This is a genomic window from Alicyclobacillus tolerans (assembly GCF_900142255.1).
Lineage (GTDB): Bacteria > Bacillota > Bacilli > Alicyclobacillales > Alicyclobacillaceae > Alicyclobacillus_I > Alicyclobacillus_I tolerans.
On the sequence record NZ_FRAF01000009.1, the window covers coordinates 1 to 57,671 of the forward strand.

A 57,671-nucleotide genomic window follows, 5' to 3' on the forward strand; every position below is an offset into this window, starting at 1 on the left:
AAATACCAGTAGAACTGTGGTACGAACAATTTTCTGACTCGACTCTAGCAGACGCTGTGCTGGACCGCCTAGTCCACGACGCATACAAGATTCAACTGAAAGGGGAGTCGATGCGAAAACTACTGAGTGGGGTAAAAAACGCTCCTGAGGGAGACAAAACTGTTGCAACGAACTAAGAAATTTGTTTAATTCAAAGTAATCCCACATGGACGAACGGAAAGTGTCCAAGAGTTTCCGGACTCACTGTCCAAGACTTTTCGGAACGACTGTCCACGACTTTCCGGATTCAGTGTCCAAAAGCCCCGGAATATGCACATATCACCAATGCTCATAAAAAATGGAGCGATATAAAATCTATCAGCAAGTATTTCTAAGTGTGGATATGCTAGTATATTGTGGCGATTTCCAATATTTTTATAGTTGTCAAGGGCATAATGGAATGCAGAAGACAAGATGGGCATGGCTCCGTGATTGATAATAATTTCCAGGAAATGAAGCGATGCGCCGACTGCAATAAGAAAAAACCTGGGATTTTTAGGTTGTGAATCAGAAAGATCAGGGTGAGCCAGAAAAAATAGAGTTCCTAATTCTATGAAATAAAGAGGAAGCGATGGAATACGTCAATTTTTTTTCTCTTTGTTTAATAAAAACATTGCAGGCAAACCACGGTGAGATAGTTGAAGCCAAGTGTGAGTGTTGGAAACCTACCGATTATCTACATCAAGAAAGTCACATACCTGATTGTACATACAAAGAATAAAAATGGGTTGCTGTCTGAATCCATGAGAATTGCTCGGCTCGAACACGTGCTGAGTGAGATAAAGTTTGACGTAAGCGAGGATGGTTGTAGAGTAATTGAATAGCGCTGACAAATTCCTCTGGATATTGAGGTTTGTCAATCAGTATTCCAGTTTCTTCAGTAACGAGTTCAGGTATGCCACCGATACGACTTGCTATGACTGGGAGACCACTAGACATTGCTTCCAAATTAACCATGCCGAATGCCTCATCCTGTTGAGAAGGGCAGACAAAAATATCTGTTTCGCGGTAGAGAACAGGTAATTGAGATGGGGAGACAAAACCTAACTTTTGGACAGGTAAGTTTTCGGCCAGTGCTTCTATCTCACGTCCATATTTTTTTTCCCAGGGTGGAGTTCGTCCAGCTACCGTCAATTGAATAGGTAAGTTATAACTGCCAAGGATGTGCAGAGCTTGAAGCAATACGTGTAAACCTTTTTGACGAATGATACGTCCTACAAATAATAAACGTAAAGTATGGGGGTTGCGTGAAACGGAGGAGAAAAGTGCATCATTCTCCATACGAGGGAAAAATTTTTCAAGGTTAACACCCGGATAAATGACGTTGGCTTGCCAATTTTTTTCTTTCAATTCGAATCGTTTGGCGATAGTTTCTTTCAAGTAAAGACTATTAACGATTACATGATCGGCATTGCATAGAATATCTTTCATTTCTGCTTGACTTTTATGGCGCGGTTGTAAAAAGGTTGTTGAATGTAAATTTAATAGAATTTTGCTGTTAGGGAATTTATGGCGAATCAAGGGAATCAGAAGGGGGCGATTTTCAATTTGAATCCAATCGGGTTGTACTTGTTGCAGAATGCGTAGAGTCTGTTTTCGGTAGGCATCGCGATCCAAGGAAAGTTTAATTCCTTCGAGTTTTTTTCCTGGCGCAATGATTTCATAGTCTTGAAATCCTATTTGTTGAAAAGCATGACTCAACGAATCGATATAGATTTGTACCGAACCTCCACGTAATGGAGGAATAGGCAATCCTTCTGGAGCTACAATCGCCACTTTCAACGAAAATCCCCCTTGTATCTCAAAATAAATCAACTTCCAGAAAACATTTTTAACCCATGTAACTATGTCGTCGTTCAATTTCAAATGGTTCCGGGCCAATTGGCCTATACAGACTATGAAGGATAGGCATATTTTAGGTCGACGAGATTGGGGGAGGTTGCCAATATGTTGATTGTCATTACGGGTCAAGTGCCTAATCCTTACATGCATCCTCGTCGAGCGCTCGCTTATCAATTTCTTTCTGATGAAGCAAGTCGGGAAGAAAAAGAATTATTTTTCTTAAAGCCAGATCATTCGATGAATGGGCAGAACCGTTCTAAGTTTTGGATGCTATCTGGGCAGGAGAATCTGGCTATCGATGATCATTCGCTGCAAGCATTGCACCCTGTCTTCTATGATTTTATGTATCTTTCTGACTTGCGTTTGGCACGTTCTTCATACCGTGATTTACTACAGGATATTCGTTCAAGAAATTTCCCCCTTTTTAATCCCGAGATGCCGGGTAAAGAAAAAATATTTCGTTTTTTAAGTGAAAGCGCTCCATTATCGGAACAATTACCTATGACCATCTTTGATGTTACGCCCAAAAAAGTTTTGCGTCTTCTAAAGGATATGCCTGAATTATGGCTAAAACCCGTTCATGGTTCAGGGGGAAGAAATTCAGTTTTTGTGCAGTATCTAGGACATGACGACTTTCACATTGTTACAGAACAGTTTTGCGGGCAACAAATGGATTCTATGGTCAATCGGTATCAGTTAGAGAGTTTGCTTCGTTTGGCAGTGCAAGAACGTCGATATTTGGCTCAAGCACATGTACCTTTATTAAAGACAGAAAATCAATGTACAGCTGACTTGCGTATCACTTTAGTACGCAATCGTCAGGGCGACTGGGAGGTTGTGGCTTCCACTGGTAGAACTAGTCGTGCCCACTCACTTTTTACGAATTATCATGCAGGAGGCAAAGCAGTATCGTTGACCTATCCATCAACAGAAGCAAAAGTTTGGTTGCAATCTGTAGGTATGACTTTGGACGATGTTTATCGTGCTCAACAATTTGCCTCTCATGTGGCGCAAAGATTGCAAACCAATTTGCCTCACTTAGGTGTTCTTGGTATGGATATAGGTCAGACCAAAAGTGGTTCCCAATATGTCTATGACTGCAATGGTCGACCGGGTAGAGATATATTGAACGATTTAGAACTGGAGCGATACATGCGGTCCGTGGTCGGTTTTGCTTGTTGGCTTCAAGAGAAATTCTATTCTGAAGCCAGTCAGAATAATGCCCAGTCATCTAGAATCTTGATGGCCTTTAAGCGCGATTCCCAAGATTGTTTAAGAATAGAGAAGCTTTGAGAAGTAGATTGGATCTTCTTATGCTGGCTGGCTACAAACCAAGCTTCCCTAGGAAGTCGAAAGAGAGCCGCAATGATTTGTTTTTGACTCATATTGAGCGGATGTTCTTGTTCGTAACCATTTAACATGGATATAAGTAAGGTTGGAGAAAAATTTGTCGTATTGGCTAAAGCTTTAACTAATTCTAACAGTGACCAATCGATTTTCGTCTGTTCCCAATCGATGAGACAAATATCTGCTTCACGGCGAATGGTATTCGGTTTTGTCACATCCCCATGGATCCATGTGGGATGAGAAAGGGAAAAGTCAAGTTCATTACTTAAACTGCGTTTATCCAAGATAGAAAACGTTTCGCTGCTAAGCTTTTTGAGAATGGATGCATGTTGTTGAAACCAAATTTGTATGTCTGATCTCGTCGATTGTACATAAGGCAAATTTTGATCGATAAACTTTGCATGTAATTTACGTAGTTTTAGAAGTGTATTTTTACAAGATAACCTTCTTTCAGGAGTAGGTAATCGGTGCAGTTTTCCCAAAGCTTCTCCTAACAAGTGACAGTCAAATGGATGGCCAGTAAGTTGTTTTCCGGCTACCCACTCGCTGACATAAAATATTTGGTTAGCGTACCTTGTGTAGAGTTTACCGTCTGGTTGTTGAATCAATTTTGCCATATGCGGATAACCGAGATTTTGAATACTTAGAATTCGCTTTAATTTGGCTTCCAGTTGTTGAGAATTTCCTCCGTAAGGTTTTACCAAGAAAGTGCCTTGTTGAGTCTGAATTTGATAGGCAGCGTTTTTTTTATATAAAGAAGGACATACGCGATAACTCAGCAACTGGAAACCATACGTTTGACTAATATGATTCAAGCAGACAAAGACAGTGTTCTTTTGGGAGATAGATGTTTTCATTCGCTTCTCCTCATAGAATTTATATTTGATCGAGTCTTCGAGGTTGCACAAAACCTGCTCTTTCACCGCGCGAATGAATGAGAAGCGATATAGCCTCTATATGATCGCCAATAATTAAATGTTTAAGAAAAGAGCCATGGCGAGCGGAATGAAGCTTGGCACGATATCGATTGCGTTGAATCACATCTACAAATCGAACAGGCTCTATTTTCAAATCGGATAAAATAGCACGAACCTGAGCTTTCGGTGGAACAGCAAGGTCTTCTACAGAAATCACATTTAAAACCCGACCACGGATGGCGTGGGGTACGGCCGTCATGGAACAGGCACCCAGATGAGGACAACCGAGTACCAAGTTAAGAAATGATTTCATGGTGGTAACAGCGTCTCTTTTCGCGATTGTTGAAATTCCGCTGGAAAGATCGTTCAATGCAATATCTGCTCCTGCTTCGATTGCTTCGAGAAAAGGAACCAATTCTTCTGCAGGAACAGCAAAATCGCTATCTACAAAAAGAATGCCTTCAGATGATTGGGCTAAAGATGCACCAATGGCGCGGCCCACGTCATGGCCAAGGGGCATTGTAAAAGACTGAACGTGTGCACCGTTTTGTTCAGCCACCCTTGCAGTGTGATCGTCTGAGCCATTTTCGATGACGTAGATGTCGCTGACTTTAGTTTTGAATAGTTCTCGAATAACTTCAGGAAGAGTTTTTTCCTCATTGCTTGCTGGCACGACGGCAACCCATTGGTGCGAATCATGGGAACTTGACTCTTCGATGAAATCTCGTCGGCGTCTGTCAGCATAACCTCCACGTTCACCTTTTTGTCGGATAATTTCTGCAAATGCTTCAACGTGATCGCCCAATATAACATCTTGCATATGATAACCATCTCTATGGGTTGCTCTGCGGCGATTGCGAATTCTAACATTGATATAAGTAGGTGCGGTAATTTTGAGTCCAGCCAGTACAGCTTTGGTTTGAAAGAGAGGCGGTACAGCCAAAAATTTTGCACCGATTTTTTGAATAGCACTTTTCCGGACAGCATGAGGAACTGCCGTTAGGGAAGCTGCCTGAAGATGGCTCATGCCAAGTGCTATGTTTAAAGCTCTTTTCGCTACAGCGGTTGGATGGTGGAAATATCGACTGCTTTTTAATGGATAGCGATTGAGAGCGATGTCAGCACCCTGACGCAGAGATTGGACCAATGGCTGTAATTCTTCGATTTTCCATACGATATCGGCATCTAAAAAAAGTATATATTCACAGGAAGCTAGCTTGGCACCAATAGCACGCCCAGTGTCTGGTCCAAGTGGTTCAGGATAGGAAACAACCAAGGCGCCAGCATGATTGGCGATTTGTTCAGAATTATCCGTACAGCCATTAGCGACCACAATAATCTCTTTAACGGCTTTCCACTGTTTGAGGGTTTCTAAATTTTTCCTCAATCGTTCTTCCTCATTACGAACTGGAAGTATAACACTGATTGCTAATGTTTTGGATTGGTATCCAGATAGTTGGTTAGGTGTCCGGCGTTTAGCCAGCACACGGGTTGATGGTAATGAGCGCAATACCATGCCCCCCTTTACAATGGCTGTTTCACAGCATATGAACCGTGGGAAACACTGGTGAGTCTGAATAAAAAGGTCAACCACAATCTTTCATGTGTGCGCATATACAGTGGGAGTGGCTCGCAAAGATTCTTATGGAAGCGGAGGCATGACCGTGAGTCGTTGGCAAGTGTTTGAACAGAATTTTCCATTTGTTGTGCAATCATTTCGGAAGGTCAGAAAAGGGGTTTATCGCGTAAAAACCACTACGTCCGGAACACTTTGCGTGAAACTTCTCGATGGACCTACTGAACATGTCTATCATGTGGTAGATATACTTCTACATTTGCGCGATCGCGGTTTTGCTAAAAGTCCTCGACTTTTCTCCAGCCGGCGGGGGGAATGGGTCTTTCGCAATCATCAAAAATATTATCTTGTCACTCCCTGGATTTCCGGCAGACAACCTAATTTTCAGCGCTTTGTTGAATGGCGTGATGCGATACAAACATTGGCTCAATTTCATCAATCTGCAGAGCAATTTCAATCGCCATGTATTCCTGCCGAAAAGATCAGATATCATGATATTTTTCAGAAAATAGAAAGCGCAGAGAAGATTTTGTGCAAGTTGGAGGCCAAACCATCGATAGATTTTTCATTAGATGGATTAAGAAGCATTTTGCTCAAAGCGGTGGAACAAGTTGAACATCCCGAAATTTTAACGGCTATCGAGCAAGAACAACAGATGGGAGCATTCATTCATGGGGATTATAATTATCCTAATCTAGTTTTCCAAACAACAGGTAGCCTGCAATTGATTGATTTTGATAATACATCTATGCAGAATCGAATGATAGATCTTGCCCACCTTTTGCATCGGAGCGCTACATGGGATGCTCAACGGATGATAGAGGCTATCAAAATTTATCAGCAAATTCGACCTATTTCAAACTATGACAGACGATTTTTGTTTACGCTTCTGCATATTCCGTATCCATTGGTTCGTTGGTATTTCATACAAAAGCGTCATGTTAGTCATCGCCCCGCTCCTTTGCTCTCTTCTCAAACAGCCGTATACTATAGTGAAAAATTAGAAAAAGAGTTACTTTGAATGATGAAAAATTCGCCTCAAGAACTCATCCATATAGAGATCAAAATAGGTCAGCCCATCGGCTGACTTCTTACAAGAGGCACTAAATTTTGGGCGATGACACGATGTCCCAAGTTGTTAGGATGAACTGGTGCTATAGGGCTAGTTAACACATCTTGAATTTTTCCATTTCGATAACCATAGATGAGTTCGGCCTGTCGACCAGCAAACCAGGTATGACATGGTGCTACACTCGTCTGCATTCGACTGGCTACAGAGAGTGTTGCAGTATTTAGAGCTTCAATAGTTTCACTAGCAATTGGAGAGTTTGGAAATGGATTGTATTGCGTGCAAACAATAATCTGGGCTCTACTGATTTGTCGAATCATTTGAAGAAGAGCAGCTAAACTTTGGCTATAACCAACCAAGGCCTTATGGATGGCAGAACGTGGGGCACCGCCAAGGATTTGTCTGGCGGCGTCGACCAAATTATCTCCGCCTACCCATAGACTGACGACTTTTGCTTGCTCTAGATAAACAGGGGAATGGTTGGTTACATAATAGAATAAGTCCTGGCTGGTCCATCCGGGCTCAGCTAAGACTTCGCCATTCCAGATGGAGCGTCGTTGAGAAAGCATAGATGTTACGAGACTTGGATAGGCAAGCGACCAGGAAGAAGCGCATTCTCCGGCAGTGATGGAGTCGCCTAAGGCTATATATAATGACATCTCAATTCGCCCCCTTCACAATCAATGATGCTGAAATATCAAATGAAAAAAGATGCTCTAAAGTTGTGTTCAGGTGTCTATTTTGCTAAAAAAGTGCGCTTGGAAAGGTGGAGAAAGCATTGCGTGTCATGAAAGTCATTGTGCGGCGTTTGGCGATGAAATTGCGTCAGCCATTTGTAACCTCTTATGGTGTGGAACAAGAAAAAGATGTACTGCTATTGGAAGTTCAAACGGAAACACCGAAGAGCGGGTTTGCAGAATGTGTGGCTATGCCCTCTCCTTATTACAATGAAGAGACAACAGAAACGGCCTTGTATATAATCAGTAAATTTCTAATACCGCTGATATGGCGGATGGAGTGGCAAAGCCGCGAAGATTTGTGGACTACCCGCTTTGCCTTTCGTTCTGTTCGTCATCACGAGATGGCCAAGGCTGCTTTGGAAATGGCTGTATGGGATGCATTTGCAGCAGAGTATCAACAACCCATATCCCAATTGCTGGGTGGTGTGAAGAAGGAAATTCCAGTAGGGATTAGTGTGGGGATTGAAACTTCGTTGTCTCACCTGTTAAAACAGGTAGGGAACTATGTGGAACAAGGATATCAGCGTGTCAAATTGAAAATTCAACCTGGTTGGGATTATGTTCCTCTCCAAGCGCTTCGAAGTGCATTCCCGCGATTACAGTTACTTGCCGACGCGAATAGTGCCTATCGGTTAGAGGATGCAGAACAACTGAAGCAATTGGATTCCTTGGGGCTTGTCATGATAGAGCAGCCGTTAGAACCGGATGATATACTTCACCATGCGCAACTGCAGGCAAAATTAGACACTCCTATTTGTTTGGATGAAAGTATTCGGAGTGCCAGTGATGTAAAAAAAGCGGCAGAAATGGGTGCCTGTAAAGTGATCAATTTAAAACCTGGGCGAGTGGGTGGATTTGCTGAATCTATAGAGATTCACAATATCTGTGTAGATAATGGACTTGAGCTTTGGTGCGGGGGAATGTTCGAAACCGGGATCGGGCGCTTGCATAATATTGCCTTGACCTCTTTGCCGGGATTCACTCTGCCGGGCGATACATCACCGAGTGACCGTTATTTTGAACGAGATATTATCAATCCGCCTGTAGTGTTTTCACGTCCAGGATTTTTATCTGTCGATCCGTTAGTTGGTGTTCAAGAGCGGATAGATTGGTCTGAAATCGAGCGCTCGCAGGTTTCGAAGTATGTGTTTGAACGTCCTGAAATTTGACTTCGCTAGACTTGTTTGTCATCCATCCTCAATTGAAAGGTCACCAGCCTTCCCATTTTATGAGTCGATTGGAGGCTGGTGACTGGTTATCAATCTAAGTGTGACAGGAACGACACCTGCCGTTGAGTTTGGTCAGTTTAATCTTGAAGATCAGTTGGGGCTGCTTCTGCTAGATGAAGTGCCTCGGCAATACGTTGTCCGTACTCTTGGTCAGCCTTGTAAAAATGTCCAATCTGACGAAGTTGAATGTTTTTTTGTGCTTGACCCAGCGATGCGGCAATATTGTCAATTAAATCGGTTTTTTCGCTTTCTGGTAACAGGCGGTACAAATCTCCAGCTTGAGTATAAAACTGGTTTTGTGGATAAGCGTACGATCCGCTCAAACCCTGTAAGGACAAGCCTGGTTCGCTAGCTGCTGGGTCTTGTTTGGGACCGTGAAAACTGTTCGGCTCGTAGTAAACAGAATCTCCGCCATTACCGTCTACACGCATGGCACCGTCGCGCTGGTAGTTTGTTACAGGTGACAGAGGACGATTCACTGGCAATTGCGTATGATTGATGCCGAGTCGGTAACGATGGGCATCTGCATAAGCAAAGAGCCGCCCTTGTAACATTTTGTCTGGAGAAAAAGTAATTCCAGGAACTACATTGGCTGGTGAGAAAGCTGCTTGTTCAATTTGAGCGAAGTAATTATCTGGATTGCGGTTCAACACAATCCGTCCCACAGGGATTAAAGGATAATCTTTTTGGGATATGGTTTGAGTGACATCAAAAACATCAAAGCGATAGTTTCTGGCTTCGTCGAATGGAATGATTTGTACCCATACAGACCATTCAGGGTATTCTTTGCGTTGAATGGATTCGAACAAATCGCGTGTAGAATAATCCGGATCTTCTCCCGCTAATTGTACAGCTTCATGGCGTCGCCAATTCTCGATACCTTGTTCTGTACGGATATGATATTTAACCCAAACACCCTGTCCAGCCTCATTAACCCATTGAAAAGTATGACTTCCATATCCATGCATGTGTCTATAGGTTCGAGGAGTACCGCGATTGCTGAAGAGAATGGTTACTTGATGGATGGATTCTGGTGACAGTGACCAAAAATCCCATATAGCATCAGGATTCTTGCAATTCGTCACAGGATGGCGCTTTTGTGAATGAATAAAGTCTGGGAATTTTAGTGGATCTCGAATAAAGAAAACCGGTGTGTTGTTACCAACGAGATCATAATTACCTTCTTCTGTATAAAATTTAATGGCAAATCCACGGGGATCCCGTTCAGTGTCAGCAGAACCTTTCTCTCCAGCCACAGTGGAGAAACGAATCAAGACAGGAGTGCGTTTGCCAACTGTGGAGAGAAATTTTGCTCGGGTAAACTCTGATACATCATGAGTAACCTCAAAATATCCAAAAGCACCTGCCCCTTTTGCGTGGACGACTCTTTCAGGAATTCTTTCACGGTTAAAAGCAGCCAATTTCTCAATAAGATGAACGTCTTGCATGAGGATAGGACCTTGGTAGCCTGCGGTTTGCGAATTTTGATTGTCAGCCACGGGGGAACCAGTTGCAGTTGTTAGTCTATTTTCGCTCAATTCAAACACCTCTTTATATGAATTTAAACTAAGTTTAAATCTATAGATTTTTAGTGTCAAGTTAAAAATCCCATGAGGCTATGACGATGAAAGGACAAAATTTTTAGTCTCAAATAAAAACATTGTTTATAATCTAAGATGACGCTTTCAAAATAGATGAGAGGAGAGTGAAGTTGTTGCGTCGGACTCGTTATCGATGGGTCATAATATTTCTTTTATTTTTTATCACAGTGGTCAACTATATTGACCGTTCAGCAGCATCGTATGCTGCATCTGATTTCATCAAGGAATTTCATATCAATGCAGCGGTTCTTGGTGGGGTTCTTGGAGTCTTTTCTATTGGTTATATGATCACGACATTTTTTGGCGGAATTTGGGTTGATAGGGCGGGAGCCCGTTGGGTCTTGACCATCTCATCGATTGTTTGGTCCATTGCCATGGGATGGACGGGATTGGCGACCTCTTTGACGACCCTGTATCTCGCCCGTTGGTTGCTTGGGTTAGCGGAAGGTCCAAATTTTCCAGCCATGAATCGGGCAGTCGGAGATTGGCTTTCCAAACGGGAGCGAGCTATAGCGTTGTCTAATTCGCTTGTGGCTGTTCCTATAGCTTTGGCCATTGGTGCTCCTATTGTTACGCAGCTGCTGATTCATACTTCCTGGCGTACGACTTTTATTATTCTTGGTATCGTCGGTCTGATTTGGGTACCAGTCTGGTTTCTCTTATTCCGTGATTTTCCCGAACACAGTCGACGAGTGAATCGTTTGGAATTAGAACATATCCGTGATGGGGAGCAAGTGAAAAGCGGATCGGAAAAAGAAATGCGTAAACAACAGAGGCAAAGCGTCAAGGGGATTTGGAAATTTTTATTAACCAATCCCACGCTACTTGCCAATGATTGGGCCTTTTTTGTCTTTGGGTATTATCTCTTCTTCTTTATGACCTGGTTGCCACAATATTTAGGCAGAGTGTATCACTTAAAGCTGGGGAGTATTGGGCTATTTGCTATTTTGCCATGGTCATTGGCTGCAATACTCCTCTATGGATTAGGTTATCTGTCCGACCGAGTACTGAAAAAAACAGGTAGTTTGCGCAAGGCTCGCAGCCATCCAATTTGGATTTCTCAGTTGCTAGCCGCCATTTGTATTTTGCCGATTATTTACACACATACACTGTGGGTAGCCATCTTGTTTATCTCTTTGGCGGTTGGGTTTGGTATGAGTTCTAATTCCACTTTTTATGCCATTAATGTTGACGTAGCTGCTGAACGCACAGGTACGGCTTTGGGTGTCATGGATACCTTTTTTGCTATATCTGGTTTTGTAGCGCCTTGGATTACAGGTGTTGTCGTACATGCGACCGGACACTTTACCGATGCTTTCTGGTTACTTTTTATTCTTGCCCTCACTTCGGTATTGGCGGTTCTTCTTTTCCATCACCCTGATAAACAAAAGACGCTGAAAGAACGTAGTGAATTGAATTAAAAAACAAAGGGGCTGAAAAGCCCCTTTGTCAAAATATGCAAGTCTTATGTTATTCTGCGTCGTCTTCGCTTTCGTCAAGCAAATCTTCATTGTAGGCATCTACAACTTTTTGCCATTCTTCATCGGATTCAATATCTGCCAAGACCATTTGGTCGCCATCTTCGCCATCTATACGGAAGATAACGCCTTCTTCCAAATCTTCGTCAACAGGGAGCAATACCGCGTAGTCTCTACCGTCTACGGTTAGCACTTCACCCAGAATAAAATTGTGCTCTACGCCATCCTCGTCTTCAAGGACAATGATTTCTTCATCCAATTCGTGTTCATGGTCATGTTGATGTTCGTCAGCCATTATCATCCTACTTTCTGCCTTAAGGCAATTAACTGCTGTAGAATACCATTTGCTTTCTGAAATCGTCAATCTTTCTTAAATGTATACGGCTCTGTAAGTGGACGAGCCATCTGTTTTCCAATTTGCTCCAGAAGATTTTCCACATTTTCGGCTGATTTTTGTAATAAGACAGCTTCTGGTTCGCTATCCAACTCCTGTTTTACAGATTCCAATGTTTTGAGCATATTTGCCATATGAATAGCTGGAACTCCACGTGCTTGCAACTCAGCTATTTGTTCCGTCAAGTCTTGAAACTGTTGAAGTAACTTACGAGCTTTGGGATTGTTCTGCAGCTTGGCTTCTGCTTCTTGATATGCTTTCACTTCATCAGATTCCAAAATCGCATCTGCTAATTCTTCAGTTAAACTGAGAAGTTCCACCATATCTACAGGTTTTGGAGAGTTCATCGCATTTATTCGCCTATCTTTACATGGTGATCGTGCAATTCGTTATATTGCTTAAAAGGCGCGGTAGGTTTATTTTCAATAACATCTCCCACTATGCCGAGCAATATAGCCAAAACAACCAGCACGCTCAGAACAATATAAGAATGTGCCAGAAGACCAACCAGCACGGCTGCAAACATTGCTGAAAAAATGAGATATCGCAAACGGCGTGTTTTTTGCATAGGATTTGCTTCCTCCCATACTACCCTGATTTCAGATCTCTTATGCTTTTGACCTAGCAAATGACTTTCCATTTAAAGAACAATATCAAAAAGAGATTGTGTGATTCAAATTTGGTGAAAAAAAGGATGCGACAAATAGAATTTTGTCTCATCCTTAGAGTAACAGAAAAATGGCTTGTCCGGTAATCTTTTTTTAGACAGAAAGACGTCCGGAAAGAAAATTCGCGAGGGAATAAGCTTCATGGGTGTCAATATCAAACAATTCCACCAATAGTTCAGGGTCTTCAGCTTCATTTGCGTCTAAAATAGCTATTCTCCGCGTTTGAAGACAAGCCACTAATTTTTTGCCATAAAAATGTGCGGTGCGAGTGATAACAAAATCAAGACGGTCTTTTTCCCCTATATATCCAACGTATCGAGTTTCAGTGGATTCAAGTTCTTCATACATCAAAGCGTCATCCTGCACCAAGTGAAAGCCTCCTTATGGCGGGCTAGATGAGGTTTCTCAAAAAATAGGACTTTGAAATCTTTGAGCGATTTCATGAAATTTCTTATGAAACCTCGGCAAATCAGAAAAGTTTTGAACATTGACTATTCTTTACTGAAATAAGTCGTATCCCAAGCCCGCTTCTAGGAACACTCAGCAAACGGAGTTGATGACCTGTATTAAAATTTGTCAGGTAAACGACCGTGACTTGGCACATTCTCCTGTTCATTCAGCCATTGCAACTCTTGAACCGCTTTTAAAAAAGCCTGCCTGTCACGAGCATCCAGTGCAGCATCAATTTTTTCTTGCAACATTAGACGTTTTCTGTGACGTTCGGAAATTTCTTTTAAAACCTGTGTCACTTCTTCAGGAACAGGCAATTCCGGAAGATTGACAAATAAGTAGAGTGTCTGTTTGCTTGGCAAAAAAGTTTGCAGATGTTTCAAAATATCATCGGGATTGCTTGACTTTTGTAGCTTTCCGTTGTCTGGAATCCAAGCAATCATGCCATGCCGTCCTAAAATCAAGAGTGGAACATTTTGTAAAATAATTTGTGTGGGTTCTATCTGTTGAAAGTATTGACTGAGTATATCCACCACGGGTTCAGCGCCGTTTGGCAACAATTTTGATTTTAGCTGGAGCAACTCGTCTTGAGGAATCATATCAATCACTCCTTACAACAGAAGTCGCTGTGACATTTTTTTATTGTATGATTCAGACTCATCCCATTGCTGGGCAAACGACGTATGCATGTAGATTGGGTGGTCTTTATTCTAACAAAAAGTCGCGGAATAAAGAAGAGAGAAGAAAAATTGGAAATCAGATTCTTCTGAATTCCGTTTGGAATATCCACCATATCCATGAATCGCCAGAGAAAAGTAGCGCTAAGGCGGTCATACTACCTGCAGGAGGGAGAGGCCGTGAGGGACTGGGTCTATTTTGCTGGGCTTTACGATTCAAAGTTTGAAGCGTATTGCGCAGTGATGTGGGTAGAAGCCGATGAGCGCATTCGTGGTACAAAGCGGCCCGGCGAAGTTCAAGTTTATCAAACGAAGCGTGGTAAATACGGTGTCCGATTTCGCGAAGAAGGCGCAACCTTTTAAGGCTGTCTTTGCAATGGCAGTACCACGATTTCCTTCCTGGAAAACTGAGCGGGTATTCGAAGAGTCTAACCGAATGACTCTCGAACTAACCCGCTCTTTTGTTTGATATCAGTTGGCAATCATAATCTATTGTGGAACGTGAAAAAACCTCCAACTTTTGGTCATCAGGTTGGAGGAGATTTTTCAGGTCAATGTTCCTCAAAATCCTCATTCAGTTTAGGAAAGCCAAGTTTCACTATATGTTCCTTGATGTTGATGGTCTTCCCGAGAATGAGAAGCATTTTGATATTGAGTGCGATCGCGATTTTGTTTTGTTTCTTGATGTTGTTGGTTGCCTTTATCGGTATTTTGTGCTTGGCTGGAGGTTGTAGCTTGAGCATTGGCTGACTGAGACGGCTCTTGAAACAAGCGATCGGCAACGTGCATCAAAGGGCACCAGCCCAGCACGCCTTCCGCAACCTTCATTGCCCCAATCGAAGCTGCTACAGTACTCATCATTCCTCTTTTGCGTCCACCAGATGCTGCGGCCAGAGTAATGATTCCAGCCACCATACGCGAGTAACGGCTGGGTATGGATAGATTCTGCTGCATAGTCGTCCCTCCACACAATTGAATTTTGTCCTTTTGTAATGTGCTCTTTTTGTGGACGATCTATCAATAAAGCGTTTTGAAAAATTGGATTGATTTGGATAGCTAATAGTCATGTCATCGTTTAAAGATTTTTTGACTTTGACTGACCTTGACGAAAAACAATTTTCCTGTCATACTGAATGCCGAGCAAGAAAAAAGTCGAAGCTAAAATTCAGTGAGGACCTAAGGAGGTTCGAGTCATGAGCCTAATTCCATACGTCATTGAACAGACCAGTCGGGGTGAGCGAAGTTACGATATCTATTCTCGGCTGCTAAAAGACCGTATTATATTGCTCGGAAGCCCCATTGATGCGGATGTTGCTAATTCCATTGTCGCTCAACTGCTCTTTTTAGCGGCGGACGATCCGGAAAAAGACATTCATATGTACATTAACAGCCCAGGTGGTTCTGTGACGGCTGGACTAGCTATATTTGATACCATGCAGCATATTAAACCGGACGTCTCCACTATGTGTGTGGGGATGGCGGCCAGTATGGGTGCAGTTCTTTTGGCAGCAGGTGCAAAAGGCAAACGATACGCCCTGCCCAATTCTGAGGTGATGATTCACCAACCGCTGGGCGGAGCCCGTGGTCAAGCTTCGGATATCAAAATTCACGCAGAACATATTCTTAAAACAAGACAGCGTCTCAATCAAATTTTGGCCGAACGGACTGGTCAACCTCTGTCTGTTATTGAGAAAGATACAGATAGGGACAATTTTTTAAGTGCTGAAGAAGCTAAAGCATACGGATTGATTGACGAAGTGGTTGTGCGTAAATGAGTCAAGTGTCCTATGCGGCCTGGATGCGTCATCAACTTTTGGGCTGGTCTAACGGATATTATCGTCATTATGCCAAAATTGGTGGAGTGGCGGCGGATTTTTTTACCGCCAGCCACTCCGTGTTGTTTGCCGAAGTGATTTTCCGTTTTTGCGAACAATGGGTAACTGAAGAAAAGTTAAAAGATTTTCAAATCGTTGAATTTGGTCCCGGCGAGGGATATTTAGCTTATTACCTCATATCCAACTGGGCAGAGCGCCTGCAGCACATTCCTCTTTACTATCAATGCGTTGAACCTTCGCCACGTTTACGCCAACACCAGGAAGAACGCCTTCGTCCTCTGCAAGGCAGGGGAAATGTCTATATTTCATTTTCTACTCCCTTTGAAGTATTAAAAAATCGATCAACATTGGTATTGGCTAATGAAGTACTGGATGCTTTACCAGTTGAGAGAGTCAAGAAAAGTTCAGATGGATGGTACAGGGCTTATGTGAATTTGTCCAATGAACAACCAGCTGTCGATATTGACTGGCGAAAAGCGCCTGGTTGGCTCGCTATACTTTGTGAACGTTGGCTCCCTATCCCGGTAGGCGCTTACGGGGAATTTTGCCCGGAATTGTGTACATTGCTTGCGCAAATGTGTCACTTGGCGCATCAAGGACGCTGTCTTCTTTTTGACTACGGTATCACTTCTAGGGATTGGGCTTCTGGTGCTTATCCTGAAGGTACGTTGCGCGGCTATCGTCAGCATCAATTAGTAGATATAAGCAAGGATTCATCTTTCCAGGGAGATTGGACAGCAGATGTTCATTGGGATTATGTCAATCATTTGGTACGCAGATTGGGTTTTGCCAGTCGCATGCAGACACAGGCAGAATTTCTTCTAGAGGGCGGATTATTAGAAATTATTGAAATGCAGCAAAAAAATTTGTCGGAATTCAGTGCTTATCAGATGCGAAATGAAGCTAAGCGATTACTTTGGCCAGGAGATATGGGCGAACGATTCAGTGTGATGACGATTGAACCCATAAAAAAATACACATAAACGTGTCACAATTTTTATGGATCATCTATTTAATATGTCACAAAAGGAGCGAGATATGATATATAATAAGGTTGAGGGCTCAATTTGATGCGTAAAGGAGCGTTTCAACCATGACTTTGCGGGTTGCTATCAATGGTTTCGGCAGAATTGGGCGAATGGTGTATCGTCGCGCAATGGAAACCGAAGCATTTCATGTGGTGGCTGTCAACGGCACGGCTGATTCGGAAGATTTGGCCCATTTGCTAAAATACGATTCTGTACACGGAACATGGAAGCAACCGCTTCAAGTTCAAGAAGATGGATGGACAGTAGCCGGCAAAAAAACACAGATTTTTTCAACGAGATCGATTCAAGACCTTCCTTGGGGAGATTTAGGGATAGATATAGTCATTGAGGCTACAGGCGCTTTTCGCCACTACGCAGGCGCGGTACAACATATTGAACAAGGAGCGCGCCGCGTATTGATTACAGCTCCTGCTAAAGGGACGCCAGGAGCGGACATGACACTGGTTCTTGGAGTCAATGAGCATATGTATCACCCTGACCGTCATCGCGTTGTATCGGGTGCTTCTTGCACAACCAATGCTCTAGGACCACTTGCCAAAGTTCTGCATGATGCGTTTGGCATTCGCCACGGTCTCTTAACAACCATTCACGCTGTAACGAACGATCAAAACAATTTAGATAATCCTCATAAAGATTTGCGTCGTGCTCGCGCAAGTCATGAATCCTTAATTCCAACAACAACAGGTGCTGCCAAAGCTATAGGTTTGATTCTGCCAGAACTGCAGGGGCGAATGGATGGAATTTCCGTGCGCGTACCAGTTCCCAATGTTTCTTTGGTTGATCTCGTTGCTACGCTCGATTCGGCAGTGACAGAGAATGATGTGCATCGTGTGCTTGAGGAATCGTCACTCGGTTCGCTGCGAGGTATTCTTGGCTATACAGAAGATCCGCTGGTTTCCATTGATTTTAATGGAGACAGCCGATCATCTATAGTTGATGCAGAAATGACAAAAATTTTGGCGGGTAATATGGTCAAGGTATTAGCCTGGTATGATAACGAGTGGGCATACGCCTGCCGGATGGTTGAAACGGCTCTGTTTATGGGAGGGGCTTCCCGCGCCGAGGTCGAGCGTGTACGGCGGGGGGATGGTTTTTTAAGGGGTGCAGAGGTGTTGCCAGTCTTATCTTGATGGCTGGGTCGAAAGGTTGCGCGTCAAGGATAGAATCGCAGGGAATGGTACAATAGAAGGGCATGCTTCAATGCATGTCCTTTCTGCGCTTGGCTTCTTAATTTTAGAAGCGAAACTAAGGACCTTGACGGAGGTTATCATCTTTGTCGACATTCTATTTGGACAAAGCGGCCACTACGCCAGTTGCCAAAGATGTATTAGATGCGGTCATTACATCTTTAGATAAATTTGGGAACCCTTCGAGTTTGCATCGATATGGCTTAGAGGCTGAAGAGTTACTTAACGGATCGAAAAAAGAAGTTAGCCAGTTGCTGGGTTGGTCAGCCGGGGATTGGATTTTTACTGGGAATGGGACAGAATCCAATAATCTTGCTATTTTTGGTACGGTTCAATCATGGCAGGAAAAGGGAGGGCACATTGTCAGTACGGCTATAGAACATCCCTCTGTGATCCAGCCGCTGCGGCAATTAGAAGCGGCTGGATGGCAGATTACATTTGTGCCCCCGAATGCCGACGGAGATGTGGAGATCGATTCGTTGCTTGCGGCACTGACACCGCAGACGAGGCTGGTTACTCTTATGCATGTCAATAACGAAACAGGAGCAATGTTGCCAGTGGCTGAGATGGCAGAAGCCATTCGGTCGAGGGAGAAAATTACTTTACATGTGGACGCAAGCCAATCCTTTGGCAAGTTGCCAGATAATCATTTTCAATCGTTTCAAGCCCATCTGCTCACCATATCGGGACATAAAATAGGAGCTTTTAAAGGAATTGGTGGATTGTGGGTAACGAGGAAGCGTTTGCTTCGCCCTATGGTGTTGGGTGGAGGTCAACAGCAGGGGTTGCGTTCGGGTACAGAAAATGTGCCGGGGATTGTTTCGCTTGGTGCCGCAGCTAAACGTGCTAAACGCCTGGCACGGGAAGACTGTATGAAACGTGCTTGGCAGATGCATCAGCAACTTGCAGAATCATTAGCAGTTGCAGGATGGAAAATAGCTCTGCCAAAACATAAGTCGCCCTATATTTTAATGGCGTCAATGCCTGGGCTGCCTGCTGAAGCTCTTGTGCATGCCTTTGAACGGGATGGATTGTTTGTTTCTACGAGCAGTGCTTGTTCTTCGCGAGACACTCAAAAAGGCAGTCAGGTATTACGTGCTATGGGGTGGACCAAAGCTGAAATGGCCGGGGCTATTCGTTTTTCCTTCTCGCCAGAAGATGAGTTTTCTGTGGATGATCTCGTTCGTATTGTCATGGAACATACTTCTTGGGTAAAAAAAATGGCAGGAGGACCCCGATGAATGAGGTTGTGTTGCTGATCCGTTATGGAGAGATTGCCAACAAAGGCAATAATCGCAGTCAATTTGAGCGACTTTTACAGCAAAGAATTCAAACTCAATTATTTGAATTCGCCAATGTGCGAGTGAGTCGACTTTCTGGAAGAATGGTGGTGCGTTGTTCCAGACAAGATTTGCCGAAGATCGAAAGAGAACTTCATAAAGTGTTTGGTATTGTGGGGATGGCTAGAGCCATCTCCGTACCATTGCAATATCAAACCATTTTGCAAGCAAGTCGGGAGTATGCGATTGAGGAATTGTCTGGGGATCGTTTTACGACTTTTAAAGTCGAAGTTAAAAGAGCTAATAAACAATTCCCAGTGCAAAGTCAAGAGTTAGCCCGCCAGATTGGCGGCGAAATGCTCAGAGCCAACTCTCGACTTCAAGTGGATGTGCATCATCCAGATATAGAGTTTCATGTAGAATTGCGGGAAAACGAAGCCTTTTTATATCACCATTCAATTCCAGGACTGGGTGGATTGCCAACAGGGATGAGCGGACGAGCAGGATTGCTTTTATCCGGCGGTATCGATAGTCCGCTGGCTGGCTGGTATGCTTTAAAACGTGGACTTGAGATATTGCCCATCCACTTTCATAGTCAACCGTTTACAAGTGAGCGTGCCATGCAGAAAGTATGGACGCTTGCTGGTAAATTAGCTGCTTTTGGTGCAGAGACTACGCTCTATACTCTGTCTGTAACGGAAATACAGGCTGCCATTCGCCGTGAATGTCCGTCCATGTTACATACAATACTTTTACGACGCATGATGTTGCGGTTGGCCGAAGCCGTCTGTCGTGAGGAACAATGTTTAGCGTTGGTGAGTGGCGATTCACTTGGGCAAGTAGCTTCACAGACTCTCGAAGCACTTTACGCGCAAGATGAAGTGTTGCACATGCCTATATTTAGACCGTTGATCATGATGGATAAAGTACAAATCATTGATGAGGCGCGAAAGATTGGAACGTATGAAACCTCGATTCTTCCTTATGATGATTGTTGTACGCTCTTTGCGCCCAAAAATCCCAAAACTCGTCCCAGTCTTTTTGAAATACAACGTGCCGAAGCTCATCTTTCCATAGAAGATTTGCTCAAAGACGCGCTTGCTACGACAGAGAAACGTTCCATATGTTCTATCGATTAAAACAGGCAAGTTTGATGCACATTAAACGTTGAGGTACAGGATTCAACTGTCCGACGTTTGAGGTGAATAACCGTGGGAATATGGAAGAGAGCACGTAAGACCTATCGGTTTTGGAAGCGGACAAGCAGGTGGGTTACGCCCATTTTTGTCCGTTTAGTCCTGCCTGTGGCAGAAAGAAAGATAAGCGGTTATATCAAAAGTCGTTTGGGGATCAGGAACCGATTTCAATGGCGTGTTGTTAAAGCGGGCGATCCGATTCTTTGGAAACGTTATGGTTGGAGAAAAACGGGTCAAGAAAAAAAGCCATAATTTTTTTGGAGATCTTTTCTTTTCACTATCGACTCTCCGTTTAAAGTCTTCAGAATCTGGACATAAAGAGATTAGGATGACTTAGATGTAGCCGCGTCTCAAATTCAGAGAGATGGCAGGCATTCGCGGGGGGTTTCCAATGCGACAAACGATACGAACCATGCGTCAGGACGCATGGACTTCAGAAGACGATGCGTTACTAGCAGAAATTGTTTTGCGTCATATCCGAGAAGGTAGCACTCAGTTGGCGGGGTTTAACGAAGCCAGCAGGAAGCTTGGCAGAACGGCTGCAGCCTGTGGTTTTCGCTGGAATGCGTGTGTACGCAAACAACAAAAAAATATTATTGAAATTGCCAAGGAAGAACGTAAAGATCGAAAGGCAGAACGTGTGCAAGCTCAATTGGAGGGTGGTGATGTCGATCATCCAACTGCCACGTTGATGAGTTGGGCTCAGGTATTGCGTTTTTTGCGCCAGGAGAAGAATACTGCTGCTGAATGGGCATCTCGTTGGCGATCTGCTGAGCGTCAGTGCAATGAGTGGAAACAACGTTTCTTGGAATTAGAAAAAGAACATCGCCGATTAAACGAGGAACATCGTTCTTTGCGTCAGGAATTCGACAGTATCTCCGATGACTATCGAGTGTTGGTGCAGATTGTCGATCGTGCTAGAAAGGCGACACTCAAAAATGAAGACAGTCCACTTTCCGCGGATGGTTTTCTATATCGAATAGATGAGAACGGCAATTTGGAACGATTGCTGGCCAACCCAGATTTAGAACAAGCGGAATAAAAAAAGGCCAAGTAAGGGGTAATCTCTTACTTGGTTTTTTTGTATATGGATTGCACAAACTTGCCACCCTAAGAAGCAGGATGGTGAGCCATGTGTGGAAAAATAAGATCAAGCGCGGCTTGGCAGTTTTTTGGATGTGCGCAGCTTCTTTGAGCATGTCTGGTTGCTATGATAGACAAGAGCTAGAACAACAAGCATTTATCACTACATTGGGTCTCGATAAAGCTCCAGATGGAATGGTGGACTGCACTTTTCGCGTGGCAGTTCCTAAAAACCCTAGCAGCGCTAGCGGACCAGGTCAAGAAGACGACCGCTCCAATGGACCTATTACGATAAGAGCTCGTTCTGTCAATGAAGCGATGTTAATTGCCAATACTTCTCTCGAAAGAAATGCTACGTTTTCTCATCTTGGCACCATTATTTTTGGCAAAACGCTGGCTCAAGATGGGATTTTACCTTATCTGCAGCCCCTTTTACGATTTCGAGAATTTCGACAAACGGTAACTGTTGTTGTTAGCAAGTCAACTGCCCGCGATGTCATTCAAAACTTTAAACCCATGCTCGAACAGTCGGCAGGACGTATTGGCGATAGTGTGGCTGGTGTCGGTCGACGTACAGGGTTATTTCCCGTCACATATCTACATGATTTGAGCAGCGCTATTCAATCTCCACATGAAGATATACTCACCCCGCTCTACGGGGTGAACAAAATTACAGAGAAATCCGATGCTTCCTCTTCCCAGGAATCGAACGGGGGAGAAAAAGATTCATTTTCAGGGACCAATAAGAGTCAAGAAAAATTAACTCCGCCTTTAGGTAAGAAAAAAATGAGTTTTGCGGCTGGAGAAATTGCTCGTACCGGTGGAAATCCAGTAGATTTTGCTGGAGCAGCAGTATTTCGCGGTGACAAAGTGGTGGATTTTCTGGACGCTCGCCAAGCGATTCTCTATCAGTTACTGCATGGTGGGTTGCGCAACGCGAAATTTGACTTTACAGATAAATCGGGAAAATTTCAGGATATCGGTATCACTTTGCATACTGAACGTCCGCCAAGCTATCATATCAAGCTAGGGAATCCGGTTTTCATTCGCGTTTCCTTGCCCATGGATGCAGATGTCATCAACATCCAAAGTGGACGGAATTATTTAAGCTATAGCGGTCAAAGACACATGGAAAGTTTTTTGGATAAACAATTGGATACGGAATGTCAAAGTCTTTTGGAACGGCTTCTCATTCGGGATGGTAGTGACTGTATCCCTGTTTCACGATACATTCGGCCGCAATTTTTGACGGATCAGGCGTTTAATCAGTATCCATGGGAAAAAAATCTTCGCCATGCGCGTATTCAAGTGGACAGTCAATTGCATGTACGACGATTTGGCATTCAAATGGAGCCTGTGGAAAATAGATAAGTCATTCTATTGTCAAGCGATGGTATGCGAATTATGGAAAAAAGAGTCCTGTTTGTCCTGCCAGTGGGTGGGGATGCTGTTGTGGCTGTTGGAGAGGAAAAGGTTGGGTTGGCTGAGGATGCGGCCATCCGCCGGGCTGTGGCATTTCAGGAAAGGGATATGGGTACAGATGAGCTTCTGGTGAATACATAGGTGGCAAAGGACGTTGGCTATAGGGCTGTCCATTTGTTGCACCGGGGGCGCCAGATTGCGGATTTTGCTGTGTCCATGGATGTTCAGAGTTTTTCTCTGGAGTAGATGGGTCATTTTCGGTGCTAGAGTCGTTCTCAAGAAAAGACTGGAGCAATGGACGCATCATCATGCTAAGTAATGGCGAGTCCAAAAATGGCATGAGAGTAGACAAATCCACTGTTTGATTGCCAAGACCCTGGCGCATGAGTTCTGATAGACGCAGGCAGAGACGTATGAACTGTTCGGATGTCAAATGGTAGTGTGCCGCTTCTTTGCGTAACCTCTGGGAAACGCCAGGCGACAACCTACCTTTTTGTTTTGTTTTGGCCTTGGCCAAGGGTAACCCTCCTCCTGGAAAAAGAAATACGCTTAAATCATCCATCCCCCACTTGGTGTCAAGACTTGCCCTGTCACATAATCCGATTTGGGATGAACCAGGTAGAGGCAGGCATGAGCCACATCTTCTGTTCGCCCAATTCGCCCCATGGGAATCTCGGCTATCAGTTGCGAACGATCTTCTGTATCCAGATTTTCCAACATGCGGGTCTCAATGGCGCCTGGTGCAACACAATTGACCGTTATACCGCTGCCTGCGACTTCTCTGGCTAATGCTTTGCTGAAAGTAATGAGGGCGCCTTTGCTTGCGGAATATATACTTTCCATAGCCGCGCCTGTGATGCCAAAAACAGAGGCTATATTTACGATACGGCCGTATGCTGACGAAAGCATATACGGTAAAACGGCGCGAGTACAAAGAAAAGCGCTGGTGAAATTAGTATCCATAAGATTTCTGTACGACTCCATAGGAGTATCGATCAGCAACTGTGACATAGATATGCCGGCGTTATTGACTAGAATAGCAGGTCTGCCTAGTTCGGCGGCTTTTTCAATGAAACGATTGGCGTCATCTTCTTGTCTCAAATCAGCTTGAAAAGTAATTGCCTCTACTCCATGTTCTCTACATCTTAAAGCCACCTGCTCAGCCGCATTTTTGTTGGCATAGTATTGCAGAATGACATGAGCTCCCTGGCAAGCCAATGTTACGGCGATGGTGCCGCCGATGCCGCCCGATGCTCCAGAGACAATCGCTACCTGTTCATGCAAAAATCTTTCTTTGCATGAGAGGCTCTCTGCTTTTTTCATGAATATCCTCCCAAACCGCGTCCTACCTTACCAGTTTATGCGAATCAAGGACAGTTGTCACTGAACCTTTGCAATAGCGCGCTTGACCTGTTAACCTAGTCTCGGTGTTGGTGTTGCGGGTAGAAAATTGAAGTGAGGAGCTAAGTCTTTTGCAGAGGAATATCAGCAGCCCGCGAAGCGAGGAGGAAGGTCTGTGATTACGAAACTGCTAATCGCCAACCGTGGTGAAATTGCCCGACGCATTATCCGTACCTGCAAACGTATGGGAATTTCAACTGTAGCAGTTTATTCTGATGCGGATGAAAGCGCTTTGTTTGTCAAGGAGGCCGATGAGCGAGTAAGAATTGGTCCACCCCCTGTAGCAGAGAGTTATCTAAAAATCGATGCTATTTTAGAAGCTGCTCAACAAACAGGTGCCGATGCAATTCATCCGGGGTATGGTTTATTAAGTGAACATGCGGATTTTGCCAAGCGAGTTCGCCAGCAAGGTCTCATTTTTGTTGGACCTCCAGAGGCGGCGATTGCTGCAATGGGCAGTAAAGTCGAGGCGCGCCGAAGAATGAGTGCTACTGGTCTGCCAATTGTACCGGGAACGGAAAATGCGCTTGCGAGTTTAGAAGAGGCCATTGAAGCTGCAGAGCGGATAGGGTATCCAGTCATGCTCAAAGCTTCGAGTGGCGGTGGTGGAATCGGTATGCAAATCATTCGCGATGCTGAAGAGTTAAAGAAAGCGTTTGCGGGCAGCCAGGCTCGCGCTGCTTCCTACTTTGGCAATGGAGATTTATTTTTAGAGAAATATATTGAAAAACCACACCATGTCGAAATTCAAGTTCTTCTAGACAGGCAGGGCAATGGGGTCCATTTGGGTGATCGCGAATGTTCCATTCAGCGTCGTCATCAAAAAGTGGTAGAAGAAGCTCCGTCACCGTTATTAAGTGCTGCTTTACGGCAGGAAATGGGGAGTAAGGCTGTTCAAGCGGCTCTTTCTCTTGGTTATGAAGGTGTGGGTACTTTTGAATTTTTGGCTGATGAATCAGGAAATTATTATTTTCTGGAGATGAATACGCGACTCCAAGTTGAGCATCCTGTGACCGAACAGATTACTGGATTGGACCTAGTGGAGTGGCAGTTGCGGGTTGCTTCAGGAGAGTCGCTGACCTTTCAACAGCAGGACGTCCATTTCCACGGTCACAGTATCGAAGCACGTGTTTATGCTGAAGATCCAGTGCGTGGATTCCCGTCGCCAGGAAAATTGCAAGTTCTTGATCTGCCAGAAGGGATGGAAGGCGTGCGGCTTGATTTTGGCTTTCAGTCGGGGGATACCATTACGCCATTTTACGATCCTCTCATCGGCAAATTGGTGGTGACGGCTTCAACGCGCGCTGAAGCTATTCAGCTTTTGCAAAAAGCACTTAATACTTGTCAGATTACCGGGATTAAGTCAAATCTTCCGCAATTGCAAGCTATTGCAAAAGATGAGCGATTTTTGCAAGGTCTAACCGATACAAGCTTTTTGACTGGTTTGAGTTTGAACTCATAAGGGGGATATTTATGGCAGAGGTTCGTTCGAATATGGCAGGTACAGTTTTTCAATTACTCGTATCTGTTGGTGATCAGGTTAATGCTGGTGATGACGTGGTTGTTCTTGAATCTATGAAGATGGAGGTACCCATTGCCAGTGAATTTTCTGGCGTTGTGAAAGAATTGCGCGTTGAGGTGGGCACGTTTGTCAATGAAGATGATGTGCTCTTGGTCTTGGAGTGATGTCTGATGGCTGGCGTAACCCTGTTTGAAGTTGGCCCGCGTGATGGATTACAAAATGAATCGGTCCTTTTAAGCAGTGAAGATAAGGTGTTTTTGGTGGAACAGTTAATGGATGCGGGTCTTACCCGTATTGAAGTGAGTTCGTTTGTTTCACCTCGCTGGATTCCACAGTTAGCTGATGCAGAGGAAGTCTTTCGTCAAGTTCAACGCAGACCTGGAGTAGAACTGAGTGCGCTTGTTCCGAATGAAAAAGGGCTGGAGCGGGCGCTTGCCTGCCAAGTCGATGCTGTAGCCGTTTTTATGTCAGCCAGTGAGACGCATAATTTGAAAAACATCAACAAAACCCGTGTTGACACCTATCCTGTGCTAGCCCCGGTTGTGACAGCGGCTAAAGCAGCTAAGAAGTCTGTGCGTGGTTATGTTTCTACAGCTTTTGGCTGTCCTTACGAAGGGGAGGTAGCCATAACAGAAGTGATAGAAGTGAGTATGCGCCTTTTTGAGATGGGCATTGATGAATTGTCGATAGGTGACACAATTGGCGTAGCTGTGCCAACTCAAGTTGAGGCTCTACTTGCTGAAATGGAGAAACAAGGAATTCCGCTAGAAAGAATTGCCCTGCATTTTCATGATACACGGGGGACTGCTGTAGCTAATGCCTATGCAGGCTACCAAGCAGGGGTGCGAATTTTTGATGGCTCGATTGGTGGTATGGGTGGATGTCCTTATGCGCCAGGAGCGTCTGGCAATGTGTCAACGGAAGACTTGCGCTATCTGTTTGAAAGTATGGGCGTTACAACCAATACTCATCTGGATAAACTTCGCGATGCTGCTCGCTGGCTCTCGCAACGTTTGCAAAAAACGCTTTTTAGTCATGATAGTCAAGTCGCCCATGCTATGACATGGGCAGAAGGGGAGAGTGAGCCACAATGAACAACGAATGGGTTCAAGTGCGACAGGAAGATGATGTAGTGGTAGTTACGCTGCATCGCGAGGAAGCCGCTAATGCGCTTTCTCAAGATTTATGCGATGCTCTCCTGCAAGTATTGGAAGAATTAGCAAGCAGTCAGGCTCGCGTTGTTGTGTTGACCGGATCGGGACAAAAAGCATTTTGTGCAGGGGCAGATTTAAAGGAACGCAAGGGAATGGATATTCAACAGGTGCGTGCAGCTGTGAAACGGATTGGTCGGGTCACCCAGGCTGTGGCTCAACTGCCGATGCCGACAATCGCTATGCTGAATGGTGTAGCCTTTGGTGGTGGATTGGAAATCGCTTTGGCAGCCGATTTGCGAGTAGCTGCAGAACATGTGCAAATGGGTCTGACAGAAACAGGCTTGGCAATTGTACCTGGTGCAGGTGGCACACAACGTTTACCACGACTGATTGGCTTGGCAAAAGCTAAAGAGCTGATTTTTACAGCTCGTCGAATAGACGCGCAAGAGGCGTATCGTTTAGGATTGGTCAACCAAGTGGTCAAGGTTAATGAACTTTGGACTCAAACACTCCAATTGGCGAAAGAAATCGCTAAAAATGGTCCGATTGCCGTACAATCAGCAAAATGGGCGATAGAGGAAGGTATAGATAAATCGCTTGCAGAGGGGTTGCATCTTGAGTGGCAAGCTTACGAGCGAGTGCTTGGCAGCCAGGATAGGCTGGAGGGTTTAGCTGCTTTTGCAGAAAAACGTCCACCCCAATATACAGGACAGTAAAGAGGTGCACTTCATATGGAGGATAATCGTTTGCAGCAGGAAAAAGAACGGATTATGAGCGGTGGCGAGCGCAAATATCATGAGAAAAACGCATCCACAGGCAAGTTGTTTGTGCGCGAAAGATTGCGCTTGTTGTTGGATGGCGATTTTTTATTGGAAGATGGTTTGTTTGCCAATGCTTTGTCTGAAGATTTGCCAGCAGATGGAGTCATTACTGGCGTTGGAAAAATTGATGGTCGACCAGTTGCGTTTATGGCCAATGATAGCACTGTGAAAGCAGGAAGCTGGGGCTCGCGTACGGTTGAGAAAATCTTGCGTATCCAGGAGACAGCGGAAACCATGCAAATCCCCCTCATCTATCTTGTGGATTCTGCTGGTGCACGGATTACCGATCAGGTTGAGATGTTTCCAGGGCGGCGCGGAGCTGGACGCATTTTCCACAATCAAGTGCGACTTTCTGGCCAGATTCCGCAAATTTGTTTGCTCTTTGGGCCATCAGCCGCTGGCGGGGCCTATATTCCTGCTTTTTGTGACATAGTGGTGATGGTGGAAGGCAACGCCAGTATGTATCTTGGCTCACCACGCATGGCGGAAATGGTCATTGGTGAAAAAGTAACTCTGGAAGAGATGGGCGGAGCACGGATGCATTGCAGTGTCAGTGGCTGCGGTGATGTATTGGTCAAAACAGAACAGGAAGCATTGGCTTTTGCCCGTCAATATCTAAGTTATATGCCATCGCATATGTCCAAAGCACTGCCTGTTATGGAGGGACAAGAAGCGGAAGCGTTTGAAAAAACGCTGGCTGACATTCTGCCTCAAAACCAAAATGCTCCCTTCAATATGCATGATTTAATTCGCAGAGTAATTGATAAAGATAGCTGGCTTGAAATCAAAGCGCTGTTTGCACAAGAAATCATTACCGGATTGGCACGTTTGGATGGACATCCTGTTGGTATTGTTGCCAACCAACCGCGGGTGAAAGGCGGGGTTCTTTTTGTCGATTCTGCTGACAAAGCGGCTCGTTTCATTTCACTTTGTGACGCCTTTTCAATTCCGCTCATTTTCCTGGCAGACGTCCCTGGATTTATGATTGGTACGAAGGTGGAACGGGCTGGGATTATTCGTCACGGCGCAAAGTTGATTGCTGCTATGTCAGAAGCGACGGTTCCTAAGCTAAGCGTTGTCGTACGCAAGGCTTATGGTGCTGGTTTGTACGCCATGGCAGGACCCGCTTTTGAGCCGGATGTTTGTCTCGCGTTACCTACTGCGCAAATAGCAGTTATGGGACCTGAAGCAGCAGTCAATGCAGTCTACAGCAATAAAATTGCCGAACTTCCAGAAACAGAACGTGCTGCTTTTGTCGAACAAAAGAGGGAAGAGTACCGTTCTGATATTGATATTTTCAAATTGGCCTCGGAGATGATTGTGGATGATATTGTTGAGCCCAATCATTTGCGTGACGAGTTGGTGTCCCGCCTGGCAGTCTATCGTTCCAAACATCGGGATCGACCCATCAAGAAACACGCGGTTTATCCGGTATAATCCATGAGTTAGGGAAGTTGCTTATGAAATGCAGGAATTCTTTCCCCGCGTTGCCCCATTTAAAGTGGCGCGGGGATTTCTTTATGCATCTTGCTTATTTTACTTCAGTGCATAAAATCGGTATGATGAATACGTTTGAGTTGGTTTATCTTAGTTTCCTTAGATGTTTGGAGTGGAGTAAGGGTCAAGTTCTGCTTGCGCGTTGTCCGCGTTGTCTATGAAAAGGAGCGGTTTGTCTTGGAGTGTCAGCTTCATCGCAGTGCAACAGGTAACCGCTTGACGGATACCTTTTTACAATCTTTTCATGAAGTTGCTGATTTATACGATGGTCAGAATCCACGAGATTTACAAACCTATCAACAACGATCGAAACAATTAACCGAGCAATTTTCTGCAGCGCACAGACAGGAGTTGGCGTCTGCATTGGTAGAACATTTGCGCCAACTGGGCGCTCCTGAGGCTAGTGTGGATAATGCCCGTCGATTAGCTGACGTTCGTACAGTAGCCGTCGTCACTGGTCAGCAAGCCGGACTTTTTACAGGACCAATCTATGCGTTGGCCAAGGCTTTGACAGCCATTGGCGTAGCCGAACAATTATCGCAGGACTTGCAACAGCCTGTCGTCCCCGTGTTTTGGGTGGCTTCGGAAGATCACGATTGGGATGAAGTCAATCATGCTTATATTCTTACCGAGGAAGGACGAACAAAGCGCGTTTCACTGGCTATGCGTCCGGATTTGCACAGCATGGTTTATCATACGCCTCTTGAAGTATCTGCAGTGGAAAGTGCTTTAGACAGTTTGCAGCAACTTTTGCCGAAGGCTGAGTATAAATGGCGGATGATTGAAGAGATTCGCTCGTTTTGGCATCCTGGAGACAGTTTGTCTCATTGGTTTGCGCGAATTATGGCCCACTTGCTAGGTGAGCGTGGCTTAGTCTTGCTTGATCCTTGTCTTCCAAGATTGCGTGCTCTGGTAGCGAACGCCTTCTCGAAAGCGCTGGAAGCCAGTGAAGAAATACGTCATGAACTGAATCGTTGCTATGACGAGATTCGCAGTCGTGGTTTTACACCTGAGGTAATGGAGGACAAAAGCAACAGCAATGTATTTTGGGTCGAAGATGGCAAACGCTACGTATTAGAGCGTGTCGATCGCGATTTATTCCGATCACGTGGCTTGAACCGCGAATTTTCTCTCGATGATTTGCGCGTTTTAGTCACCCACAATCCCAACGCCTTCAGTTCTAACGTATTATTGAGACCGCTCATTCAAGATGAATTGCTTCCCACTCTTGTCTATCTTGGCGGACCTTCGGAAATAGCTTACTACCCGTTGGCGCGCGGCGTATTTCATGCTTTTGGGAAGAAATTGCCTCCCCTGTTGTTGCGTCAGCGAATGCAAATGGTTCCGCAGTCCGTTGCATCCTTGTTGGAAGCGTGGGGAATCACTTGGCAAGAGCGCAACGAGATCGACCAGCTAGAGAGGAACTATCTCTTATCCAATGGATTACTTCTAGCGCGTGAACAGATAGCGAAAATGCAGGTGGAGTGGAGTCAGCAATTGTTGCGTCTAGAGGAACAGTTGCCTCTGTTAGGTCCGCAGTTGCCTACGCTATTGCAAAGGTCGGCTGTGCGTCAGGAAGCGGAATTGCATCGTTTGGAATTGAAAATATCTCGGCTCATCGAATTGCAGGGCGAAATTGAAATACGTCATCGGCGTTTGGCCAGGAATTGGTTATATCCTGATGGACAGTTGCAGGAACGTCGCTTATCTCTAATGAATCTTTGGTCCATGTACGGGAAAGAATTGTTAAAGCAACTTCCTGCCTGGGGGCAGTATGAGGATGAGTCGCCTTTATATCATATTGAGATATAATCCTGGACAGAGTCTATGTTGCAAAGCAAATTTAATTTTTGAGCAAATGATTTTCTATGGCCATTGGGCCATATTTTTTTTTGATTTTTTGTTCAGTCAGCAGGAGATTGAAAAAGAAAACAGAAAAGCACTATTATAGTGGTGGAAAGTGGGTAAAAGTGGGGCGAGATGGCGGGGTGTGATGCTGAATGTTCATGGGTGAATTTCAGCATGCTTTGGATGACAAAGGCCGTCTCACCATTCCTGGTAAATTTCGCGACCCACTTGGAGAGCAATTCGTCATGACTCGAGGATTGGATGGATGCATTTTTGTCTATCCCATGTCCGAATGGAATGTCTTGGAGTCCAAATTAAAATCGCTTCCCATGACTAGAGCGGATGCACGTTCTTTTGTCCGCCTGTTTTTTTCAGGAGCTAGTGAATGTGAATTGGACAAGCAGGGACGTGTGCTTGTGCCTTCCGTGCTTCGGGAACATGCGAATTTGGAAAAAGATTGCGTAGTGCTTGGAGTTTCTAATCGGTTGGAGATTTGGAGTCAGAAACGCTGGGCAGACTACTCTACAAATGCTTCGGGAGAATTCGCAGAACTTGCGGAGAAGCTTGTAGATCTCGACTTCTAAAGAAGAGAAGCTGCTTTCCTTTTTCGTTTGTAGACAGGAAAAGAGGGTACGCGCATGTTTGTTCACGAAACCGTTCTACTGGAAGAAACAGTGGGAGCACTCCATCCTCGTGCAGGCGGTCGCTATATTGACTGTACGGTGGGCGGCGGTGGTCACACGGAGCGGCTTCTGCAACTTACCCAGCCGGATGGTCAAGTGCTTGGACTAGACCAAGATGAGAGCGCATTGAATGCTGCGAAAATAAGATTGGCCAATGATTTACACAGATTGCAACTTATTCACAGTAATTTTCGCCAATTGCACACTGTTGCCGAGCGTCTGAATTTCTATCCGGTCGACGGAATTTTGTTCGATCTCGGTGTTTCTTCGCCACAATTTGATGATGCGGAGAGAGGATTTAGTTATCGAAATGATGCGCCGCTTGACATGCGTATGGATCGCTCCCAGAAAGAAACAGCTCTGCAGTTTCTGCAACGCCTCGATGAGCGCCAAATTGCTCAAATTCTGTTTGAGTACGGGGAAGAGCGTTATGCAAGGCGGATTGCTAAAAAAATGGTGGAAGCATTAGCAGCTAACCAATTGCAAAGCACCCTTCAGCTTGCCGAACTTGTTCGTGAAGCGATTCCTGCTGCAGCAAGAAGAACAGGAGGACATCCAGCCAAGCGAACATTTCAAGCCATCCGTATTGCTCTCAACGATGAGTTGCAGGCTCTGCAGGAAGGATTAGAGGCGGCGTTTCAATTATTGAAAGTAGATGGACGTTTAGCGGTTATTACCTTTCATTCTCTAGAAGATCGAATGGTCAAACAATTTTTCCAAAAAATGTCGCAGGGGTGTATCTGTCCTCCTGATTTCCCTATTTGTCAATGCGGACGACAAGCGCAAGCCGAAGTGGTAACGCGTAAGGCGCTTGTTCCGTCGGATGAAGAGCTACTGAGAAATCCAAGAGCGAGATCAGCAAAATTGAGAGTGTTGAGGAGGTTACAGAATGTCAGCAGTTCGACAGATGGCAGTACCAGTTGAACACTCACGTTCAAGACAGAGCGAAGCAAAACCAATTTCTAAAACTCGTGCGCCTTGGCGGGAGGCGATTGGCAACATGGCCAATATGGCGCTTTGTGCAGCCGTTGCCGTAGGCGCTATGTGGTTTCTTGCTAATCGAGGGGCAGCCGCATACAGCCAGACATACAGCAATGTGCAACTGCAAACGGAAATTAGTCAAATGGCAGCCGAAAACGCCTCGCTCAATGCTGAAGTGGACAGTTTGGAACGGCCATCGCGTATCCTCAGCACTGCCCTCAATAAGTTGCATATGGTACATGCTAATCCAATTCAAATTTCTGCGAATTCTTCTCAAGGCTAATATTGGCTCAATTTAAACTTTCCTCCTCATTTTAACAGTGTAAAAAACCTGGAAAATTTTTAAAGCCTGACGAATTTTCTGGGTTTTATGTTTGTGAGAGATATTCCCCAACCTGTCCGCATAGAATCATTGCGATAAGACAGGCTGGGGGGATGGAAGCCAAATGCGAGTGACACCACGCCTTATCCGGCGCAGACTGGTTATTTTGTTGATGTGTCTGTTAGCAGCCATAGCCGGGCTGATAGGTCGGGTTTTTTATATTCAAACTGTACAGTCGCCGTGGTTGAGCGGGAAAGCCAAGCAGCTTTGGAGTCGTAATATTCCTGTGCAGGGCGTGCGGGGGAGTATTCTCGATAGCAGCGGTCAGCCACTTGCCTATACTGCAACGGCGCTTTCTATTCTTGCTATTCCATCACAAATCAAGGATAAGGTGGCGACGGCCAAAGCGTTAGCACCTATCTTACAGATGCCTGAGAATGTCATACTGAAAAAATTACAGCGTCGGCAATTATCTACCTATTTAAATCCCGGCGGGCGTCGTCTGAGTGAACAAGTAGCAGAAAAAATCCGTTCTTTACATTTGGCTGGCATATATTTAACGGAAGAGGGCCGCAGAGTCTATCCTTATGGAGATTTGGCTGCTTCTGTGCTTGGGATTACCGGCGGAGACGGACAAGGGCTGACGGGTGTGGAAAAAGAGTATGACAGCGTGCTGGCTGGAAAGCCGGGAGCCATCCTTTACTACGCAAACAATAAAGGAGAGCGTATGCCAGGAGAGGGAGATGACTTTTTGTCTCCCGTGAATGGAGACGATGTTGAATTAACCATAAACAAGTCGATACAGGAGTTCGTTCAACGGGAGATAGAGCGGGCAGTTGCAGAATATAATCCTGATCACGTTACGGCTATTGTTGCCAACCCTAAAACGGGAGCTATCTTGGCTATGGCCAATTATCCCACATTTAATCCAGCAGATTGGCGTAACTATCCTCCTTCCACATACAATCACAACTTGGCTATATGGCAGACGTTTGAACCAGGCAGTACGTTTAAGGTTGTAACCCTCTCCGCTGCCTTGCAGGAAAACAAAGTCAATTTAAATGATCGTTTTTACGATCCTGGCTACTATGAAGTAGCAGGCCATCGCATTCGATGTTGGAAAGCGGGAGGGCATGGTTCGCAAAGCTATTTGAATGTTGTGGAAAATTCTTGTAATCCTGGCTTTATTGCATTGGGAGAAAAACTTGGAAAAAACACATTGTTCTCCTATATTAAGAAATTTGGTTTTGGTCAAAAAACAGGCATTGATTTGCCGGGAGAAGGTACAGGCATTCTTTTTAATCTGAAAAAGGTTGGGCCGTTGGAGTTAGCTACCACCGCCTTTGGTCAAGGCGTATCTGTGACCCCCATTCAGCAGGTGATGGCTCTTTCAGCCGTAGCCAATGGCGGTAAGCTGATGAAACCTTATGTTGTACAGAGTATTATCAATCCTGTCACAGGGCAGGTCATTGAATCGACTGAACCTACTGTTGTGCGTCAAGTCATCTCACCGTCAGTCGCGGCTGAGGTCCGCAGTGCTCTGGAAAGTGTCGTAGCCAACGGATCGGGCGGAGGCGCCTATATTCAAGGTTATCGGGTAGCGGGTAAAACAGGCACAGCGCAGGTGGCCAAAAATGGACGTTACGAATCAGGACACTATATTGTCTCCTTTATTGGAATGGCCCCAGCCAATAACCCGGTGCTTGTAGCCTATATTGCGATTGATTACCCTCGTCCGAAAAATCAACCTGTTTTTGGTGGTGTCATTGCGGCCCCTATTGTAGGCAGAATTTTAGCGGATAGTTTAGCTGAACTTGGTGTTCCTAAGAGTAACCAAGGTCTGGCCAAAAAGATACGTTGGGGCGATCCGCTCACAGTCACGTTGCCTAACTTTGTGGGATTAACCATGAAGCAGGCGCGGGATTTAGCTTTGCAGAGTACGGCGCAAATTCGTACACAAGTCAATGGTCAAGGTCAATATATTGTAGCGCAAGCTCCAGCTGGCGGTACTTCGGTGGCTGAAGGTTCGACAGTGCGTCTGATACTGGGAGATACACCTCCTGCTGGCGCCATTGACAAAACAGGATAAAATGAGAGAAGTGTTTGCTTTTACTGAGGCACTTTGGAGGAGGCTCTAGCATGAAATTGCTGGAATTGATACAGCCGCTTGTGAATGTGCAAATCATTGGCGAAGGGAATCCAGACATTCTAAGAGTCATGGCAGATTCCCGAAGCGTACAACCGGGTGATTTGTTTGTTGCTATTCGCGGCTTTACTGTAGATGGTCACCAATTTATTGAACAAGCGATACAACGTGGTGCGGCAGCCGTTTTGGTTGAGGAAGTTCAAGGTGAATTAACCGTTCCACAAATTGTTGTTCCGGATACAAGACGGTATAGCGCGATTTTGGCGACCTTGGTATACAATCATCCCGGAGAGCGAATTTCTGTGATTGGGGTAACAGGAACCAACGGGAAAACAACCACTACGCAACTGATTGCTCGCATTTTGGAAACTGTTGGTTGGAAAGTTGGCGTTATTGGAACCATTGGTATTCGCATTGGCCATCAGCAACTGGAGACCAGCAACACTACCCCGGATGCCGTCAGTTTGCAAAAAATTCTCTTTGATATGGCCGCGGCAGATTGTCGCTATGCCATTATGGAAGTTTCTTCGCACGCTCTTGAAGAAGGGCGCGTGGCTGGGATTCCCTATCACATGGCTGTATTTACCAATCTCACGCAAGATCATCTTGATTATCATCAGACGATGGAGGCTTATCGGGCAGCCAAAGGCAAATTGTTCTCACGCTTAGGAAACACTTTCTCTTCATCCCGTTTGCAATCTGCTTACGCTATATTAAACGCTGACGATGCCTCCAGTGAGATATACGCTCGAGATACAGTGCAAGAAGTCATTACATACGGTATTGAGAAAAATGCCGACATTCGCGCCACTCATCTGCGTATATTGCCGGAAGGGGCACGCTTTCGTGTCGAATCATCCATCTTTGGCCATTCCGAAGTCGTTCTTTCCATCACGGGACGTTTTAATGTTTACAACGCACTCGCCGCGCTTACTGTTGCTTGTGTGGAAGGCGTGTCACTAGAAGAAGCAGCCCAAGCGCTTTCTTCCGTTGCGGGAGTTCCTGGCCGGTTAGAACCTGTAGTAGCTGGGCAGCCGTTTACCGTTTTAGTAGATTACGCTCATACCCCAGACTCTTTAGAAAATGCACTTTCTACCATTCAAGAGTTCGCCCAGAAAAGAATCATTACCGTTGTGGGTTGTGGGGGTGATCGCGATCGTACAAAACGCCCTTTGATGGCTGGCATCGCGGTACAAAAAGGCGATTACACCATCTTGACCAGCGACAATCCGCGAACGGAAGACCCAGAAAGCATTCTTGATGATATGGAGCGGGGGATTCCAAAAGAAGAGCGTCAGTCTTATGAACGCGTGGTCGATCGACGGACGGCAATTGAACGCGCGGTGGCTATGGCAGAAGCGGGCGATGTCATCTTAATTGCTGGTAAAGGACATGAAGACTACCAAATTCTCGGCCGTAAAAAAATCCATTTTGACGATCGCGAAGTTGCGCGAGAGGCTATCCAACGCCTATTAGAAACGAGGGAGTGAACTCGGCATGGACTATCAGGCGCTTCTCTTGACAGCACTCGCGGCATTTGCCATAGCAGCTTTGCTCGGACCCATTTGTATCCCGCTTTTGCATCGCCTGAAGTTCGGCCAGAGCATTCGCGATGAAGGTCCTAAACATCATCAAAAAAAATCAGGAACCCCTACCATGGGTGGCATTTTGATTATTGTTGCCGTTCTCTTGACCACATTGCGTTTTGCTGTGACTAATATCGATACGCTGATTCTTCTTTTTGCAACAGTGACTTTTGGACTCATAGGTTTTGCTGACGATTTTATTAAAGTAGTGAAAAAACGAAATCTCGGTTTGCGCGCCAAGCAGAAACTCTTCTGGCAGACGCTGGCTACCTTGGTGATATTTGCAGCCATGTGGTATGTGCGCGGACATTCATTTGATGATTTTCAGGTTTCTATTCCGTTTACTTCCATTGCTATTAGTCTGGGCGTCTTCTATGTTCTCTTTTTGTTTTTTGTTTTAGTGGGTACATCCAACGCAGTCAATCTGACGGATGGTTTAGATGGTCTTTTGGCAGGATGTGCGGCGATTGTTTTTATGGCTTATGCAGTCTTTGCCATGTGGCACACAGAATACAATATAGCTATTTTCTGCGCTGCAATGGTAGGCGCACTTGCCGGTTTTCTGGTTCATAACCGCCATCCGGCGAAAGTGTTCATGGGCGATACAGGCAGTTTAGCTATTGGCGGCGCATTGGCGATGGTAGGTGTGTTGACACATACAGAACTGGGACTTGTACTGTTTGGTTTAGTGTTTGTTGCGGAAACGTTGTCTGTCATTTTGCAGGTTGCTTCTTTTAAGTTATTCGGACGACGAATTTTTCGGATGAGTCCATTGCACCATCATTTTGAGTTAAGTGGCTGGTCAGAGTGGGAAGTTGTGCTCTCTTTTTGGTTGGCTACTTTTCTTACAGCTTTTGGAACACTTGCTCTTTATGCACATCTGTCTTAAATGCGAGATATGAAAAAGCAGACAGGAGAGTTGGCATTTCAAAGCGCATAAGGTTTGTTTGGATGAAGAGCGGGAATAAACTGTCTTTAAGCAAGTAAACTGGTAACGGGTTTATTCTTAAAAGGTGGCTGAATCAGATCATGGAGACCTCCCAAAACAAGCGCAGCCAACCCAAGGTTCTGGTCCTTGGCATGGCACGTAGCGGGGCAGCAGTCGCTGGACTTTTGCTCAATAACGGTTACGACGTAACTTTAAATGAAAAAAAGTCACGCGAAGAATGTGGTTCAATCGTGCAAGAATTAGAAGACAGGGGATGTCGCGTCGTTTGTGGCGACCATCCTCTGTCGTTGTTGGATAACGACTATGATTTTATTGTGAAAAATCCAGGCATACCTTACCATGTGCCAATTGTAGCGGAAGCTGAACGGCGGTCAATTCCTATTTACACCGATATTGAAGTCGCTTCATGGTATATACATTCGCCTATAGTAGCCGTGACCGGATCCAACGGAAAAACAACAACCACGAGTCTGATTGGAGAAATGCTCTCGCAAGCAGGTTTGCAGCCAGTGGTTGCAGGAAATATTGGCATTCCTGTGGCGAGTGTAGTAGATACGGTATGTCCTCAACAGCCGCTGGTACTTGAAGTTTCGTCTTTTCAATTGCTTGGAACGGAACGCTTTCATCCCCATGTGGCAGTTTTTCTGAATTTGTACAGTGCACATCTCGACTATCATGGGACACGGGAAGCTTACGCGGCAGCAAAGTGGAAATTGTTTAGCAATCTGGACGCAAACGATGTGGCGATTCTAAATTTTGACCAACCAGAATTACGTGCGGGAGCAGTGCGTCTGGCCGCAAAGATTTTCCCCTTTTCGCGACTACCGCTTGCACAGGATGGAGTTTATCTCGATCATGGTGTCATTTGTATTCGCAAAGAAGGGCAAGTCACGCAGGTTATACCGGAAGATGATATTTTGCTGCCTGGCCTTCACAATCGCGAGAATGCCTTGGCAGCCATTGCCGCTGCAGCACAATTTGGTGTCACTCCAACGGTCATGGCTAGCGTGTTGCGAAGTTTTCGAGGTGTTGAACATCGCTTGGAATGGGTACGGGATGTTTCCGGTGTCCATTATTATAACGATTCAAAATCGACCAATCCGCAAGCCGCTAAAGCGTCTTTGATGGCTTTCCAGAGTATGGGCAAGTCGGTAGTCTGGATAGCTGGCGGATTAGAGCGAATGGATGACTTTTCTCCACTGCAGCCATTTTTGCAAGGCACAGTTCGCATGGCTGTCATTTATGGGGAATGCGGACAACGACTTTACGATTTTTTGCACGAGCATCAAATAGACTGCAATTTGGTAGAAAATTTGGAGCAGGCATTAGAAACGGCGGCAACGCATGCCAAGCCGGGTGAAGTCGTATTGTTGTCACCAGCCGCGGCTTCCTGGGATATGTTCTCGTCTTTCGAAGAACGGGGAAGCATGTTCAAAGAGCTTGTGCATAAATTATAGGGTCATGTTTGGACAGCTGTGCAGCCAGTATTTCATTGACTGGCACGGCTTTCACAGAAGGACAGGTACAAAGTGAGTCATTGTGTTTGTACCCGTCGGGAGTGAGGGGAAATGGCCTGTGTTGCAAGCTCAAGTTCACTCGGTAGAACGTACATCAGACAGTCTGGACCGTACCATCGTTCTGGTCACGCTGCTTCTTTTGAGTCTCGGGATTATGATGGTACATAGTGCCTCATCTGTCGTGTCAGCAGCAAAGTTTCACGATCCATTCTTCTATGCCAAGAGACAGCTTCTCTGGGCGCTTTTAGGAATTGCAGCTATGTTTTGGCTATCTGATTTTGACTATCATCGACTTCGTTCCCTTGCGCCCAAAATTGCCGTTCTTTCTTTTGTGTTTCTTGGTGCTGTGCTTATCCCCGGGATTGGTGCGGTACGTGGAGGTTCTCGGGCGTGGCTGGGTATTGGTTCGTTCGGTATTCAGCCTTCTGAGTTTGCTAAACTAGCCTTGATACTCTTTCTTGCCCATTTGCTGACGGATTATGGCGATCGGATGTCATCGTTTCGTCGTGGATTATTACCTCCATTGCTAATCGCGCTCATGGCTGTAGGATTAATTATGCTAGAGCCTGATCTCGGTCAATCGGTTGTTATTATGGGAACAGCGATTCTCATGCTTTTTGTGGCTGGTGCTCGTATGCGTCATCTAGGCATGCTAGGTGGAGCAGGGTTAGCAGCGTTTGCTGGTTTGGTGGCTGCCGCTCCGTATCGATTGGACAGGGTGACGGCTTTCTTGGATCCATGGAAATATCCTTTGAAAGAAGGATATCAAATTATTCAGTCGCTCTATGCTATTGGTTCGGGAGGATTATTGGGACTTGGACTCGGGAATAGTCATCAAAAATTTCTTTATCTGCCAGAACCGCAAACAGATTTTATTTTTTCTATCCTGGGTGAAGAGTTAGGTTTTCTTGGAGCGCTTACGGTGCTGTTTTTGTTCGGTGTATTAGTTTGGCGAGGATTTCGTATCGCTTTATATGCGACAGACATATTTGGCACCTTGCTTGCAACTGGAATTACCAGTATGGTTGCTGTACAAGTATTGATTAACATCGGTGTAGTTACAGGCAGTATTCCGGCAACAGGCATAACGCTTCCTCTGCTTTCTTATGGAGGCTCGTCATTGACACTGATGTTGACCGGAATAGGCATATTATTAAATATTTCCAGACAAGCTGTTTATCCTGCAAAAATTAAGATGAATGATGCCAAATGAATAAGTATAACTAGTATCGATGAATTTCAAGGTGGGGGGCGTGTCAGATTTGCGCTTGCTGTTGACAGGTGGAGGGACAGGTGGACATATCTATCCGGCGATTTCTATTGCTCGTGAGCTGGAGCGACGCGGTGAACTGGATGAGGTGCTGTATATAGGTACCGAAAAAGGGCTGGAAAAAAACATCGTTGCTCATGCGGGGCTACCCTTTACTGTCATACAGGCAGCGGGTCTCAAACGAGAAATTTCAGCTGCGGCACTTCAAACTGCCTGGATCACATGGCGTGGGTATAGAGAATCTCTGCAAGTGATACGTCGATTTAAACCGGATGTAGTATTGGGCACTGGTGGATATGTCACTCTGCCAGTGATTTTTGCTGCTCATCGATTGCGTAAGCCAAGTGTTGTTTGGGAAGGTAATGCATTTCCGGGATTGACAAATTTGCTTTGCGCCAGGCGGGCAGATGTTGTGGCTGTGGCCATGGAAGAAACCATAAAAAAATTTCCTCGAGCCAGACGGGTAGTTTGGACTGGCCATCCACGAGCCAGTGAAATTCGCCAGGCGGATGAAGCAGCCAAAGAAGCAGCCCGCAAGCGCTACCAACTAAGACCTGGCTATAAACACATTCTCGTTTTTTGCGGTAGTCGCGGTGCTGAAACGGTCAATCGTGTAGTCCTTGAGATGGCGCGTGAATTTTTGGCTGGCAAGCCTAATTTGCAAATGATTGTGGTAACGGGTGAGCACAACTTTGTGAAAATGGAAAATCAGCCAGATAACTTGTTGCTCGTTCCTTTTGTCGATGATATGCCGGCCCTATTACCGCAAATGGATGTGGTTGTCACTCGCGCTGGTGCGGGAACGGTGGCTGAAATTGCTTCTCTCGGTATTCCGGCAGTGTTTATACCATCTCCCTATGTCACTGCCAATCATCAAGAGGTTAACGCACGTTTTTTGACAGATCGCGGTGGAGGGACAATTCTGTTGGAAAAAGAATTGACATCTGCCAAGCTGTGGCTTGCCATTCAATCTTATCTAAAATCTGAACCTTGGCAACGAGCGCATGAGGCGTTGCTTTCCTGTGCAATTCCAGATGCAGTAGAAAAACTGGTGCAGGTTGTTCAGGAAACCGCCTACTCACAATCATAACTAGATTCAGTTAGCGATTCTTCGTTCATTTACAGATGCCCGTTTTGCAGAGTATACTCTGCAATGAATTGGGCGCGAATCGGATCATTCAAGGCTGCCCGATATCTGGGCAGTTTTTTTTCACCCTTTCATAGGGACTGCATAGGATGCGATACGAACTTTTGCATGGGCAATAGTCGTTAGCAGGTGGAGGTTGTCATGAACAGAGAAGGGTTGCTCGCCGAGTTGAAGAAAGTTGGGATTTCACAAATTCGTGCGGATGAACCACTCATTCGCCATACGACATGGAGAATTGGCGGGCCTGCCGATTTTTTTGCGGAACCAGAAAGCTTGATAGAACTGCAAGAACTGGTCAGAACTGCCCGGCGTCTTGAATTGCCAGTGACAGTGATTGGTCGGGGGTCAAATTTGCTCGTTCTTGATGGTGGCATTCGCGGTTTGGTCATCAAAATGCACGATAAATTCAGTGATATCTCCGTACATGAAGAACGACTGACTGCACTTGCTGGACGTTCTATTGTTTCTGCTGCAGGTATTGCTGTTAAGCACGGTTTGGCTGGCCTGGAATTTGCCACTGGAATACCAGGAACGGTAGGCGGCGCGGTCATGATGAACGCTGGAGCTCATGGTAGCGAAGTAGCCAATATTTTAGAATTTGCCGACGTGCTTGACGAAAATGGTGAATTGCGTCGATACAACAAGGACGCGCTTCGCTTTTCCTACCGATACAGTATTCTGAAAGACTGTCCGGGCATTGTAGTACGTGCTGGTTTTGCGTTAAACAGGGGAGACAAGGAAGAAATATCCCAACGCATTAAAAAATGGTCGCAAAAGCGCGCTGCCACCCAGCCATTATCCCAGCCTAACTGTGGGTCCGTTTTTCGCAACCCGGAGGGTGACTACTCGGCACGTCTTTTAGAAGCAGCTGGTTTAAAAGGATTACGCCACCATGATGCTCAAATTTCTGAGAAACACGCCAACTTTATTGTCAATCTCGGCAGTGCTCGAGCTGTAGATGTCCTCTGGCTGATTGACCATGCAAAAGAGACTGTGGCTAAAAGATATGGAATTCAGTTGGAAACTGAGGTGCGCATTATGGGAGAACACACCTCAGGGAGGTGACAGCCATGGACGTGTATCGTATTCAAGGTGGCAGAGTATTACAGGGTGAGACGCGCATTTACGGCGCCAAAAACGCCGCCTTGCCCATATTAGCAGCTTCGCTGATGGTTCGTGGTGTGACTAGACTGCATGATGTGCCAAATTTGCAGGATGTACAGGTCATGCTGGAAATTTTACAACGTTTAGGTGCGCGCGCTGAATGGATAGAGCCGGGGACGGTGGAAATCGATGCAACAAATGTCTCTTCAACCGACGTTCCTGAAGACTTAATGCAACGCATGCGCTCCTCTATTTTTTTAATGGGTCCGTTGCTGGCCAGATTTGGTGATGTTCGACTTTCCAAGCCCGGGGGATGTGTCATTGGCCAGCGCCCCATCGATTATCATTTGCGGGGAATTCGCCAGCTTGGAGCCAAAGTAGAAGAACAACATGGTTTTATTCGCTGCACATCCCATCGCCTATACGGTAATCTATTGTCTCTCGATTTTCCTAGTGTAGGGGCAACAGAAAATCTTATGATGGCTGCAGCACTCGCAGATGGAGAAACCATTATTGAAAATGCTGCCAGAGAACCAGAAATTGTCGATCTCGCTCGTTTTTTGAATGCCTGTGGAGCGAAAATCCGCGGAGCTGGTGAACATCGGATCGTTATCTCTGGCGTTCATCATCTGCATGATGGAGAACATACGGTGATTCCCGATCGAATCGTAACAGGCACACTGCTTATGGCTGCCGCCATTACGGGTGGAGAGGTTGTATTGCGAAATGCGGATGCTAATCACCTGTTGGCTGTTTTAGGAAAATTACAGGAGTCTGGGTTACGTGTGTATTCCGAGCATGATATAATAACCTGCAAGCGTGCAGACGCTATCCGTCCTGTCGATATGCGCACTGAACCCTATCCTGGTTTTCCTACGGATTTACAGGCGCCATTCATGAGTATGCTCACATTGGCCAAGGGAACTAGTATTTTGCGGGAAAATGTTTTTGAAGCTCGATTTAAACATGTGGATGAACTATTGAGAATGGGCGCGGATATCCGTGTCGATATGCGTACGGCAGTCATTCGTGGCGTATCCCGATTGAGTGGAGCTACTGTGGAAGCAAGTGATTTGCGCGGTGGTGCTGCGCTTGTGGTAGCTGCTTTGGCAGCGGAAGGTGAAACAGAGATTCGGGGTCTTCGTCATATCGATCGCGGTTATGAATCTTTGCATCAACAATTGGCGCAACTGGGAGCGTCCATTGAGCGTCTTGAGCTCAATTGTTAGGCAACAGGCGGCCTGTGGCCGCCTTTCCAATGGAGGGACAAGCTTTTGGGGCGTCCGCATACTCGATTGTCCGATCAAACGCTGCGGTTGCGTCGCAAGTCTCGCAATCGAAAAATTGTTTTTGCTTTCTTTGTTTTTTTAGGTCTGATTGTGGTGCTAGAGTCCCCCATCACGCGTTTACGTAAGATTGTTGTTGTAGGAAATCGTGGGATTCCAACCCATGAAGTCATTGCTGCTTCCGATTTAACAAAGGGAATTTCGCTGTGGAATGTAAGTGCGTCCAGCGTAAAAAAGAACATTATCAGGAAATTGGATTTAGTTCAAAATGTCAATCTGCATATGGACTGGTGGACAGGTACAGCAACACTCAATCTTACTGAAAAACATGTGGTGGCTGTTTACATGGCAAATGGCCATTTCTATAATTTACTTAATGATGGTGTGGTTTACCAATCCACAAATTCCTCTGAGGCTACTGCTTTTCCACTTGTAACGGAAGAGAATCGTTTGCCTCAAATCGGGCAATACATTTCGCCTCAAGTTTCAGAGCTTTGTCGGCAACTGTCCGGTGTATCTGTAAATCAATTGGTGGACATTTCAGAACTCCATGTTTCTTCTGACGGCACATTACAAGTGTATTTTGACAATGGTTATGTGGCAATGACGGATATCTCTCAATTCACTTCGATATTGCCAAAGATTCGCGAGGCTGTTGCCTATTTTTCAAGTAAAGGATTTGCTCCGGGAATTGTGAATTTGACGGGTCCACCGCCCTATCAATACACTCCGTTTTCTCTTCACCAGCCTTAAAGAGCGATCCGAAAGGATGAAAGTATGCATACTCGTGCAAAATTAGCTCTTTCTCTGACAGCCGTTTCCACGGTGCTCGGTTTGATGATTGGTGTGCAATATCGCCAAACGTCCGCCACAGCGGCGCTCGGGTTAGGTTATTTGCGAGGAACGGTAGATACACACACGCTGACGGAACTCAAGAATCTGAAAGCAAGCAACCAAGCCGCAGAACAGGAATTGACACAGCTGAATGACGAATTGAATCAGTTTGAACGGGTTTCATCGGGATCGGACAAAGCCATGACAGCCTTTCAACAGCGCCTGACCGACGAACGCATTTTAGCTGGCATTACAGCAGTGGAGGGGCCCGGCATCAGTGTCACGCTCTCCGATGGAGCTTCAAATGGTTCAGATGTCGAGCAAATTTTGACTCATGATTGGAATGTGCGCAGTGTTATCAATGAGTTATTTACAGCTGGTGCGGAAGCCGTTTCTATTAACGGTTATCGTGTGGTGGCTACGAGCGGTGTTTTTTGCAGCGGGCCTGTTGTACGTGTGAACAATCATCGCTTAGGAGCGCCTTTCACGATTGAGGCGATTGGCGATCCGGAGACGCTTAAATCAGCACTTGATATTCAAGGCGGTATTCTGGATGTGCTGCGTATGCAAGGGTTAAACGTGACCGTTCCGCAAATCAAACAGAAGATTGTCATGTCAGCGTACACAGGTTCTTTACCTGGAAGTCCTACCTATAGTCTAAATGAAGCTATTCCCAGCCTTTCCAATAACGGTACATGAGGGAGTTTCAATTGTGAAGATTTCTACCATGACTTGGACAAGCACTGGCGTCGCAGCTTTGTTGGGATTTGCCCTGACGGTTCAGATTACTTCAAATCTATCGGGATCGTCCAAATCATCTTCGAATAATTATGTGAGCGTCCAGACTCAACTCACCGAACAGGCGCAAGAGCATCGGATTTTGGAAGAGGAGATTTCTAAAGAAGCTGCGCAGATTGCTGAATACAGGGCAGCAGAAGGAAGCAAGCAAGAAATGAAAGCGGCGTTGGCGGCAGACGCCCATACATTGGCGGAAGAAGCAGGGACGGCCCCTTTTTCGGGTCCAGGTATTACGATTACGATTGAAAACGATCCAAACTTGCCCTTTGATCCACAGTTTGCAGGAGACTTCTATAAAGAATCCGATCAGTGGATTCAGTTGATTGTCAACTATCTTTTCTCCAATGGTGCTAGTGCAATTTCTATTAATGGACAGAGACTGGTGACTACCTCCTCCATTCGTTTGGTCATTGGACTTGATGGTCTGGGGGGTCTGCAAATCAACACGCATCCTGTTGCTATGCCATATGTCATTACTGCGATTGGTAATGTGGACGATATGAAAGCCACTTTGTCTGTATACAATTTGCAGGCATATATGGAGGCGATGGGTGAGGCGTTTATTGTCAAGGCGTATACAGGAAAAAACGCTTTGACAGTACCAGCTTATACCGGACCGCTCCCAGGAACTTGGGCGAAGGAGGTTACAGGCTCATGATTTGGTTGCCGATTTTAGGTTTGTTGATTGGAGCCGCGGTTGGACTGGTGTCCAATTGGACAATTCCTGTAGAGTATTCCAGTTATTTGTCCATTGCCATTCTTGCTGCTCTCGACACCGTATTCGGAGGTATTCGTGCGAACTTAGAGAAAACGTTTGACGATGTTGTTTTTCTCACCGGATTTTTTACCAATATCTTTGTGGCAGCATTGCTTGCTTTCATTGGTGTGCAACTGGGCGTAGATTTATATCTGGCCGCAGTTGTAGCTTTTGGTGTTCGACTTTTTCAAAATATCGCTGTCATTCGCCGTTTGGTGGTTACGCAAATTCGCGCCAAACGTCGGCGGCGGTTCAATACGACATCATGAACGTACAACTTAAAGATGGTATGATTAGGTAAATTACCTAATATTGCTGAAGAAACCATTGAAAAAGTTTTTCAATGATAGAGGATTGTCGGAAAATATGTTGAATGAGAAATGAGATGCAGTCTACGGCTCTCAGGAGGTGCCACGTTTGGCCAAAGGAGATTATATTGTTAGTTTAGATATTGGCACTTCAAAAGTTCGCGCGATTATAGGAGAGTCGAATGGAAACAGCTTGAATGTAATAGGAGTCGGTTCCGCAGAAGGCGAAGGGATTCGCCACGGTTCCATTGTTGATATAGATTTGACAGTTGAGTCCATTCGCGAAGCGGTCGAACATGCGGAGCGCATGGTTGGCATCCATATTGCAGCGGCGTATGTTGGAGTTTCTGGTAATCATATTCAGTTGCAATCCAGTCATGGCGTTGTTGCTGTGTCCTCTGTAGATCGAGAAATTGGTGAAGAGGATATTGAACGGGTATTGCAACAGGCGCGTGTTATTGCATTGCCGCCAGAACGGGAAATTATCGATGTTGTAGCTAAAGAATATATTGTCGATGGTTTGCGAGGAATTGTCGATCCGCGTGGTATGCTTGGTGTACGTCTGGAGGTAGACGCCTATCTGATTACAGGCAGCCGTACGGCTATCCATAATGTCGTTCGCTGTGTGGAACGCGCCGGTATCGAGGTAGCAAATCTTGTTCTACTGCCTTTGGCAGCCAGTCATGTAGCTCTGACATCTGATGAGCGAAAGCTCGGTGTAGCACTGGTAGATGTAGGAGCTGGGGCAACAACAGTGTCTATTTTTGATAATGGTATTTTGGCAGGAACCAGCATTATTCCAATGGGTGGCGATTATGTCACACATGACATTGCCATTGGGTTGCGCACACAGACTACAGCCGCCGAGCAGGTCAAATTGCAGCATGCTTGCGCATTGGTTGCAGAGGCTTCCGATCATGAACAATTTCGCGTTCCACGCATGGGTAGCAATCAGGAAGTGCAGTTTACACAGTACGATTTGGCAACTATTATAGAGCCGCGTATGCAGGAAATTTTTGCATTGGTTCGCAAGGAAGTTGAAAAATTAGGATACAGCCATGAATTGCCAGGCGGGTATGTTTTCCATGGTGGAGTTATGGCCATGCCAGGTGCGGGAAAATTAGCGTCAGAAGAGTTGAATGCTCCTGTTCGTGTAGCTGTGCCTGAGTATCTTGGTGTACGCGATCCGTCGTTTATCAACGGGGTAGGTATTCTTTCTTATGCTATGCGTTCGCATTTTCGTTCACAACCTGCGGAAGCGGGCACTGCTTCCCGTCCGGTTCGGACAGGCGGTGGTTTAATGGCGCGTATTAAAGATTGGTGGCGCGATTTTATTTAATAAGCTATTCATTCAATTCAATGCTTTTTAAAATACCAAGATTATCAAAACTATGGCGTAGAAAGTAGATGACTTTCTACAACGCGAAGCGAGGGGTCTGGTCTCCTGAGGAGATGGCCTCCGAAGCGAGGAGGAGCAGGCATGCTGGAATTTGATTTTGAGACGGATGCGCTTGCCAATATTAAAGTCATTGGTGTTGGCGGTGGCGGTTGCAATGCTGTAAATCGAATGATTGAGTCAGGTGTGAAAGGTGTAGAATTTATTGTCGTCAACACGGATGCTCAGGCGCTAAAGCTTGCTAAGGCAGAAACGCGATTGCAGATTGGAGAAAAATTGACGCGCGGCCTCGGTGCGGGTGCTAATCCGGAAATTGGAAAGAAAGCTGCAGAAGAAAGCAGAGAGCATTTGGCTAACGCTTTACGTGGGGCGGATATGGTGTTTGTTACCGCAGGTATGGGAGGCGGTACTGGAACTGGCGCCGCGCCTGTTATTGCCGAGATTGCTAAAGAACTGGGCGCTCTTACCGTTGGCGTGGTAACAAAGCCTTTCCGCTTTGAGCAAAAAAAACGTATGATGCAGGCAGAGCAAGGTGTTTCGCAGTTAAAAGAAAAAGTAGATACGCTTATTGTCATTCCGAACGATCGTCTTTTGGAAATCGTAGATCGCAATACGCCGGTACTGGAAGCTTTCCGAGAAGCAGATAACGTGTTGCGTCAAGGTGTATCCGGTATTTCTGATTTGATTGCTACTCCTGCGCTCATCAATGTCGACTTTGCCGATGTCAAAGCCATTATGACGGAGCGTGGTTCTGCTTTGATGGGAATAGGAATTGCTTCTGGGGAAAATCGGGCAACAGAGGCTGCCAAAAAAGCAATTTCCAGTCCGCTTTTAGAAACCTCAATTGATGGTGCTCGAGGAGTACTCATGCACGTAGCTGGTGGTACGAATCTCAGTCTCTGGGAAGTTAATGAAGCGGCAGATATTGTTTCTACAACAGCTGATCCTGATGTCAATATGATTTTTGGTGCGGCTATTGATCCGGAATTAGATGACGAAATTATTGTTACGGTGATTGCCACAGGTTTTGAAAATCACGCTAGTGCTCAAACCTCTCATCAACTGCGTGAGAATTCTCCCCGTCCCTCGAGTGCGCTTTCCGACATTGCTGCTACAAGCAGCAATATTCCTCCATCGAGCAACGGTTGGGATGTACCAGCTTTTATTCGCCGTCGTGAAGGTAAAATAGGTCGGGACCGTTAATGGGTCCTCAATGTCCACTCTCATTTTGTTTACCTTTAAGTAAGTTTTCTTATCCAACTTCTCATGACCGCCAAACGGCGGTCTTTTTCAATTTTAAATATCCTCATCCATTCGACAAAACTTTCTTTCTTTCTTCAATCATGTTCCGACATTTTTTTTAATAGACCTAAAGTATACTGGGTCACATCACAAGTCGAGGTGACGGATGTGGCCATTCCTGTCATTTATCTAGACATAGTTTGGCTATTGAACTTTGTGATGGATGGCGTCCTTTTATGGATGACGTTATTTGTCATCCGACGACCGGTGCGTTGGAAACGGCTGCTCCTTGGCGCGTTGTTTGGCGCATTTTATTCACTGTTCCTGTTTATTCCTTCTCTATCGTTTACAACATCGTTGTTGGGTAAAGTTTTAGCTTCACTGCTGATGGTTTGGATTGGAATTGGCAGGCGTAACTGGTTTGACTTAGCTCGTAGTTGTTTGGGACTGTATTTTGTCACTTTTTTGATGGCTGGTGCTGCGCTTGCGTTGCATTTTGCAGTTCCGGGTGTCTCGCTGGCATCGGGTACCGTCATCACCAACCGTGGAATAGCATTTGGCACTAGTGGAACCATTCTTGCCTTGCTCGTAGCGGTGCCAGTGTCTATTGGACTTGTGCAACATACGATTCAACGAATTCGTACTTGGAAATTGGCAAGCATGCATGTGCTGAGTATGCAAGTTACTGTTCAGGGACAAGATTTTTCCTTTCAAGCTTTGCTTGACACAGGAAATCACTTGTCCGATCCAGTTACTCGTCAACCTGTTTGTTTTATGGATTACAAACTCTTGCAATCTGTATTGCCTTCCCCTCTTTCAGCAGCCTTACAAGCCGGACAAGACCCTGTCAACGCGCTAGCAGCGCTTGGCGACCATGAAGCGGGTACTCTCGCGTTTGCGTTAGTTCCCTATCGTGTGGCTGGTGGTCAATCTAATCTTGCACTTTGTCTGCGTCCGGACGCATTGTATGTCGTTTGTAACGGGGAGAAATTATCTGTTCCGCAGATTCCGTGGTTGGCGCTCTCGGTTGCAGAACTCAGCCGTGAAGGAACGTTTCAAGCGATTTTGAATCCGCAAATTTTATCAGGAGATGAACGCATTGAAGAGATGGTTTCTAACACGTTCGGAACTGCTGCGCTTGCGCATTCGCCTGCGTCTTTTGTGGACGCGCATCAAAATCCGTCTGCTCGGCACAGCGGATGAAGTTTACTATGTAGGAGGCAGTGAAGCTTTACCACCGCCGCTTACACGCGAAGAAGAAGAAGTTTTGCTTTTGCGCTTGCCATCAGGTGACAGTGCAGCCCGTTCTTTACTGATTGAAAGAAATTTGCGACTGGTTGTTTACATTGCGCGCAAATTTGAAAATACAGGCGTGAATATTGAAGATTTAGTATCAATTGGAACCATTGGTCTCATCAAAGCTGTGAATACGTTTGATCCGCTCAAAAAAATCAAACTCGCAACTTACGCTTCTCGTTGTATCGAAAATGAAATATTAATGTTTTTGCGTCGTAACAACAAATTACGTTCAGAAGTTTCTTTTGACGAACCGCTCAATGTGGATTGGGATGGCAATGAATTATTGCTTTCCGATGTGCTGGGAACAGAGAGTGATACCATTACTCGCAATCTGGAAGACGAGGTTGATCGTGAGTTACTTTATGACGCTCTGGAAAAATTGAATGAACGCGAAAAGAAAATCATGGAACTTCGATTTGGTTTAAAAACCGGTAAAGAAATGACTCAAAAAGATGTCGCTGACTTGCTGGGCATTTCGCAGTCGTATATTTCTCGGTTGGAAAAAAGAATTTTAAAACGATTGCAAAAAGAATTTAACCGCATGATGTAAGGAAAATTAGACTTACAGTTCTGCCAGTCCAACCCTTCAGTGCATACATTTGCAGGTCCGGGAAATACTGAAATCACGTTGGCAGCATCAACGAACCCGAACCGGACGTAGCTTGGATTGCATCTTAGGGGGAGACTGGGTTGAAGCGCAACAAAGTGGAAATCTGCGGAGTCAACACTTCACAGTTGCCCGTTCTTAGTAATGCAGAGATGCGGGAATTGTTCACGCGTTTGCAGAACGGCGAACTGGCAGCAAGAGAAATACTGGTTAATGGCAACTTGCGTTTGGTGCTCTCAGTGATTCAACGCTTCAACAACCGTGGCGAATATGTGGATGATTTGTTTCAAGTAGGTTGTATCGGACTCATGAAAGCGATAGACAATTTTGATCTCAGTCAAAATGTGCGTTTTTCAACTTACGCTGTACCCATGATTGTTGGCGAAATTCGGCGTTATTTGCGGGACAATAATCCTATTCGTGTATCGCGATCGCTCAGAGACATAGCGTATAAGGCTCTGCAAGTACGTGATGCTCTCACGAACGCGAATTTGCGTGAACCTACCATTCAGGAAATTGCGGAAAAAATGGAGGTGGCGAAAGAAGACGTAGTCTTTGCATTAGACGCTATTCAAGACCCGGTATCTATGTTTGAACCGATTTATCATGATGGTGGCGATCCGATATACGTCATGGATCAGATTCATGATGAAAAAAACAAAGATTCTTCCTGGGTAGAGGAAATTGCGGTGCGTGAAGCGTTAAATAAGCTTTCCGAACGCGAGCAAAAAATTCTCGCCATGCGATTTTACGAGGGAAAAACACAAATGGAAGTGGCGGATGAAATAGGGATTTCTCAGGCTCAAGTTTCTCGTTTGGAAAAAAACGCAATACATCGAATGAATAAGCATGTCCAGTCGTAATATTGACAGTCCCCCTCATATATATGAATAAGCAAGGTTTGAAGAGAGGGGAAGGCGGCGACCGGGAATGCGTATTTCCGATTTGCAGTCGAAAGATGTCGTCAATGTAGGAGACGGAAAACGTCTTGGGACGATTGGCGATTTGGATATTGATCCGGAAAGTGGATTAATTCACAGCATCATTATTCCCGTAGCTGGCCGCTTTTTTGGAATGGTCGGTGGTGGCCAGGATTATGTGATTCCCTGGAATCAAATTGTTAAAATCGGCTCTGACGTTATTTTAGTGGATTTACGTCCCGCACATGAGACAGCTTATTATCTTCCGCACGATTCAGTACGTCGTTCAACCGGTGGCTATTGACTGAGAAGTCAAGGCGCCGGTTTTTTGTTATGATATTGTCAGGAGGACAAGACATGTATCGTCACTGGTATCAACGAAATCATCAGTTCTGGATTTTTCCCGATATCTTTCCTGCAATCGTGAAAGCTGCCTTTACTTTTCGCTTAGGTGGGGTATCCCATCCGCCTTTTGAGAGTCTCAATATGGGTTTACATGTGTCTGACTCTCCCGATCACGTTGTGGAGAATCGTCGTTTGGTAGCGCAAAGGTTTGGCATTCCTCTTGAAAAGTTTGTATTTGCCGAGCAAGTACATGGCCATCGTGTTGAGGTGGTGGGGGCAAAAGATGCAGGGAGTGGCGCTTTTGGCCAGGATACAGCAGTAACGGGGGCGGATGCATTAGTTACCGCTGAAAAAGATTTGGCACTTGCCATATTAGTAGCTGACTGCGTTCCTGTGCTTCTGTTTGATCCGATTTCTGGTGTGATTGCAGCGGTTCACTCAGGATGGAAAGGCACTGCAGAACAAATTGTTCAATGTACACTGGCAGTCATGCAACAACATTTTGCCACGCAAGCTCAGCAAGTGTACGCTGTTCTAGGACCTTCCATACGACGTTGCTGTTATGAGGTGGATGAGCGTGTACGTAACGCGTTCTCGCCGACCTTTCCAGATACAATTTTTTCTCCCAGCCAGCGTCCAGGTCACTATATGCTTTCTTTGCAACATGCCATTCGCTATAGCCTATTGAAATATGGTGTACGAGCAGAGAGAATCCAAGATACAGGTGTTTGTACAGCATGTCGGACAGATGTTCTTTTTTCGTATCGGGCAGAACGTGGACAAACGGGGCGAATGTTGGCTGCTATTGCAATTCAATCAGCTCAATAATCCTAATAGTGGTTATTCTGTCATTGAGAATTATATTCTGGATATTGAGGAGTGGCAGTCGGTTGGTGCAAAACGATCATGAGCGCTTACATTTCTCTCAAAGTCAGCACCTAGAGTTGAACAATCGTTTGACAGCCATACGTGAACGCATTGCTAAAACGGCTGAATCAGCTGGGAGAAATCCAGAAGATATTCGATTAATTGCGGTCACCAAAACAGCTTCACCAGTTCTCGCTGAACACTTGCTAACGTTGGGCATCCAGGATATGGCGGAAAATCGTTGGCAAGTTGCTCGTGAAAAACTTGTCCATCCTTTTGCGGCCAGAGTAAGATGGCATTTTATAGGTCCTCTTCAATCGAATAAAATCAAATCGATTGCATCAGCGTTTTCAGTTGTACATGCACTTGAAGATGCAGAACATGCAGAACAATTTGAGCAAATACTTACTTCTCTCGGAAAGCATATGGAGGCGTTTGTGCAAGTCAATGTATCGGGAGAGCCTCAGAAACATGGGGTGCATCCAGAAAACTTGCACCTTTTGCTGCAAAAGTTACAAAACTATAAATTTCTTCGCGTTGTGGGTCTCATGACGATGGCCCCGTTGACGAGGGATTATATTGAAATTCGCCGCACTTTCCGTGGCTTAGCCAATCTTCTAGGGGAGGAAAGAGAAAGATTGTCTTGGGGAAATTTACAATATCTTTCCATGGGCATGTCGAATGATTACGAGTTGGCAATTGCAGAAGGAGCTACACATTTAAGAATAGGACGACAATTGGTTTCTCTAGAAGACACTCCAGAGGGTGGCGAATCCAGGTGACTTTGCTGGTTCAAATGGTTCATTTTTTATTTTCCGCTTATTTCATCGTCCTGATTGCGAGCGCTGTAGCCAGTTGGTTTCCAGAACTTCAAGCCAATCGACTCGTTAATATTTTGCAGCAATTAAGTCAGCCGTATTACGCCCCTTTTCAAAGATTATTGCGACCTATACAGGTAGGAGGTATTCTGCTGGATTGGTCGAGTATTGTAGCTGTTATTGTCTATTTTGTCATTCAGTCACTCATTTTTTCCGCATTGTCAAATATGCTAGGAGGACTTGTTTAAATGACAGAAGGGAAAGTGGATACAGAGTGGGCTAGACCCAGTGAACGCCCTTTTGTCCGTCAAGCTGAAGAGTGGGTATCTCGCTCATTGAACAGGCGTATGATGTGGTTAACAGATTTCCTCAGTCCTCGCGAGCAATTTCTTTTGCAAAGTGTCGTCAATCGCCAAGCTGCATGGGTGGAATTTTCGGGAGGTTTTCCTGATGCTGAACGGCAGCGAGCGTGTATCATGCCGGAAAATTGGTATCCTACGGAAGAGGATTTTTCTTTGCGCTGGTTGACCATCCGTCCCATATCTCCGCAGGAACGTTTGACACACCGTTCTGTGCTGGGTTCTTTGCTTGGTCTTGGTATAGAGCGCAAAGTATTAGGTGACGTAGTTTCGTTGAAAGATCATACTGGATATGCGGCTGTGTTGACATCCTCCATGGCAGAGTATGCCTATCAACATCTTCACAAGGTTGGACCGCAAAATGTAGACGTAATGCTTTTGTATCAAACTCCACTTATCGAGCGCGATAGTTACGAGTGGAAATCCATTAGCGTCAATTCCTGTCGTATCGATGCAGTAGTGTCCGAGGTGTGTCATTGGTCACGAAACAAGACAAAAGAAGCCATTTTGAGTCAGCAAATATTCGTCAATAGTTTGGTAGCCTACAAGCCTGAAGAACTGTTGGAAGCGGGCGATCGCGTTTCTGTGCGAGGTTTTGGCAGAATTCAAATAGGAGAGGTGACGGGGAAGAGCAAAAGTAATCGTCTTTGGCTGTCCGTTGCTACATTGCGTGACAAGGCTTAAAAAGTTAAATCGTTGAATTTGTCGTTTTTGGAAGGAGATTGTGGGTTGGTGTCGAAACAGACAAGCGGACTCAATCGATAACCTGTCATGTTTGTTTCGCTAAATTTTCCAGTGTTTTGATGATTAGATGCAGTTTTCGGGGGTGTTATCATGCCGTTGTCGCCATTAGATATTCACAATAAAGAGTTTAGTCGTTCTTTTCGTGGGTATGATGAAGATGAAGTAGACGATTTTCTTGAACGAATCATACAAGATTATGAAGGATTGATTCGCACTAACAAGGAATTGGAAGAAAAAATAGAGCAATTGAATGAGCGTCTGCAGCATTTTATGAATATTGAGGAAAGTTTGAGCAAGTCCATTATCATCGCCCAGGAAACAGCTGAGGAAGTAAAAAACAACGCTAAAAAAGAGGCGCAGTTGATTATTAAAGAGTCGGAGAAAAACGCTGATCGAATCATTAGCGAAGCTCTCCAGAAGTCGCGCAAGATGGCCATGGAAGTAGAAGAGATTCAACGTCATGCTGCTATTTTTCGAGCTCGATTTCGTTCTTTGATTCAAGCTCAGTTGGAATTACTGGAATCCAATGAGTGGCGCGATTTTGACAAAGACGCGACGAAGGTGGATTTAGAAATTCGCGAAGCTACGTCTTAAAGAGTATCCGTTTATATTGTGTTTTCGGGAAGAACTGGAAATCAAACCAATCTATAAAAAAGCTGTCCCAAAAGTCATCGTTGATGACTTGAGGGACAGCCTTTTTTATAGGTCATCAATTTAAAAACCTGGGCGCTCATGAAAAAGCTGTTATGGGCTACGTATACTTCTTCGTCAGAATCCCACACTACACGCTGTAGGCAGCATGGAAGGCGGGAGTAAGGTGTCTTTTGGCTGTAAACTCTGTTCTGGAGGAGGAAGGCAGTATGGATCGTGAAAAGGCAAGACAACGTTTGTTAGCTCTGAAAGAAAGTCTGGAAGGACGAGCGGAATATCCAAATCAAAATCGTCTGAATGACAGTCAGCGGGATGAAACTTCTGAATTATCGATGATCGACAATCATCCAGCTGATGCAGCAACAGAACTATTGGATAGAGAAATGGCGCTTGGTATGCGGGCAGCCAATTCTGAATATGCGTTGCAAATAGAGAGGGCATTACATGCGATAGAAAATGGTGAATATGGCCAATGTGCAATTTGTCAGCAAGAGATTCCAGAAGAACGTTTAGAAGCGTATCCGCTTGCACTGACATGTATACAATGTCAGGAACGAATTGACCATCTCGATCATCGGCGGACGCGTCCAATTGAAGAAGAAGTTTTTCCGCATAGTTTTGGTAGCTTGATAGGTGATGATAAAGACACAACGGGATTCGACGGAGAAGATAGTTGGCAAGCAGTTGGACAGATGAATGCCAGGCCAAGCGCCAACGATCCAGAATCGATTGGCTACGAGACCTGGCTGGAAGGTATCGGTCCAGAGCTGACAGATGGTATAACTAATGAAGAATGGCGTGATACACTTAGCCGCTGACTTCACTCGGCAAGCTGACAAAAGCGAATGTATCGCTGCGCAGACCGCGGCGCAGACATTCCAGAGCAATGGTTTCCGCTGGGGCAATGTTACCTAGATTAACTTGAGTTCCAAACCGTTCAATAAAATCGATCTGTTGTGATTTTTTAGGTGCTTCAAACATCAGTCGCTGTTGCTCAGAAGTATTTAAACAAGCTAAAAACTCCTGGAAAACAAGTTCGTCCAAATGGCCACTGCCATCATACATTCCAGCATTTTCGCCACTTTCACGTCCTTCAACAACCACATAATCTGCTCCAGCCAAAAGATCTAATTTGACTTGTTTGGCGAGTGCAATCGGATCGACACCGTGCGTAAGTTTTTTTCCTACCTCGCTCAAAACGAGCGACAATTGGGACTTGGCTTGCTCAATCATGCGCAACCTGTCCTCACTAGGAATATCAAGCGTGCCATCGGAAATTTCCATAGCCGTGAAACCGAGTTTTACACAGTAATGGAGATATTCTTTGAAGGCGTTCTGATGATAGGCAATTTCGGCAAGAGTGCCGCCTGGACATGTGAAGACACTATAGAGTTTGGCAATATCCAATTTTTG

At 45.3% G+C, this 57,671-nt stretch carries 62 protein-coding genes (1 of these 62 running past the window's edge); 47 read left to right on the top strand and 15 right to left on the bottom strand.

The genetic code is table 11. The features are described 5' to 3' along the window. Positions 1-2 precede the first annotated feature (2 nt). The gene (locus tag BUA75_RS06210) at positions 3-176 is read left to right on the top strand and encodes an ATP-binding protein (RefSeq protein WP_444861023.1); all 174 of its coding nucleotides are present in this window, start codon (positions 3-5) and stop codon (positions 174-176) included. 9 nt (positions 177-185) lie between these two features. On the opposite strand, the gene BUA75_RS16520 is transcribed toward BUA75_RS06210, so the two are convergent. Both BUA75_RS16520 and BUA75_RS06215 read right to left on the bottom strand, forming a co-directional pair. Then, positions 186-617, bottom strand: a complete 432-nt coding sequence (locus BUA75_RS16520; RefSeq protein WP_165611964.1) for a DUF5317 family protein — start codon at positions 615-617, stop codon at positions 186-188. Positions 618-729: 112 nt separating this feature from the next. Beyond that, positions 730-1,815 (bottom strand): glycosyltransferase family 4 protein, encoded by a 1,086-nt coding sequence (locus tag BUA75_RS06215; RefSeq protein ID WP_242650260.1) that lies wholly within the window; start codon positions 1,813-1,815, stop codon positions 730-732. A gap of 171 nt (positions 1,816-1,986) precedes the next feature. Between BUA75_RS06215 and BUA75_RS06220 the strand changes: the two genes are divergently transcribed. Continuing rightward, entirely contained in the window at positions 1,987-3,174 is a 1,188-nt protein-coding gene (locus tag BUA75_RS06220; protein ID WP_072873742.1) for a YheC/YheD family protein, read from the top strand. On the opposite strand, the gene BUA75_RS06225 is transcribed toward BUA75_RS06220, so the two are convergent. Next, entirely contained in the window at positions 3,093-4,085 is a 993-nt protein-coding gene (locus tag BUA75_RS06225; protein WP_072873743.1) for an aminoglycoside phosphotransferase family protein, read from the bottom strand. The genes BUA75_RS06220 and BUA75_RS06225 overlap by 82 nt on opposite strands. Before the next feature lie 19 nt (positions 4,086-4,104). Continuing rightward, a complete protein-coding gene (locus BUA75_RS06230) occupies positions 4,105-5,661 on the bottom strand; it encodes a glycosyltransferase family 2 protein (RefSeq protein WP_083574135.1) in 1,557 nt (518 codons plus the stop codon). 148 nt (positions 5,662-5,809) lie between these two features. Here BUA75_RS06230 and BUA75_RS06235 point away from each other — a divergent pair, with 148 nt between their 5' ends. Next, entirely contained in the window at positions 5,810-6,742 is a 933-nt protein-coding gene (locus tag BUA75_RS06235) for a phosphotransferase (RefSeq protein WP_072873744.1), read from the top strand. A gap of 50 nt (positions 6,743-6,792) precedes the next feature. Here the strand turns inward: BUA75_RS06235 and BUA75_RS06240 are convergent, their stop codons facing one another. Beyond that, the gene (locus tag BUA75_RS06240; RefSeq protein ID WP_072873745.1) at positions 6,793-7,449 is read right to left on the bottom strand and encodes an SGNH/GDSL hydrolase family protein; all 657 of its coding nucleotides are present in this window, start codon (positions 7,447-7,449) and stop codon (positions 6,793-6,795) included. A 128-nt stretch (positions 7,450-7,577) separates the two neighbouring features. Between BUA75_RS06240 and menC the strand changes: the two genes are divergently transcribed. After that, a complete protein-coding gene (gene menC, locus BUA75_RS06245; RefSeq protein WP_072873840.1) occupies positions 7,578-8,699 on the top strand; it encodes an o-succinylbenzoate synthase in 1,122 nt (373 codons plus the stop codon). Positions 8,700-8,836: 137 nt separating this feature from the next. On the opposite strand, the gene BUA75_RS06250 is transcribed toward menC, so the two are convergent. Then, on the bottom strand, positions 8,837-10,297 hold the full coding sequence (locus BUA75_RS06250) for a catalase (RefSeq protein WP_072873746.1): 1,461 nt from the start codon (positions 10,295-10,297) through the stop codon (positions 8,837-8,839). 176 nt (positions 10,298-10,473) lie between these two features. Between BUA75_RS06250 and BUA75_RS06255 the strand changes: the two genes are divergently transcribed. Next, positions 10,474-11,781, top strand: coding sequence for an MFS transporter (locus BUA75_RS06255; RefSeq protein ID WP_072873841.1), 1,308 nt, complete (start codon positions 10,474-10,476; stop codon positions 11,779-11,781). 49 nt (positions 11,782-11,830) lie between these two features. Here the strand turns inward: BUA75_RS06255 and BUA75_RS06260 are convergent, their stop codons facing one another. From BUA75_RS06260 to BUA75_RS06280, 5 genes are all read right to left on the bottom strand, one after another. Next, positions 11,831-12,133, bottom strand: a complete 303-nt coding sequence (locus tag BUA75_RS06260; protein ID WP_072873747.1) for a DUF1292 domain-containing protein — start codon at positions 12,131-12,133, stop codon at positions 11,831-11,833. A 65-nt stretch (positions 12,134-12,198) separates the two neighbouring features. Continuing rightward, positions 12,199-12,579 carry a YlbF/YmcA family competence regulator gene (locus BUA75_RS06265; RefSeq protein WP_083574138.1) on the bottom strand — a complete coding sequence of 127 codons (381 nt, stop codon included), beginning with the start codon at positions 12,577-12,579 and terminating at the stop codon, positions 12,199-12,201. Positions 12,580-12,584: 5 nt separating this feature from the next. Then, complete coding sequence (locus tag BUA75_RS06270) at positions 12,585-12,800, bottom strand: hypothetical protein (RefSeq protein ID WP_072873748.1); 216 nt, start codon at positions 12,798-12,800, stop codon at positions 12,585-12,587. 193 nt (positions 12,801-12,993) lie between these two features. Beyond that, positions 12,994-13,266 (bottom strand): SAV0927 family protein, encoded by a 273-nt coding sequence (locus tag BUA75_RS06275; protein WP_203114404.1) that lies wholly within the window; start codon positions 13,264-13,266, stop codon positions 12,994-12,996. 200 nt (positions 13,267-13,466) lie between these two features. After that, a complete protein-coding gene (locus BUA75_RS06280) occupies positions 13,467-13,949 on the bottom strand; it encodes an IDEAL domain-containing protein (protein ID WP_072873749.1) in 483 nt (160 codons plus the stop codon). 258 nt (positions 13,950-14,207) lie between these two features. Between BUA75_RS06280 and BUA75_RS06285 the strand changes: the two genes are divergently transcribed. Beyond that, positions 14,208-14,390 carry a hypothetical protein gene (locus BUA75_RS06285; protein ID WP_072873750.1) on the top strand — a complete coding sequence of 61 codons (183 nt, stop codon included), beginning with the start codon at positions 14,208-14,210 and terminating at the stop codon, positions 14,388-14,390. Between the two features lie 216 nt (positions 14,391-14,606). On the opposite strand, the gene BUA75_RS06290 is transcribed toward BUA75_RS06285, so the two are convergent. Beyond that, positions 14,607-14,981, bottom strand: a complete 375-nt coding sequence (locus tag BUA75_RS06290) for a YgaP family membrane protein (protein WP_072873751.1) — start codon at positions 14,979-14,981, stop codon at positions 14,607-14,609. A 239-nt stretch (positions 14,982-15,220) separates the two neighbouring features. On the opposite strand from BUA75_RS06290, the gene clpP reads away from it, so the two are divergent. The 8 genes from clpP to BUA75_RS06330 all read left to right on the top strand — a co-directional run bounded on the left by clpP (position 15,221) and on the right by BUA75_RS06330 (position 23,028). Then, the gene (gene clpP / locus BUA75_RS06295) at positions 15,221-15,802 is read left to right on the top strand and encodes an ATP-dependent Clp endopeptidase proteolytic subunit ClpP (RefSeq protein WP_072873752.1); all 582 of its coding nucleotides are present in this window, start codon (positions 15,221-15,223) and stop codon (positions 15,800-15,802) included. Then, entirely contained in the window at positions 15,799-16,845 is a 1,047-nt protein-coding gene (locus tag BUA75_RS06300) for an SAM-dependent methyltransferase (protein ID WP_072873753.1), read from the top strand. The genes clpP and BUA75_RS06300 overlap by 4 nt, the downstream gene beginning before the upstream one ends. Before the next feature lie 110 nt (positions 16,846-16,955). After that, positions 16,956-18,041, top strand: a complete 1,086-nt coding sequence (gap, locus tag BUA75_RS06305) for a type I glyceraldehyde-3-phosphate dehydrogenase (protein ID WP_072873754.1) — start codon at positions 16,956-16,958, stop codon at positions 18,039-18,041. Positions 18,042-18,184: 143 nt separating this feature from the next. Beyond that, the gene (locus tag BUA75_RS06310; RefSeq protein ID WP_072873755.1) at positions 18,185-19,339 is read left to right on the top strand and encodes a cysteine desulfurase family protein; all 1,155 of its coding nucleotides are present in this window, start codon (positions 18,185-18,187) and stop codon (positions 19,337-19,339) included. Further along, complete coding sequence (gene thiI, locus BUA75_RS06315) at positions 19,336-20,517, top strand: tRNA uracil 4-sulfurtransferase ThiI (protein WP_072873756.1); 1,182 nt, start codon at positions 19,336-19,338, stop codon at positions 20,515-20,517. Before BUA75_RS06310 ends, thiI begins: the two co-directional genes overlap by 4 nt. 72 nt (positions 20,518-20,589) lie before the next feature. Continuing rightward, positions 20,590-20,826: a hypothetical protein gene (locus BUA75_RS06320; RefSeq protein ID WP_072873757.1), complete on the top strand. Its 237-nt coding sequence runs from the start codon at positions 20,590-20,592 to the stop codon at positions 20,824-20,826. Between the two features lie 139 nt (positions 20,827-20,965). Next, positions 20,966-21,616 (top strand): RsfA family transcriptional regulator, encoded by a 651-nt coding sequence (locus BUA75_RS06325; protein ID WP_238413479.1) that lies wholly within the window; start codon positions 20,966-20,968, stop codon positions 21,614-21,616. Positions 21,617-21,708: 92 nt separating this feature from the next. Beyond that, complete coding sequence (locus tag BUA75_RS06330) at positions 21,709-23,028, top strand: Ger(x)C family spore germination protein (protein ID WP_242650255.1); 1,320 nt, start codon at positions 21,709-21,711, stop codon at positions 23,026-23,028. 31 nt (positions 23,029-23,059) lie between these two features. Here BUA75_RS06330 and BUA75_RS06335 read toward each other — a convergent pair whose 3' ends face one another. Further along, the gene (locus BUA75_RS06335) at positions 23,060-23,596 is read right to left on the bottom strand and encodes a hypothetical protein (protein ID WP_072873759.1); all 537 of its coding nucleotides are present in this window, start codon (positions 23,594-23,596) and stop codon (positions 23,060-23,062) included. Positions 23,597-23,628: 32 nt separating this feature from the next. Continuing rightward, positions 23,629-24,402 carry an elongation factor P 5-aminopentanone reductase gene (gene ymfI, locus BUA75_RS06340; RefSeq protein ID WP_072873760.1) on the bottom strand — a complete coding sequence of 258 codons (774 nt, stop codon included), beginning with the start codon at positions 24,400-24,402 and terminating at the stop codon, positions 23,629-23,631. A 193-nt stretch (positions 24,403-24,595) separates the two neighbouring features. On the opposite strand from ymfI, the gene BUA75_RS06345 reads away from it, so the two are divergent. The 33 genes from BUA75_RS06345 (at position 24,596) to BUA75_RS06505 (ending at position 57,076) form a co-directional block, all read left to right on the top strand. Then, positions 24,596-25,942 (top strand): acetyl-CoA carboxylase biotin carboxylase subunit, encoded by a 1,347-nt coding sequence (locus tag BUA75_RS06345; protein WP_129583540.1) that lies wholly within the window; start codon positions 24,596-24,598, stop codon positions 25,940-25,942. Positions 25,943-25,953: 11 nt separating this feature from the next. After that, a complete protein-coding gene (locus BUA75_RS06350; RefSeq protein ID WP_072873761.1) occupies positions 25,954-26,166 on the top strand; it encodes an acetyl-CoA carboxylase biotin carboxyl carrier protein subunit in 213 nt (70 codons plus the stop codon). Between the two features lie 6 nt (positions 26,167-26,172). Next, a complete protein-coding gene (locus tag BUA75_RS06355; RefSeq protein WP_072873762.1) occupies positions 26,173-27,096 on the top strand; it encodes a hydroxymethylglutaryl-CoA lyase in 924 nt (307 codons plus the stop codon). Beyond that, the gene (locus BUA75_RS06360) at positions 27,093-27,872 is read left to right on the top strand and encodes an enoyl-CoA hydratase-related protein (RefSeq protein WP_072873763.1); all 780 of its coding nucleotides are present in this window, start codon (positions 27,093-27,095) and stop codon (positions 27,870-27,872) included. The genes BUA75_RS06355 and BUA75_RS06360 overlap by 4 nt, the downstream gene beginning before the upstream one ends. Positions 27,873-27,887: 15 nt before the next feature. Continuing rightward, positions 27,888-29,414: an acyl-CoA carboxylase subunit beta gene (locus tag BUA75_RS06365; RefSeq protein ID WP_072873764.1), complete on the top strand. Its 1,527-nt coding sequence runs from the start codon at positions 27,888-27,890 to the stop codon at positions 29,412-29,414. 135 nt (positions 29,415-29,549) lie between these two features. Then, the gene (gene bshC / locus BUA75_RS06370; protein ID WP_165611961.1) at positions 29,550-31,286 is read left to right on the top strand and encodes a bacillithiol biosynthesis cysteine-adding enzyme BshC; all 1,737 of its coding nucleotides are present in this window, start codon (positions 29,550-29,552) and stop codon (positions 31,284-31,286) included. Between the two features lie 188 nt (positions 31,287-31,474). After that, positions 31,475-31,906: a division/cell wall cluster transcriptional repressor MraZ gene (gene mraZ / locus BUA75_RS06375; protein ID WP_072873765.1), complete on the top strand. Its 432-nt coding sequence runs from the start codon at positions 31,475-31,477 to the stop codon at positions 31,904-31,906. 54 nt (positions 31,907-31,960) lie between these two features. Then, entirely contained in the window at positions 31,961-32,929 is a 969-nt protein-coding gene (gene rsmH, locus BUA75_RS06380) for a 16S rRNA (cytosine(1402)-N(4))-methyltransferase RsmH (protein ID WP_072873766.1), read from the top strand. Further along, positions 32,895-33,269, top strand: a complete 375-nt coding sequence (locus BUA75_RS06385; RefSeq protein WP_072873767.1) for a septum formation initiator family protein — start codon at positions 32,895-32,897, stop codon at positions 33,267-33,269. Before rsmH ends, BUA75_RS06385 begins: the two co-directional genes overlap by 35 nt. Positions 33,270-33,432: 163 nt before the next feature. Beyond that, positions 33,433-35,397 (top strand): stage V sporulation protein D, encoded by a 1,965-nt coding sequence (locus BUA75_RS06390; RefSeq protein WP_207549719.1) that lies wholly within the window; start codon positions 33,433-33,435, stop codon positions 35,395-35,397. A gap of 50 nt (positions 35,398-35,447) precedes the next feature. Then, positions 35,448-36,944, top strand: a complete 1,497-nt coding sequence (locus tag BUA75_RS06395) for a UDP-N-acetylmuramoyl-L-alanyl-D-glutamate--2,6-diaminopimelate ligase (protein ID WP_072873768.1) — start codon at positions 35,448-35,450, stop codon at positions 36,942-36,944. A 7-nt stretch (positions 36,945-36,951) separates the two neighbouring features. Then, positions 36,952-37,929 (top strand): phospho-N-acetylmuramoyl-pentapeptide-transferase, encoded by a 978-nt coding sequence (gene mraY / locus BUA75_RS06400; RefSeq protein ID WP_072873769.1) that lies wholly within the window; start codon positions 36,952-36,954, stop codon positions 37,927-37,929. 140 nt (positions 37,930-38,069) lie between these two features. Next, positions 38,070-39,446, top strand: coding sequence for a UDP-N-acetylmuramoyl-L-alanine--D-glutamate ligase (gene murD, locus BUA75_RS06405; RefSeq protein WP_072873770.1), 1,377 nt, complete (start codon positions 38,070-38,072; stop codon positions 39,444-39,446). A 118-nt stretch (positions 39,447-39,564) separates the two neighbouring features. Continuing rightward, complete coding sequence (gene spoVE, locus BUA75_RS06410) at positions 39,565-40,719, top strand: stage V sporulation protein E (RefSeq protein WP_072873771.1); 1,155 nt, start codon at positions 39,565-39,567, stop codon at positions 40,717-40,719. Between the two features lie 19 nt (positions 40,720-40,738). Further along, the gene (murG, locus tag BUA75_RS06415; protein ID WP_242650257.1) at positions 40,739-41,866 is read left to right on the top strand and encodes an undecaprenyldiphospho-muramoylpentapeptide beta-N-acetylglucosaminyltransferase; all 1,128 of its coding nucleotides are present in this window, start codon (positions 40,739-40,741) and stop codon (positions 41,864-41,866) included. Between the two features lie 198 nt (positions 41,867-42,064). Continuing rightward, a complete protein-coding gene (murB, locus tag BUA75_RS06420) occupies positions 42,065-42,988 on the top strand; it encodes a UDP-N-acetylmuramate dehydrogenase (protein WP_072873772.1) in 924 nt (307 codons plus the stop codon). Positions 42,989-42,993: 5 nt separating this feature from the next. Then, positions 42,994-44,256: a UDP-N-acetylglucosamine 1-carboxyvinyltransferase gene (murA, locus tag BUA75_RS06425; protein ID WP_072873773.1), complete on the top strand. Its 1,263-nt coding sequence runs from the start codon at positions 42,994-42,996 to the stop codon at positions 44,254-44,256. Positions 44,257-44,301: 45 nt separating this feature from the next. Beyond that, positions 44,302-45,066 carry a cell division protein FtsQ/DivIB gene (locus tag BUA75_RS06430; RefSeq protein ID WP_072873774.1) on the top strand — a complete coding sequence of 255 codons (765 nt, stop codon included), beginning with the start codon at positions 44,302-44,304 and terminating at the stop codon, positions 45,064-45,066. 24 nt (positions 45,067-45,090) lie between these two features. Continuing rightward, positions 45,091-45,846 (top strand): DUF881 domain-containing protein, encoded by a 756-nt coding sequence (locus tag BUA75_RS06435; RefSeq protein WP_072873775.1) that lies wholly within the window; start codon positions 45,091-45,093, stop codon positions 45,844-45,846. A 13-nt stretch (positions 45,847-45,859) separates the two neighbouring features. Further along, positions 45,860-46,603, top strand: coding sequence for a DUF881 domain-containing protein (locus tag BUA75_RS06440; RefSeq protein WP_238413477.1), 744 nt, complete (start codon positions 45,860-45,862; stop codon positions 46,601-46,603). Then, entirely contained in the window at positions 46,603-46,971 is a 369-nt protein-coding gene (locus tag BUA75_RS06445; protein ID WP_072873850.1) for a small basic family protein, read from the top strand. The genes BUA75_RS06440 and BUA75_RS06445 overlap by 1 nt, the downstream gene beginning before the upstream one ends. 148 nt (positions 46,972-47,119) lie before the next feature. Continuing rightward, positions 47,120-48,349, top strand: coding sequence for a cell division protein FtsA (gene ftsA / locus BUA75_RS06450; RefSeq protein ID WP_072873776.1), 1,230 nt, complete (start codon positions 47,120-47,122; stop codon positions 48,347-48,349). 141 nt (positions 48,350-48,490) lie between these two features. Next, positions 48,491-49,609 carry a cell division protein FtsZ gene (ftsZ, locus tag BUA75_RS06455; protein ID WP_072873777.1) on the top strand — a complete coding sequence of 373 codons (1,119 nt, stop codon included), beginning with the start codon at positions 48,491-48,493 and terminating at the stop codon, positions 49,607-49,609. A 207-nt stretch (positions 49,610-49,816) separates the two neighbouring features. Next, positions 49,817-50,851, top strand: coding sequence for a sigma-E processing peptidase SpoIIGA (gene spoIIGA / locus BUA75_RS06460; protein WP_072873778.1), 1,035 nt, complete (start codon positions 49,817-49,819; stop codon positions 50,849-50,851). Then, positions 50,739-51,497: an RNA polymerase sporulation sigma factor SigE gene (gene sigE, locus BUA75_RS06465; RefSeq protein ID WP_072873779.1), complete on the top strand. Its 759-nt coding sequence runs from the start codon at positions 50,739-50,741 to the stop codon at positions 51,495-51,497. The genes spoIIGA and sigE overlap by 113 nt, the downstream gene beginning before the upstream one ends. A gap of 140 nt (positions 51,498-51,637) precedes the next feature. Beyond that, on the top strand, positions 51,638-52,417 hold the full coding sequence (sigG, locus tag BUA75_RS06470; RefSeq protein ID WP_072873780.1) for an RNA polymerase sporulation sigma factor SigG: 780 nt from the start codon (positions 51,638-51,640) through the stop codon (positions 52,415-52,417). Between the two features lie 67 nt (positions 52,418-52,484). Then, a complete protein-coding gene (locus tag BUA75_RS06475; protein WP_072873781.1) occupies positions 52,485-52,778 on the top strand; it encodes a YlmC/YmxH family sporulation protein in 294 nt (97 codons plus the stop codon). 53 nt (positions 52,779-52,831) lie between these two features. Continuing rightward, positions 52,832-53,647 (top strand): peptidoglycan editing factor PgeF, encoded by an 816-nt coding sequence (pgeF, locus tag BUA75_RS06480; RefSeq protein ID WP_072873782.1) that lies wholly within the window; start codon positions 52,832-52,834, stop codon positions 53,645-53,647. A gap of 65 nt (positions 53,648-53,712) precedes the next feature. Beyond that, positions 53,713-54,468 (top strand): YggS family pyridoxal phosphate-dependent enzyme, encoded by a 756-nt coding sequence (locus tag BUA75_RS06485; protein ID WP_072873851.1) that lies wholly within the window; start codon positions 53,713-53,715, stop codon positions 54,466-54,468. Continuing rightward, positions 54,465-54,752, top strand: a complete 288-nt coding sequence (locus BUA75_RS06490) for a YggT family protein (protein ID WP_072873783.1) — start codon at positions 54,465-54,467, stop codon at positions 54,750-54,752. Before BUA75_RS06485 ends, BUA75_RS06490 begins: the two co-directional genes overlap by 4 nt. Continuing rightward, a complete protein-coding gene (locus tag BUA75_RS06495; protein WP_072873784.1) occupies positions 54,753-55,547 on the top strand; it encodes a YlmH family RNA-binding protein in 795 nt (264 codons plus the stop codon). Positions 55,548-55,697: 150 nt separating this feature from the next. Then, positions 55,698-56,201 carry a DivIVA domain-containing protein gene (locus BUA75_RS06500; protein WP_072873785.1) on the top strand — a complete coding sequence of 168 codons (504 nt, stop codon included), beginning with the start codon at positions 55,698-55,700 and terminating at the stop codon, positions 56,199-56,201. A 266-nt stretch (positions 56,202-56,467) separates the two neighbouring features. After that, the gene (locus BUA75_RS06505) at positions 56,468-57,076 is read left to right on the top strand and encodes a TraR/DksA C4-type zinc finger protein (RefSeq protein WP_072873786.1); all 609 of its coding nucleotides are present in this window, start codon (positions 56,468-56,470) and stop codon (positions 57,074-57,076) included. On the opposite strand, the gene comA is transcribed toward BUA75_RS06505, so the two are convergent. Continuing rightward, positions 57,066-57,671: the 3' portion of a phosphosulfolactate synthase gene (gene comA / locus BUA75_RS06510; RefSeq protein WP_072873787.1), read on the bottom strand. Its footprint extends 216 nt past the window's final position; only the last 606 of its 822 coding nucleotides appear in the window; its start codon lies beyond the right edge, outside the window; it ends in the stop codon at positions 57,066-57,068. The genes BUA75_RS06505 and comA overlap by 11 nt on opposite strands.

What these genes read in the sequence shown, in the direction of transcription:
- BUA75_RS06220 (WP_072873742.1), top strand. Translation starts at nt 1,987, where the DNA reads ATGTTGATTGTCATTACGGGTCAAGTGCCTAATCCTTACATGCATCCT.
- BUA75_RS06225 (WP_072873743.1), bottom strand. Translation starts at nt 4,085, where the DNA reads ATGAAAACATCTATCTCCCAAAAGAACACTGTCTTTGTCTGCTTGAAT.
- BUA75_RS06230 (WP_083574135.1), bottom strand. Translation starts at nt 5,661, where the DNA reads ATGGTATTGCGCTCATTACCATCAACCCGTGTGCTGGCTAAACGCCGG.
- BUA75_RS06240 (WP_072873745.1), bottom strand. Translation starts at nt 7,449, where the DNA reads ATGTCATTATATATAGCCTTAGGCGACTCCATCACTGCCGGAGAATGC.
- menC (WP_072873840.1), top strand. Translation starts at nt 7,578, where the DNA reads ATGAAAGTCATTGTGCGGCGTTTGGCGATGAAATTGCGTCAGCCATTT.
- BUA75_RS06260 (WP_072873747.1), bottom strand. Translation starts at nt 12,133, where the DNA reads ATGGCTGACGAACATCAACATGACCATGAACACGAATTGGATGAAGAA.
- BUA75_RS06265 (WP_083574138.1), bottom strand. Translation starts at nt 12,579, where the DNA reads ATGAACTCTCCAAAACCTGTAGATATGGTGGAACTTCTCAGTTTAACT.
- BUA75_RS06270 (WP_072873748.1), bottom strand. Translation starts at nt 12,800, where the DNA reads ATGCAAAAAACACGCCGTTTGCGATATCTCATTTTTTCAGCAATGTTT.
- BUA75_RS06280 (WP_072873749.1), bottom strand. Translation starts at nt 13,949, where the DNA reads ATGATTCCTCAAGACGAGTTGCTCCAGCTAAAATCAAAATTGTTGCCA.
- BUA75_RS06290 (WP_072873751.1), bottom strand. Translation starts at nt 14,981, where the DNA reads ATGCAGCAGAATCTATCCATACCCAGCCGTTACTCGCGTATGGTGGCT.
- clpP (WP_072873752.1), top strand. Translation starts at nt 15,221, where the DNA reads ATGAGCCTAATTCCATACGTCATTGAACAGACCAGTCGGGGTGAGCGA.
- BUA75_RS06300 (WP_072873753.1), top strand. Translation starts at nt 15,799, where the DNA reads ATGAGTCAAGTGTCCTATGCGGCCTGGATGCGTCATCAACTTTTGGGC.
- gap (WP_072873754.1), top strand. Translation starts at nt 16,956, where the DNA reads ATGACTTTGCGGGTTGCTATCAATGGTTTCGGCAGAATTGGGCGAATG.
- thiI (WP_072873756.1), top strand. Translation starts at nt 19,336, where the DNA reads ATGAATGAGGTTGTGTTGCTGATCCGTTATGGAGAGATTGCCAACAAA.
- BUA75_RS06325 (WP_238413479.1), top strand. Translation starts at nt 20,966, where the DNA reads ATGCGACAAACGATACGAACCATGCGTCAGGACGCATGGACTTCAGAA.
- ymfI (WP_072873760.1), bottom strand. Translation starts at nt 24,402, where the DNA reads ATGAAAAAAGCAGAGAGCCTCTCATGCAAAGAAAGATTTTTGCATGAA.
- BUA75_RS06350 (WP_072873761.1), top strand. Translation starts at nt 25,954, where the DNA reads ATGGCAGAGGTTCGTTCGAATATGGCAGGTACAGTTTTTCAATTACTC.
- BUA75_RS06355 (WP_072873762.1), top strand. Translation starts at nt 26,173, where the DNA reads ATGGCTGGCGTAACCCTGTTTGAAGTTGGCCCGCGTGATGGATTACAA.
- BUA75_RS06360 (WP_072873763.1), top strand. Translation starts at nt 27,093, where the DNA reads ATGAACAACGAATGGGTTCAAGTGCGACAGGAAGATGATGTAGTGGTA.
- BUA75_RS06365 (WP_072873764.1), top strand. Translation starts at nt 27,888, where the DNA reads ATGGAGGATAATCGTTTGCAGCAGGAAAAAGAACGGATTATGAGCGGT.
- mraZ (WP_072873765.1), top strand. Translation starts at nt 31,475, where the DNA reads ATGTTCATGGGTGAATTTCAGCATGCTTTGGATGACAAAGGCCGTCTC.
- rsmH (WP_072873766.1), top strand. Translation starts at nt 31,961, where the DNA reads ATGTTTGTTCACGAAACCGTTCTACTGGAAGAAACAGTGGGAGCACTC.
- BUA75_RS06385 (WP_072873767.1), top strand. Translation starts at nt 32,895, where the DNA reads ATGTCAGCAGTTCGACAGATGGCAGTACCAGTTGAACACTCACGTTCA.
- BUA75_RS06390 (WP_207549719.1), top strand. Translation starts at nt 33,433, where the DNA reads ATGCGAGTGACACCACGCCTTATCCGGCGCAGACTGGTTATTTTGTTG.
- BUA75_RS06395 (WP_072873768.1), top strand. Translation starts at nt 35,448, where the DNA reads ATGAAATTGCTGGAATTGATACAGCCGCTTGTGAATGTGCAAATCATT.
- mraY (WP_072873769.1), top strand. Translation starts at nt 36,952, where the DNA reads ATGGACTATCAGGCGCTTCTCTTGACAGCACTCGCGGCATTTGCCATA.
- murD (WP_072873770.1), top strand. Translation starts at nt 38,070, where the DNA reads ATGGAGACCTCCCAAAACAAGCGCAGCCAACCCAAGGTTCTGGTCCTT.
- murG (WP_242650257.1), top strand. Translation starts at nt 40,739, where the DNA reads ATGAATTTCAAGGTGGGGGGCGTGTCAGATTTGCGCTTGCTGTTGACA.
- murB (WP_072873772.1), top strand. Translation starts at nt 42,065, where the DNA reads ATGAACAGAGAAGGGTTGCTCGCCGAGTTGAAGAAAGTTGGGATTTCA.
- murA (WP_072873773.1), top strand. Translation starts at nt 42,994, where the DNA reads ATGGACGTGTATCGTATTCAAGGTGGCAGAGTATTACAGGGTGAGACG.
- BUA75_RS06435 (WP_072873775.1), top strand. Translation starts at nt 45,091, where the DNA reads ATGCATACTCGTGCAAAATTAGCTCTTTCTCTGACAGCCGTTTCCACG.
- ftsZ (WP_072873777.1), top strand. Translation starts at nt 48,491, where the DNA reads ATGCTGGAATTTGATTTTGAGACGGATGCGCTTGCCAATATTAAAGTC.
- sigE (WP_072873779.1), top strand. Translation starts at nt 50,739, where the DNA reads ATGAACGCATTGAAGAGATGGTTTCTAACACGTTCGGAACTGCTGCGC.
- BUA75_RS06475 (WP_072873781.1), top strand. Translation starts at nt 52,485, where the DNA reads ATGCGTATTTCCGATTTGCAGTCGAAAGATGTCGTCAATGTAGGAGAC.
- pgeF (WP_072873782.1), top strand. Translation starts at nt 52,832, where the DNA reads ATGTATCGTCACTGGTATCAACGAAATCATCAGTTCTGGATTTTTCCC.
- BUA75_RS06495 (WP_072873784.1), top strand. Translation starts at nt 54,753, where the DNA reads ATGACAGAAGGGAAAGTGGATACAGAGTGGGCTAGACCCAGTGAACGC.
- BUA75_RS06500 (WP_072873785.1), top strand. Translation starts at nt 55,698, where the DNA reads ATGCCGTTGTCGCCATTAGATATTCACAATAAAGAGTTTAGTCGTTCT.
- BUA75_RS06505 (WP_072873786.1), top strand. Translation starts at nt 56,468, where the DNA reads ATGGATCGTGAAAAGGCAAGACAACGTTTGTTAGCTCTGAAAGAAAGT.